The sequence below is a fragment of the Planctomycetaceae bacterium genome, assembly GCA_021371795.1.
Taxonomy (GTDB): domain Bacteria; phylum Planctomycetota; class Phycisphaerae; order Sedimentisphaerales; family UBA12454; genus UBA12454.
Genome location: JAJFVK010000017.1, coordinates 1 through 57,671, shown reverse-complemented (window position 1 = coordinate 57,671; position 57,671 = coordinate 1). Strand labels below are relative to the sequence as shown.

General features: G+C 43.9%; 53 protein-coding genes and 1 pseudogene (1 of these 54 running past the window's edge). 17 read left to right on the top strand and 37 right to left on the bottom strand.

The window, feature by feature from the left end; translation table 11 throughout:
* The 4 genes in view from waaF to plsY are tightly spaced (each overlapping or abutting the next) and all read left to right on the top strand, a layout consistent with a single transcriptional unit that may run on beyond the window.
* Positions 1-379 carry the final stretch of a lipopolysaccharide heptosyltransferase II gene (waaF, locus tag LLF92_08345; protein MCE5341121.1) on the top strand. It extends 659 nt beyond the left edge of the window, so 379 of the gene's 1,038 nt are visible here — the last part of the coding sequence; the start codon falls outside the window, past its left edge; its stop codon occupies positions 377-379.
* The gene (locus LLF92_08340; GenBank protein MCE5341120.1) at positions 372-1,184 is read left to right on the top strand and encodes a hypothetical protein; all 813 of its coding nucleotides are present in this window, start codon (positions 372-374) and stop codon (positions 1,182-1,184) included. The genes waaF and LLF92_08340 overlap by 8 nt, the downstream gene beginning before the upstream one ends.
* Complete coding sequence (locus LLF92_08335) at positions 1,181-2,359, top strand: glycosyltransferase family 4 protein (protein MCE5341119.1); 1,179 nt, start codon at positions 1,181-1,183, stop codon at positions 2,357-2,359. The genes LLF92_08340 and LLF92_08335 overlap by 4 nt, the downstream gene beginning before the upstream one ends.
* On the top strand, positions 2,356-3,003 hold the full coding sequence (gene plsY / locus LLF92_08330; GenBank protein MCE5341118.1) for a glycerol-3-phosphate 1-O-acyltransferase PlsY: 648 nt from the start codon (positions 2,356-2,358) through the stop codon (positions 3,001-3,003). Before LLF92_08335 ends, plsY begins: the two co-directional genes overlap by 4 nt.
* Positions 3,004-3,090: 87 nt before the next feature.
* Here plsY and gatB read toward each other — a convergent pair whose 3' ends face one another.
* The 25 genes and pseudogenes from gatB to LLF92_08205 form a co-directional block, all read right to left on the bottom strand.
* On the bottom strand, positions 3,091-4,551 hold the full coding sequence (gene gatB, locus LLF92_08325) for an Asp-tRNA(Asn)/Glu-tRNA(Gln) amidotransferase subunit GatB (GenBank protein MCE5341117.1): 1,461 nt from the start codon (positions 4,549-4,551) through the stop codon (positions 3,091-3,093).
* A gap of 54 nt (positions 4,552-4,605) precedes the next feature.
* Entirely contained in the window at positions 4,606-4,986 is a 381-nt protein-coding gene (locus tag LLF92_08320; GenBank protein MCE5341116.1) for a GxxExxY protein, read from the bottom strand.
* Between the two features lie 56 nt (positions 4,987-5,042).
* Complete coding sequence (gatA, locus tag LLF92_08315; protein MCE5341115.1) at positions 5,043-6,518, bottom strand: Asp-tRNA(Asn)/Glu-tRNA(Gln) amidotransferase subunit GatA; 1,476 nt, start codon at positions 6,516-6,518, stop codon at positions 5,043-5,045.
* A complete protein-coding gene (locus LLF92_08310; protein MCE5341114.1) occupies positions 6,515-7,171 on the bottom strand; it encodes a prolyl oligopeptidase family serine peptidase in 657 nt (218 codons plus the stop codon). Before LLF92_08310 ends, gatA begins: the two co-directional genes overlap by 4 nt.
* A gap of 77 nt (positions 7,172-7,248) precedes the next feature.
* Positions 7,249-7,560, bottom strand: coding sequence for an Asp-tRNA(Asn)/Glu-tRNA(Gln) amidotransferase subunit GatC (gene gatC / locus LLF92_08305; protein ID MCE5341113.1), 312 nt, complete (start codon positions 7,558-7,560; stop codon positions 7,249-7,251).
* Positions 7,560-9,191 carry an L-aspartate oxidase gene (gene nadB, locus LLF92_08300; GenBank protein ID MCE5341112.1) on the bottom strand — a complete coding sequence of 544 codons (1,632 nt, stop codon included), beginning with the start codon at positions 9,189-9,191 and terminating at the stop codon, positions 7,560-7,562. The genes gatC and nadB overlap by 1 nt, the downstream gene beginning before the upstream one ends.
* A complete protein-coding gene (gene bioD / locus LLF92_08295; protein ID MCE5341111.1) occupies positions 9,188-9,916 on the bottom strand; it encodes a dethiobiotin synthase in 729 nt (242 codons plus the stop codon). The genes nadB and bioD overlap by 4 nt, the downstream gene beginning before the upstream one ends.
* Positions 9,917-9,921: 5 nt before the next feature.
* A complete protein-coding gene (locus LLF92_08290) occupies positions 9,922-10,824 on the bottom strand; it encodes a homocysteine S-methyltransferase family protein (protein MCE5341110.1) in 903 nt (300 codons plus the stop codon).
* Positions 10,821-11,678: a hypothetical protein gene (locus tag LLF92_08285; protein ID MCE5341109.1), complete on the bottom strand. Its 858-nt coding sequence runs from the start codon at positions 11,676-11,678 to the stop codon at positions 10,821-10,823. The genes LLF92_08290 and LLF92_08285 overlap by 4 nt, the downstream gene beginning before the upstream one ends.
* Positions 11,671-12,165 (bottom strand): hypothetical protein, encoded by a 495-nt coding sequence (locus LLF92_08280; protein ID MCE5341108.1) that lies wholly within the window; start codon positions 12,163-12,165, stop codon positions 11,671-11,673. Before LLF92_08280 ends, LLF92_08285 begins: the two co-directional genes overlap by 8 nt.
* A 119-nt stretch (positions 12,166-12,284) precedes the next feature.
* The gene (locus LLF92_08275) at positions 12,285-12,620 is read right to left on the bottom strand and encodes a helix-hairpin-helix domain-containing protein (protein MCE5341107.1); all 336 of its coding nucleotides are present in this window, start codon (positions 12,618-12,620) and stop codon (positions 12,285-12,287) included.
* 34 nt (positions 12,621-12,654) lie between these two features.
* The gene (locus LLF92_08270; protein MCE5341106.1) at positions 12,655-14,133 is read right to left on the bottom strand and encodes an endo-1,4-beta-xylanase; all 1,479 of its coding nucleotides are present in this window, start codon (positions 14,131-14,133) and stop codon (positions 12,655-12,657) included.
* A gap of 184 nt (positions 14,134-14,317) precedes the next feature.
* Positions 14,318-14,728 (bottom strand): hypothetical protein, encoded by a 411-nt coding sequence (locus tag LLF92_08265; GenBank protein MCE5341105.1) that lies wholly within the window; start codon positions 14,726-14,728, stop codon positions 14,318-14,320.
* 172 nt (positions 14,729-14,900) lie between these two features.
* Positions 14,901-15,323 (bottom strand): bacteriohemerythrin, encoded by a 423-nt coding sequence (locus LLF92_08260; GenBank protein MCE5341104.1) that lies wholly within the window; start codon positions 15,321-15,323, stop codon positions 14,901-14,903.
* Between the two features lie 34 nt (positions 15,324-15,357).
* The gene (locus LLF92_08255) at positions 15,358-16,824 is read right to left on the bottom strand and encodes a hypothetical protein (protein MCE5341103.1); all 1,467 of its coding nucleotides are present in this window, start codon (positions 16,822-16,824) and stop codon (positions 15,358-15,360) included.
* 33 nt (positions 16,825-16,857) lie between these two features.
* Entirely contained in the window at positions 16,858-17,322 is a 465-nt protein-coding gene (locus LLF92_08250; GenBank protein ID MCE5341102.1) for a hypothetical protein, read from the bottom strand.
* 2 nt (positions 17,323-17,324) lie between these two features.
* Complete coding sequence (pilO, locus tag LLF92_08245; protein MCE5341101.1) at positions 17,325-17,891, bottom strand: type 4a pilus biogenesis protein PilO; 567 nt, start codon at positions 17,889-17,891, stop codon at positions 17,325-17,327.
* A gap of 6 nt (positions 17,892-17,897) precedes the next feature.
* Positions 17,898-18,551 carry a hypothetical protein gene (locus LLF92_08240; protein ID MCE5341100.1) on the bottom strand — a complete coding sequence of 218 codons (654 nt, stop codon included), beginning with the start codon at positions 18,549-18,551 and terminating at the stop codon, positions 17,898-17,900.
* Positions 18,548-19,639, bottom strand: a complete 1,092-nt coding sequence (locus tag LLF92_08235) for a pilus assembly protein PilM (protein ID MCE5341099.1) — start codon at positions 19,637-19,639, stop codon at positions 18,548-18,550. Before LLF92_08235 ends, LLF92_08240 begins: the two co-directional genes overlap by 4 nt.
* 352 nt (positions 19,640-19,991) lie before the next feature.
* Entirely contained in the window at positions 19,992-21,689 is a 1,698-nt protein-coding gene (locus LLF92_08230) for a hypothetical protein (protein ID MCE5341098.1), read from the bottom strand.
* 1 nt (position 21,690) lies between these two features.
* Positions 21,691-22,374, bottom strand: a complete 684-nt coding sequence (locus tag LLF92_08225) for a hypothetical protein (GenBank protein MCE5341097.1) — start codon at positions 22,372-22,374, stop codon at positions 21,691-21,693.
* Positions 22,375-22,383: 9 nt separating this feature from the next.
* Positions 22,384-22,893 carry a prepilin-type N-terminal cleavage/methylation domain-containing protein gene (locus LLF92_08220; protein MCE5341096.1) on the bottom strand — a complete coding sequence of 170 codons (510 nt, stop codon included), beginning with the start codon at positions 22,891-22,893 and terminating at the stop codon, positions 22,384-22,386.
* Between the two features lie 409 nt (positions 22,894-23,302).
* Positions 23,303-23,386, bottom strand: a pseudogene (locus tag LLF92_08215) (prepilin-type N-terminal cleavage/methylation domain-containing protein).
* A 121-nt stretch (positions 23,387-23,507) separates the two neighbouring features.
* Positions 23,508-24,719 carry a type II secretion system F family protein gene (locus tag LLF92_08210; GenBank protein ID MCE5341095.1) on the bottom strand — a complete coding sequence of 404 codons (1,212 nt, stop codon included), beginning with the start codon at positions 24,717-24,719 and terminating at the stop codon, positions 23,508-23,510.
* Positions 24,720-24,799: 80 nt separating this feature from the next.
* On the bottom strand, positions 24,800-26,563 hold the full coding sequence (locus LLF92_08205) for a GspE/PulE family protein (protein MCE5341094.1): 1,764 nt from the start codon (positions 26,561-26,563) through the stop codon (positions 24,800-24,802).
* Positions 26,564-26,819: 256 nt separating this feature from the next.
* Between LLF92_08205 and LLF92_08200 the strand changes: the two genes are divergently transcribed.
* Positions 26,820-31,814, top strand: a complete 4,995-nt coding sequence (locus tag LLF92_08200; protein ID MCE5341093.1) for a hypothetical protein — start codon at positions 26,820-26,822, stop codon at positions 31,812-31,814.
* Here LLF92_08200 and LLF92_08195 read toward each other — a convergent pair.
* A complete protein-coding gene (locus LLF92_08195) occupies positions 31,792-32,304 on the bottom strand; it encodes a hypothetical protein (protein ID MCE5341092.1) in 513 nt (170 codons plus the stop codon). The genes LLF92_08200 and LLF92_08195 overlap by 23 nt on opposite strands.
* Positions 32,305-32,584: 280 nt before the next feature.
* Here LLF92_08195 and LLF92_08190 point away from each other — a divergent pair, with 280 nt between their 5' ends.
* The 6 genes from LLF92_08190 (at position 32,585) to LLF92_08165 (ending at position 37,630) form a co-directional block, all read left to right on the top strand.
* Complete coding sequence (locus tag LLF92_08190) at positions 32,585-33,181, top strand: hypothetical protein (GenBank protein ID MCE5341091.1); 597 nt, start codon at positions 32,585-32,587, stop codon at positions 33,179-33,181.
* Between the two features lie 37 nt (positions 33,182-33,218).
* On the top strand, positions 33,219-34,490 hold the full coding sequence (locus tag LLF92_08185; GenBank protein ID MCE5341090.1) for a hypothetical protein: 1,272 nt from the start codon (positions 33,219-33,221) through the stop codon (positions 34,488-34,490).
* Positions 34,491-34,497: 7 nt separating this feature from the next.
* Entirely contained in the window at positions 34,498-36,060 is a 1,563-nt protein-coding gene (locus LLF92_08180) for a hypothetical protein (GenBank protein MCE5341089.1), read from the top strand.
* Positions 36,057-36,557 (top strand): hypothetical protein, encoded by a 501-nt coding sequence (locus LLF92_08175; protein ID MCE5341088.1) that lies wholly within the window; start codon positions 36,057-36,059, stop codon positions 36,555-36,557. Before LLF92_08180 ends, LLF92_08175 begins: the two co-directional genes overlap by 4 nt.
* Positions 36,554-37,108, top strand: coding sequence for a hypothetical protein (locus tag LLF92_08170; GenBank protein ID MCE5341087.1), 555 nt, complete (start codon positions 36,554-36,556; stop codon positions 37,106-37,108). The genes LLF92_08175 and LLF92_08170 overlap by 4 nt, the downstream gene beginning before the upstream one ends.
* Positions 37,109-37,246: 138 nt before the next feature.
* The gene (locus tag LLF92_08165) at positions 37,247-37,630 is read left to right on the top strand and encodes a hypothetical protein (GenBank protein MCE5341086.1); all 384 of its coding nucleotides are present in this window, start codon (positions 37,247-37,249) and stop codon (positions 37,628-37,630) included.
* 42 nt (positions 37,631-37,672) lie between these two features.
* Here LLF92_08165 and LLF92_08160 read toward each other — a convergent pair whose 3' ends face one another.
* The 3 genes from LLF92_08160 to LLF92_08150 are packed head-to-tail and all read right to left on the bottom strand — an operon-like array spanning position 37,673 to position 41,979.
* Positions 37,673-38,089: a response regulator gene (locus LLF92_08160; GenBank protein MCE5341085.1), complete on the bottom strand. Its 417-nt coding sequence runs from the start codon at positions 38,087-38,089 to the stop codon at positions 37,673-37,675.
* A gap of 2 nt (positions 38,090-38,091) precedes the next feature.
* A complete protein-coding gene (locus tag LLF92_08155; GenBank protein MCE5341084.1) occupies positions 38,092-41,556 on the bottom strand; it encodes a PAS domain S-box protein in 3,465 nt (1,154 codons plus the stop codon).
* Between the two features lie 24 nt (positions 41,557-41,580).
* On the bottom strand, positions 41,581-41,979 hold the full coding sequence (locus tag LLF92_08150) for a CBS domain-containing protein (protein ID MCE5341083.1): 399 nt from the start codon (positions 41,977-41,979) through the stop codon (positions 41,581-41,583).
* Positions 41,980-42,193: 214 nt separating this feature from the next.
* Between LLF92_08150 and LLF92_08145 the strand changes: the two genes are divergently transcribed.
* From LLF92_08145 to LLF92_08135, 3 genes are all read left to right on the top strand, one after another.
* Positions 42,194-42,493, top strand: coding sequence for a LuxR C-terminal-related transcriptional regulator (locus tag LLF92_08145; protein MCE5341082.1), 300 nt, complete (start codon positions 42,194-42,196; stop codon positions 42,491-42,493).
* A gap of 189 nt (positions 42,494-42,682) precedes the next feature.
* A complete protein-coding gene (locus LLF92_08140) occupies positions 42,683-43,738 on the top strand; it encodes a 2Fe-2S iron-sulfur cluster-binding protein (GenBank protein ID MCE5341081.1) in 1,056 nt (351 codons plus the stop codon).
* Positions 43,739-43,749: 11 nt separating this feature from the next.
* Positions 43,750-44,202: a hypothetical protein gene (locus LLF92_08135; GenBank protein ID MCE5341080.1), complete on the top strand. Its 453-nt coding sequence runs from the start codon at positions 43,750-43,752 to the stop codon at positions 44,200-44,202.
* 10 nt (positions 44,203-44,212) lie between these two features.
* Here the strand turns inward: LLF92_08135 and LLF92_08130 are convergent, their stop codons facing one another.
* The 5 genes from LLF92_08130 to ftsY all read right to left on the bottom strand — a co-directional run bounded on the left by LLF92_08130 (position 44,213) and on the right by ftsY (position 50,470).
* Positions 44,213-45,538, bottom strand: a complete 1,326-nt coding sequence (locus LLF92_08130) for a CNNM domain-containing protein (GenBank protein ID MCE5341079.1) — start codon at positions 45,536-45,538, stop codon at positions 44,213-44,215.
* A gap of 52 nt (positions 45,539-45,590) precedes the next feature.
* Positions 45,591-46,196, bottom strand: a complete 606-nt coding sequence (locus tag LLF92_08125; GenBank protein MCE5341078.1) for a DUF2238 domain-containing protein — start codon at positions 46,194-46,196, stop codon at positions 45,591-45,593.
* A 21-nt stretch (positions 46,197-46,217) separates the two neighbouring features.
* Complete coding sequence (locus LLF92_08120) at positions 46,218-48,002, bottom strand: YgiQ family radical SAM protein (protein MCE5341077.1); 1,785 nt, start codon at positions 48,000-48,002, stop codon at positions 46,218-46,220.
* 44 nt (positions 48,003-48,046) lie between these two features.
* The gene (gene rfaD / locus LLF92_08115) at positions 48,047-49,021 is read right to left on the bottom strand and encodes an ADP-glyceromanno-heptose 6-epimerase (protein ID MCE5341076.1); all 975 of its coding nucleotides are present in this window, start codon (positions 49,019-49,021) and stop codon (positions 48,047-48,049) included.
* A 525-nt stretch (positions 49,022-49,546) separates the two neighbouring features.
* Complete coding sequence (gene ftsY / locus LLF92_08110; GenBank protein MCE5341075.1) at positions 49,547-50,470, bottom strand: signal recognition particle-docking protein FtsY; 924 nt, start codon at positions 50,468-50,470, stop codon at positions 49,547-49,549.
* 431 nt (positions 50,471-50,901) lie between these two features.
* Here ftsY and dnaA point away from each other — a divergent pair, with 431 nt between their 5' ends.
* Positions 50,902-52,194, top strand: coding sequence for a chromosomal replication initiator protein DnaA (gene dnaA / locus LLF92_08105; protein MCE5341074.1), 1,293 nt, complete (start codon positions 50,902-50,904; stop codon positions 52,192-52,194).
* A gap of 50 nt (positions 52,195-52,244) precedes the next feature.
* Here dnaA and LLF92_08100 read toward each other — a convergent pair whose 3' ends face one another.
* Positions 52,245-53,852: a diguanylate cyclase gene (locus LLF92_08100; GenBank protein ID MCE5341073.1), complete on the bottom strand. Its 1,608-nt coding sequence runs from the start codon at positions 53,850-53,852 to the stop codon at positions 52,245-52,247.
* 355 nt (positions 53,853-54,207) lie between these two features.
* Here LLF92_08100 and LLF92_08095 point away from each other — a divergent pair, with 355 nt between their 5' ends.
* On the top strand, positions 54,208-55,266 hold the full coding sequence (locus LLF92_08095; GenBank protein ID MCE5341072.1) for a DUF3466 family protein: 1,059 nt from the start codon (positions 54,208-54,210) through the stop codon (positions 55,264-55,266).
* A gap of 75 nt (positions 55,267-55,341) precedes the next feature.
* On the opposite strand, the gene LLF92_08090 is transcribed toward LLF92_08095, so the two are convergent.
* Complete coding sequence (locus tag LLF92_08090; protein MCE5341071.1) at positions 55,342-55,833, bottom strand: hypothetical protein; 492 nt, start codon at positions 55,831-55,833, stop codon at positions 55,342-55,344.
* A gap of 93 nt (positions 55,834-55,926) precedes the next feature.
* Here LLF92_08090 and LLF92_08085 point away from each other — a divergent pair, with 93 nt between their 5' ends.
* Positions 55,927-56,499, top strand: a complete 573-nt coding sequence (locus tag LLF92_08085) for a TerB family tellurite resistance protein (protein MCE5341070.1) — start codon at positions 55,927-55,929, stop codon at positions 56,497-56,499.
* Between the two features lie 102 nt (positions 56,500-56,601).
* Here the strand turns inward: LLF92_08085 and LLF92_08080 are convergent, their stop codons facing one another.
* On the bottom strand, positions 56,602-57,372 hold the full coding sequence (locus LLF92_08080; protein MCE5341069.1) for a sel1 repeat family protein: 771 nt from the start codon (positions 57,370-57,372) through the stop codon (positions 56,602-56,604).
* Positions 57,373-57,671 lie beyond the last annotated feature (299 nt).

Sequence of the window (57,671 nt, the reverse complement as noted above, 5' to 3'; positions counted from 1 at the left end):
AAAAAAGGAAACAGACATTGCTGAAAAAATCTGCTCGCTTGCGAAATGCTCAATTACTAATCTCGGTAAAAATCCCGTTTCTCTGGGTCAGCTTAAAGCGTTGTTCTCTTTTGCCAGTCTTGTAATAACCAATGATACAGGCCCCCGCCATATCTCAATTGCGATGAACAGGAAACTTATCACGATGTTTGGGCCAAATAATCCGGCATGGACTTCCAACGATTACAAAGACGAAATTAAAATCGTCGGGCAGGCTCCATGCGTGCCGTGCGACAAGCCTGTATGCAAACAGGACAAGCATTATTGTATGGAATCCATTTCGGCCGAGATGATTTGCTCGGAGGCTGAAAAGATATTGGGAAAATTAAAGAATGAATAACTTCAAGGAATTAAATCCCGGTTTTTTTGTTCATGACAATTTTGCCCGCTGTTTTGGCAGGATTGACCTGGCAAGTATAGACAAAGTTTTCTCTTTTGATAAAGGTAAGAATCTCGCAAAAGAAAATCTCGCAAAATTTCGCGAGCGGATAATGTTCGAAACAGATAATCCAAAAAACACGCTATATTTAAAACGTTATCAGGATACTCCCAAACTCGTACAAATTAAAAACTGGCTGAATCACAAAAAGAGAATCTCCACAAGCGTCTGCGATATGGAACCTGCCGAAAAGCTGCGTGAATTCGGTATAAATGCGCCTCGAACAATCGCATTCGGTCAGGAGTGGGATGGTATTTTTGAAAAACGCAGTTTTATCATCACTGAACAAATCCCTGATTCGGTCAGCCTTGAGAAAAAACTGCCGGACGATAAAGACTTTATAAAAAAACTCGCGGCCTTTGTGCGAAAATTCCACGACACCGGTTTTCGTCATCGTGATTTGTATCTTTGCCATATTTTCTGCAATTCGCATTGTCTGTTTACGCTCATCGATTTGGCCAGAGTATTTAAACCTTTGTTTTTTTCACGAAAATACCTTATAAAAGACCTCGCACAGCTTTACTATTCTTCGCCGGGCAATACGATAAGCAAGGCAGACCGGTTAAGATTCTTTTTGTTATACATGCAAAAAGAAAAACTCGGTTATTCTGATAAAATAATGATAAAAAAAATAAAAGCCAAAGCCTTACAGATGGCTAAACACGATAAAAAACATAACAGACCTGTGCCTTACGAGACGAAATGAAAGTAGCGATAATAACAGAACGCGCAAATATATCCCTTGGCGGAGCTGAACGAAGCATCTTCGAACTTGCCGCCTCGTTGGCAATGAACGGCACGGATGTGAAAGTCCTCGCTGCTACGGGCACCGCTCATTCGCGACGTGTGCAGGTTTTGTTTCCGGAATCCGAAAAACGAATCAGCTTTGATGTTTTTCGCGACGCTCTTGTCGAACATTTCAAGGCAAACAAATACGATATAATCCACAGCACGCTTCCTCTGGATTTTGCCGACATATATCAGCCGCGAGGCGGAAGCTATGCGGAAGCTGCCATTCGCAACGCCGCCAGCTACAAAGGCAATGCCGTGAGGATATTCAAAATGCTGACGAGTTTCGCCAATTTCAAAAGGACGAAACTTGTTCGCGCGGAACGAAAATTGTGTGAAAAAGAAAACGGTCCAATCATCGCAGCCTTGAGCGAATACGTTAAAAAACAATTTCAAAAGCATTATAGTCTGCCTGATTCAAGAATCCGCATAATTCCCAACGGCGTAAAATTATTCAGGAACATTGATAAAAGTCGAATCGATAGAATACGCGCTTTGATACTTTCGCGATTCAATATAAAAGAAAGTGACGACCCTGTGTTTTTTCTTTTCGCTGCGAATAATTTCCGGCTTAAAGGCCTGTTGAGTCTTATCGATGCGATGGCGATGATAAAGGAAAGAACCACCAGGAGGCCGGCGTATTTAATCGTTGCGGGACGCGGACAAATCGAAAAATACAAAAGTATCGCGGCGAAGGCGGGCATAAAGGACAAAATAATTTATATGGGCCAGACCGGAAACATACAAAATCTGGTTATGATGTCAGATGTTGCGGTTCTGCCGACGTATTACGACCCTGCAAGCAGATTCATCCTCGAAGCACTCGGCGCAGGCAAACCTGTCATCACGACAAAATTCAACGGCGCAGCGGATTTGTTCGCCGCAGACAGGCACGGCAAAGTTTTCGATTCGCCGGACAATATCGGCGCTTTGGCCGAAGCTATAAAATATTACTGCATTACGGAAAATATCGCCGCGGCGAAAAAAGCAATTGAAGAAGACAACATAAAATCGAAAGTTTCCATCAAGGCTCACTGCGCAAAACTTCTCGAACTCTATGAAGAAATAATCCGCAACAGGACTGCAAAATGAAATCATTTATTCTGATTATTATATCATATCTTATCGGTTCGGTTTCATTCGCGATGCTCATCGCTAAAGCGCACGGCGTCGACCTTCGCAAAATCGGCTCCGGCAATCTCGGCGCAACGAACCTTTCTCGCGCGTGCGGACGAAAATGGGCTTATGTCTGCTTTGCAACCGATGTGCTCAAAGGGTTCATTCCTGTTCTTGCGGCGAAAATTTTGATTATTCCGGATTCGCCTACGCCTGCGGTTTTCTGCGTCTGGCTTGCGGTCGGAGTTGCGGCGATACTCGGACACGTATTTCCTGTGTATCACGGGTTCAAAGGCGGAAAAGGCGTCGCGACGAGTTTCGGCGTGGTTCTGGGAGTTTGGCCTTATCTGGCAATCCCCGGCATTATCGCGTTTGCACTGTGGGCGATTATCGTTTTAATCTGGAAATATATTTCGCTGGCGTCGGTTATTGCAGCGGCGGTGTTTCCTGTAATATTAATCGCCTTTACGGCGGCAATTAAAAGCTGGCATTTCAAAAATCTTATGCCGTTGATTCTGGTCGCGGTCGTTTTGTGTTCATTGGTGATATATCTTCACCGCAGCAATATCAAAAGAATCCTCGCAGGCACAGAACACAAAGTTCTGCAAAAGAAAACCTAATCTTTTCGCACGATTGAGATTGCTTCGTCGTCCCGATATTCGCTTACGCTCAATGGGACTCCTCGCAATGACATTTTAGAGGTTACTTTACGCTTTCAGCTTGGCATCAAGAATTTTTGCGACAACCTGCGGATTTGCAGTTCCTTTTGTCTCCTGCATAACCTGACCCATCAAAAAGCCGACAGATTTTTTGCTTTTCTTGCCGTCGCTTTTGGCATCCGCAACTGCCTGCGCATTGGCCGCTAAAACTTCATCGACGATTTTCTCAAGTTCGCCCGCGTCGCTTTTCTGAATCAGGTTTAACCTTGCGGCAATCTGCTCCGGCGATTCTTTACTGCCGGTCATTTCAACAAATATCGTTACCGCGGCCGTTGCGCTTATTTGCCCCGCTGCAATCATTTTCACAAGTTCGGCAAGTCTTTGCGGTTCAATGCCAATCTGTGCGACGCCGCAGCCTTTTTCGTTCGCGATTTTCAAACCTGTCTGCGTAACGAGATTGCAAATCCTCTTCGGCTCACCGCCTGCCTTTACGGCACTATCAAAAAATTCCGCGGTTTCTTTGTCGCCTGTCAGCACGGACGCGTCATACTCGCTCAAGCCATATTGACTGACGAATCTTGCCTGCATAGCCAAAGGCAGTTCGCAAAGCCTTGTCTTAATTTCGCCGAGCCATTTTTCATCAACAACAACCGGAACAAGGTCGGGGTCAGGGAAATATCTGTAATCGTGTGCTTCTTCTTTTTCACGCTGCAAAACTGTTACTTCACGTACATCATCCCAGCCGAAAGTTTTTTTATTGCCGCTCTTGAGGCACTGACCGGTTTCCATAAATTCGTCGAACTGCCTCTGCACTTCATAAGCAACGCTTTTTTCAAGGGCCTTGAAGCTGTTGAGATTCTTCACTTCGGTAATCGGCGTTTTATAAACCTGACCGTCTTTGGTAATGTGCAGATTTATATTCGGCTCGAACCGCATGTGCCCTTTTTGCATATCCGCTTCGGAAACGCCGAGGAACCGCACAATCCGCTGCAATTCAACCGCAAGCGCCTTTACTTCTTCAGGGCTGTTCATATCAGGCTCGGTTACAATCTCCAGCAAAGGAGTGCCCGCCCTGTTCAAATCGACCTGCGAACAATTGCCGGAATGGATATTTTTGCCGGCGTCCTCTTCAAGATGCGCACGGAGGATTCGAATTTTCTTGAAAGCATCGCCGACCGGAATTTCAATAAAGCCGTTCGAGCCAATCGGCAAATCATACTGGCTAATCTGATAATTTTTCGGCAAATCCGGATAATAATAACTCTTGCGATCCCATTTTGTAAATTCAGCAACCTTACAATTCAGTGCCGTCGCCGTCAACATGGAAAATTCGACCGCTTGTCTGTTCATCACCGGCAGTGCGCCGGGAAGCCCCAAACACACCGGGCAAACCCTGCTGTTCGGTTCGCCAGCAAAAACAAGCTCGCACCCGCAAAACATTTTCGTTTTCGTCGCAAGCTGAACGTGAATTTCCAAACCTACAATAATTTTTTTATCTATAGCCATCATTTTAACCACGAATTATTACTTTTTATTAACCACGAATATACACTAATTATTTTTTTATAATACTAATCGCTTGAAAGTAAACTTTGGGTTGCCGAAATTTAATATTATTCCCAATTTTATTCCTGTCGCCCGCAGATAATTCAACACTTGCGCGGCGTGAATATTCGTAATGGCATCCACCGCTTTCAATTCCAAAATTATTTTGTTATCAACCAGAATATCCGCGAAATACTCGCCTACCACTCTTTCCTGAAAATAAACATTAACCGGAGCCTGCTGTTTTGCGAGAATCTTCTCGCTTCCTAAAAGCATCATCATCGCATTCTCATATACCTTTTCCAAAAAACCGCAGCCCAACTCGTTATGTACCTCAAGAGCCAAGCCGGTAATCTTGTAAGATAAATCCTTATAAATTATTTCAGCTTCATCACACATTTATATCGTATCAGTTATATAGTGTTTATTCGTGTTCATTCGTGGTTAATTAAATTTTATAATATTTGCGGTTTCCTGTTATGATAATCCGTCTGCCCTTCAAACATTCTTGAGATTCTCAACAATTTTTCTTCTTCAAAAGTCGAGCCAATGATTTGCAGGCCTATCGGCAGATTTTTGCTGTCGAAGCCGCAGGGAATACTAATCGCCGGTACGCCGGCAAGGTTTACCGCTATTGTATAAACGTCCGAAAGGTACATTTGCAACGGGTCTGCTGTTTTTTCGCCAACCTTGAACGCTGTCGTCGGACTTGTCGGCATCATTATACAATCGGCCGTTTGGAACGCTGCCGTAAAATCGCTGCGAATAAGATTGCGAACCTTCAACGCCTTCAAATAATACGCATCGTAATATCCGCTCGACAACGCATAAGTGCCGAGCATTATACGTCTCTTCACTTCGCTGCCCAACGCCTCGGCGCGGGACTTCGAATAAACCTCAATATAATCTTTGGCGTTTTGCGAACGGTAGCCGTAATGTACGCCATCATATCGTGCTAAATTGCTCGACGCTTCCGCTGTCGCAATCAAATAATACGCCGCTATCGAATACTCAAAGTACGGCATTTTAATTTCGATGATTTGAGCACCAAGTTTTTTGTAAATTTCAATCGCGTCTTTGACAGACAAGACAACTTCACCTTCAGCGCCTTCAAACAACTCCGGCACAATCGCAATCTTCAAACCCTCAAGAGGTTTATCGATATTCGCAAGATAATTCGGCAACGCCGCTGTTTTTTCATCAACGCTGGTACTGTCTTTTTCATCGTGGCCTGCGATAACATTCAGCATCAGCGCACAATCAGAAGCGTTTCTTGCGAACGGACCAATCTGGTCAAGACTTGAACCGTAAGCTACAAGGCCGTAACGCGAGACTCTGCCATATGTCGGTTTAAGACCAACAAGGCCGCAGAAACTGGCCGGCTGTCTGATAGAGCCGCCTGTATCCGAGCCGAGCGAAGCAAAACTCATCTGCCCTGCTACTGCGGCAGCCGAACCGCCGCTGCTTCCGCCGGGAACACGCGATAAATCCCACGGATTGAAAGTCTTCTTCAATCCTGAATTTTCTGTACTCGAACCCATCGCGAATTCATCGAGATTTGTTTTGCCGATTATCACGGCATCAGCGGCCAGTAATTTTTCAATTACCGTCGCATTGTAAGGCGAATGGAAATTTTCAAGTATTTTCGAGCCGCACGTCGTTGCGCCAAACGCAGTGCACATATTATCTTTCACCGCTATCGGCAGGCCGGCAAGAGCACCGACTTTTTCGCCTTTGCTTATTTTGGCGTCAACTTCAGCGGCTTTTTTCATCGCCTGTTCTTTGAATGTGCTCAAGAACGCGCCGACTCTTGGTTCGCATTTTTCTATGCGTTCAAAAACAGTTTGCACAGCATCTGCGCTTTTGATTTCGCCTTTGGCGATTTTGTCGCGAAGCCGGACACCATCAAGTTTTAGTATTTCTTCGTTCATTTTTTACTGTTATCTCTTTTGTGCTTCAAAAACCATTTATACAATTGTTCGTTAGCGTACGCGGCATCCCAGCAATTATGCCCCAACTCGGGATAAATCGTAAATTCAACCTCGACGCCGTTGGTTTTCATTACATCAACCATTTCCTGCGACCGCACCATCGGTACAGTATCATCTTTTGCGCCGTGGAACGCCCAGACAGGCGTTTTGATATACTTGGCAAAGAATGCATCTCCGCCGCCGCAAACCGGAGCAGCCGCGGCAAAGAAATCAGGATAACGCGCTATCATATTCCATGTTCCGAATCCGCCCATACTCAAACCGGTCATATAAATTCTGGATTCGTCAACGTTGTACTCCTTCACAATACTGTCAATTAAAGACTTGAGAGTTTGTGTATAATCCGTCCACCAACCTTTTTCCGGACACTGCGGCGAAACCACAATAAAGGGAAAATCCTCCCCGTTTTCGATCATCTTCGGGATTCCGTGAACTTTCACTCTGTTCAAATCGTCTCCACGCTCTCCGGCACCGTGCAGGAATATAATCAAAGGCATCTTTTCGCTGTTCGCATCGTATGTCTTTGGCACATATAATAAATATTTCAAACTCGCTTTGTCTTTAAATTCTTTTTCCTGCTGCACTGACTGCATAGAAAACGCCTTCCCTGTAAAAAAACAAAAAATTAAAATAACACAAATAACGACTACCGCTTTTTTCAAAATTTCAATCATAACGTCAACTCTCCTTCCAGAATTTTCGGTACAATAAAAAAATGTTCGTCTTTGTCAGGTGCGACTGACAAAGTCTTTTCAGTTCCCAGCGACGGCTTAATTTCATCCGCACGCAAACAATTGCTTACCGGCAGGCAATGCGCCAAAGGCTGGACACTGCCTGTATCAAGCTGATTGATTTTTTCGACATATCCGAGGATTGCACTCAACTGACCTGAAAATTGCGAGATTTCTTCTTCGCTCAAATCAAGCCTGCTCAATTTCGCAACCTGCCGAACCTGCTCAATATCTATTTTTTTCTGTTCCATTATTCAAATTCCAGATGTGTTTTAAATTTCGTATCGTCTATTTGCGGATAATCACTTCTAAAATGCACGCCTCTGCTTTCGGTACGCACTTCAGCGGCTTTTGCCATCATCATACACACCGTCAACATATTCTGACACTCCCAGCCGACCGGTGAATCGAAAATTTTGTCCAAAACATACCGCTGCCAGAAAGTAATGATTTCCTGTGCTTCGGCCAACGGCTTTGCCAGACGTGTAATACCGACGTTTCGCCACATCAGCGAACGCAGCGAATTCAACACGTCTTCGGTATCAAGCCTGCTGCGGTCTGATTGGGGAATGTCATATCTGTATTTCGGCGGACCTGCCGTTTTGCTAATTTTTTTAGCCGCTGTCGCGGCATTTCGGCCTGCGATTTTGCCAAAGACAAGACCTTCAAGCAGCGAATTGCTGCCGAGTCTGTTTGCGCCATGCAAGCCGGTCGACGCAACTTCGCCGCACGCGAAAAGATTAGGAATATTTGTCTTCGCCTGACTGTCGGTCTTTACGCCGCCAACCATATAATGCGCGCTTGGCCGAACAGGAATCAGGTCTTTGCTTATATCGATATCGAAACTTACAAGCAGTTCATTTATAAATGGAAACCGTTTTGCAAAATAATCTTTCTTAAAATGCCTAACGTCAAGATAAACGTGTGTTGAACCTGTTTTAAGCATTCTGTCAAGAATGGCTCTGCTCACCACATCTCGCGGCGCAAGCTCGGCATTTTTGTGGTACTCACTCATAAACGCCTGATGATTTACATCGAGCAGAATCGCACCTTCGCCGCGAAGCGTTTCTGTAATCAACGCTCTTGAAGCACCGGCGATATAAAGCGTCGTCGGATGGAACTGCATAAATTCCATATCCCGCAGCACCGCGCCGACTCTTGCGGCCATCGCCAAACCGTCGCCTGTCGCGACATCGGGATTTGTCGTTTCACGATAAAGCCTTCCCGCTCCGCCGCTGGCCAGAATTATCGATTTCGCCCAGATGATTTCGCTCGTGCTTTTAGAATTTTTGCCGATTAGGCCGATGCAGACTCCATCGTCATTAGTAATAAAGTCAATCGCGAAAAAGTTTTCAATGACGGTGATATTCTCGAATTGTCTGACTTTATTTATCAGTGCCTCGGCCATTGCCCTGCCGGTGTTATCGCCATGTGCGTGGGCAACACGAGCATGACTGTGCCCGCCTTCCAATGAAACTGAAATCGAACCTGTTGAGTTTTTATCAAATTCCGCACCCCATTCGAGCATTTCTTTAACCAGCCCCGGCCCATCGGCGACAACCTGTTCAACAGTATCAGTAATGCAAATTCCGCAGCCGGTATTTAATGTATCTTTTACATGAGATACAATACTGTCGTCACTGGCGAGAACGGATGCAATTCCGCCCTGCGCTTTCCATGTATTGCTGTCCTGAAGATTTTTTTTGCAGACCAATATCACTTCGCAGCCGGCAGACGCGGCTTCAATCGCAGCCCGCAGCCCCGCAATGCCGGAACCTATCACCAGGCAATCGGTAAACATCTGCTGACTTGCGGCCGTGTTAATCGGAACAAGATAGCGTCTCAATTCAGGTCTTTTTATTTTTATCGATTCATTCATCATTTCACTTTTAACCAGTTTACTTTCCGCAGAGCATTCAACGCCTTTTGTCCGAGCAATTTTTTCTCAACGCTCGACTTTTTGTCATACGGCACAACGGCCAGAATCTTTACCCTGCCAAGCTTTTTTATAATCTCTGCATTGCTCTTTTGGGCATAATCATTAGTCTTTTCATCATAACCATTAATGATTATTCCTGCAAGCAAAAGTCCCTTTCGCCGAACCGCTTCAATCGTCAAAAGCGTATGATTAATAGTGCCCAATTGTGCCCTTGCGACAATCACTACCGGAAGCTTCAAAGCCTTTGCCAAATCCAGCACGTCAAAGTTATCTGTAATGGGCACTTTTACGCCGCCAATGCCTTCAACTACTACAAAATCGGAATTTCTACAAATTTGTTCGTAAGCATTGAAAATCTTTTTCAGCGATACTTTCTTCTTTTCCGCTTTCTCGCACGCAAAAGGCGCCGCAGGGATTTTGAATTTTATCGGCGTGATTATATCATGTGCAAGATTTGTGTTTGCGCAATGACTTAGAAACTCCGCATCTTCGCTGACGAATTTCTGCTTAACTTTTCTGCATCCGGTCGCGATTGGTTTAAAGACGCCGACGGTTTTGTCTGGCTGCGAAATTATTTTCGCAATAGCTCCACTAATCAGAGTTTTTCCTGCACCAGTATCCGTAGCAGTAATGAAAAGCCCCCTGTGTTTGCCAATTCTGTTTTTCATTGAGCCTAACTTTTGAGCTTTTTTGTCATCGCTTTTATATGCGCAGGCGAAGTGCCGCAGCATCCGCCGACGATTACAGCCCCTGCCTTGTGAATCTTCTCAATCCAGTCGCCGAATTCTTTATCCTGAAGTTTATAAACCGCATTGCCGTCAACAAGCTCCGGCTTTCCGCCGTTTGGTTTGGCCAACAACACGATGTTCTTTACTTTGAGCAGCTTGGCGAACTTTTCAGTCAGTTGCAGATATTGTTCCATCTTCAGTGTTCCGCAATTAAATCCAATCGCATCAACGCCCAAGTCTTTGAAAATAGTAATCTCCATTTCGACGCTTGCGCCCATCATCGTTCTAAAATCGCTGCCGGTAGAATCAAACGCAAATGATACGAACACCGGCAAATCGCAAACAGATTTTATGCCTTTAACAGCTTCTGCCGCTTCATCGGCAGCCATAAATGTTTCGACGACAAACCCGTCAACGCCTGCGTTATAAAGGGCTTTCGCCTGTCTTGCGTAAGCATCACGGAGCGTTTGCGGCTCAAGCGATCCGAGCGGCTGGAGAAAATCTCCGCACGGGCCGATGTCGCCGATAACGTATCTGTCGCCGCCCGCTGCCTGCGCAGCCAGTTTAGCGTTCTTTACCGCCGCGGCGTTTATTTCCTCAACCTTGTCGGCAAGGTTATGTCTGGCAAGCGTAATTTCATTTGCTCCGAACGTATTGGTATAAACCGCGTCGCTGCCGGCGTCATAATAACTGCGGTGAATGTCGGTAATAATTTTCGGCGATTCGATATTCAGATAATCGTTGCATTTTCCAGCTTCGACTCCTTTTGCCATTAACTGCGTGCCCATCGCGCCATCAACAAACAAAAGGCCGGCCGACAATTTTTCTTTTAATGTTTTTTTGCTCATTTCTTTGACTCCTTAAATTCATTTTCAACAGGTGGTGTAAACAATGCTTTGGTTTGCTGTTCTTCAGGGTGCCATAACTTTACAGAATCAAGTTTGATTTCCATTCGGTTTTTACCGTTTTTTTTGTCATAGTATTCATAGCCCAAACTGCACGGGAACAAAAAATCGCTGTCGCTAACTTTTTCATATTTTTCCGCATCGATAACGAGCAGAGGTTTTGAATTTTGTCCGACGTATATGATTTTATTCACCGTCCCGGTGCATGTATCAATAAATATTTGCTTCTGTCCTGCCTGACAGACAATCCCATTCTTCGTAAAGGCTATTTTCTCACATTCTGAATCTTCCGCACGTAAAAAATCAACTAAAAGCGCCGGATTTGAAAAATAATCGTCGCCGGCACTGTTGACCGCTCCTTTTACAGAAATCCCCATCGGTTTTGCGTAAACCCAGTATTTTTCATCGCTTACGGCAAAGCAAACGCCTCTGGGATTAAAGAAAACGTCTCCATATATACAGAATTTTCCGCTGTCGATGTACCAGATTCGGATTGGAAACGATTGTGTAAATTTTTCGCCTTTTTCGTTTATATAGTTTAATGTGCAACTGCCGGTCGCACGGAGAGGCTTAACTTTTGCGGCATAATCAGCTAAAAATTTTTGCCCCTCAACCGCATCCGCAAGTGCCGGACAAGACCGCTTGGGCGGGCCACAACCGGTAACAAATAGAACATAGAATATAGAACATAGAACATAGAAAGAGGTCGTCCCGCAAAGCGGGATTCCAAATTTTTGATATTTGATCCCCACTTTCGTGAGGACAAGCTTTGATTTTTGATTTTGTTTTTTAGCCATTCAATTCCACTTGTAAAATCTGACCGAGCTGTTCTGATAACTGTTCAATTTTATCTTCCGCCAACTGCGGATTGAGAACCTGTTCGATTTGATCTTTGCCGGTTACTTTTAAAAACCAGATTTCTTTGCCGTCCTCATTTTTCGTAGAATCGTATTTAAGCAGACGTTTGCGCATCAGTATCAGCGTAAGCACAAATCTGAAGTTTAATTTCTCGATATCTGTTTCAGTCGCCATCCGTTCAAAGAACGCCATCAGCATATTATCGTCAATAAACAGTTTCTTCTTCTGGTCGGGCTTTGGCATTACGCTTTTCCAATAGCAGTAAACCTGGGGCTTGTTCGCGTTCCAGTACTCGATGCAGTAATCTTTTCGCTGCATACCTTCGGGCGTTTCGAAAAGCGTTGCGATATATTCTTCATCCGGCTCAATCACTTTGCCGGTTCCGGTACAAGTTCCAAGCGGCTTATGTATTTCCCAGTCTGCCATTTATTCATCCTGAAAATAATTAATGTTGTTTCTAAAAATTGACAATCAAAAACAATAACACCGTTTTTGACCGGTCGCTGACGCTCGCGGCTCTGATTTTTACATTTTTAGAGGTTACCTTAATCGTTAAATTTCAATAATGGTTCGAGTTTGTTCACGGTTTTTTCGCCAATGCCTTTTATCTTTTCAAGGTCCTCGGCGTTTTCAAAAACGCTTTTCTTTCTGTATTCTGTTATCGCTTCGGCTTTTGCCTTCCCGATTGCGGGCAGTTCGGCAAGTTCATAAATGCTCGCGGTGTTCGGATTTATTTTATTATCGACAGGTTCAAAGACAGTTTTTTTAAGATTCGGAAGGCTCGACAATGCAAAATAAACACATAAAATCACGCCGATAAAAAACGCCGTCTTTATCGGCTCTTTTTGCTGCTGCCGGTTGTTATTGTTTTGTTCATCCATAACACTTCATATAACACAAGACAAGGTTTTACAATCAGCTTTTTTGCAGAATTTGCTTTTGCAGTTTTGCCAGCGACATAAACGCTTTTTTCGGTTTGAGTTCATCGCTCAAAAGTCCCGCTCCGCTGACATTACTTGTATCGCTGTCGGCCAGCGTCGAGTATGTAATCGTGCTGACAAAGGGCTTGCTGAACGCGATTTTGCAAAATTCCTCAATCCATTTTGCCTGCACATCTTCATCCCACGGCTTTCGCCATACGCCGGCGTTTTTCCCGCTCTGCTGTTTGGCGGTGTTGTTGTCCGGCACAGAAAACGCCGTGATATGTATCGGCTTTGGCAGAGGCGTAAACTTGTCGAGCATCGCGGAAATCTGCATCATGTCGCGGATGTGCATTCCCGGCTGGTCTTTGCCGAAAAGCATCTGTATGCCAAGCGCATCGTAATTGATTCCCGCCTGCGTTACCATATCAATGTAAACCAATGGCGGAATCGTATCCGAATCGTGCGCGTAATATTCGCCCCACGGATAAATAATATCAATCATCTTCACGCTGCGGTTGTCCGCTTCCCTTGCGGCAAGGCACGCGGTTCTGGTAATTTCAAGAATCCGCTCGAAACTGAACTTGAAAATATTTTCAGCATTCAGTCCGCTGATAACTTTCCACATGTGAACGTATTTTGCGTATCTTGTTACAACTTTCGACACAAACTCATAGCCAGCTTCGCGAATCGTATCGAACTCGTGTTTGCCCTTCATCCAGGCAGGCAGACTATCCGGCGAGAAATTCAGCAGCGGCCCTGCGCAAAGCAAAAGCCTGCGCCGGCCAAGAGTATTCATACACTCATCAAGTTCTGAAAAATCGTACTGGCCTCTTTCCTTTTCGATTTTCGCCCAGCTTATCGGCAGCGAAACGTGCGCAAACAATTCGAACGCGCCCTTGAGATAATTTTTATCATTCAATTTATCAGGATCAAGTTGACAGCCAAGGCTCGACCTTGCGAAGCCACGATTGCGAAGTCTGACCTCGAAAAGCACACTTGAATATTTGCCCGCAAGCTGCTCGGCATACATCATAGCTTTTGCCAGACATTTATCCGCCAAAACGGAAGCCTCCGCCGGGGCGCTCATACTCGCAAGCATCTCAATGAAACAGTTCTGGAGTTCATCGCCTTTGGCTTTCAACTCCGGAGTCTGGTCGAAAATCGCCCAATCTTCACGCTTTGTGGCGATTTCCATCAGCTTGCCGCGAACGATTTCGACGTTGAGATTGTACGGCTGCTCTCTTTCGGGCAGTCGGGTCGTATAGAGCATTACGTTTCCGAAGCCCTCCACCGGCCAAAGCAGACTCAAACCGGCAGGTTCAGAGCCGCGAGCCTTGCAGTCAATGATTCCATCCTGCCAAGTGATATATTTGGTGCTGCGAAATGGTATCCGGTCGGCTCCGAACAGTGTTACGCCGACAGGTACAAAATCATTCGCTATTTTTCCGTCTCTAAATACCTGAAATTTCACAGTTTAACCTTAAAAATGACAATAATTCCGAGATTTTAGCAAAAAAGACCAAAATTGCAATTATTCTTTAGAAAAACAGGAAAGCATAAAAATTAGACTTGCGGGGTATAGAATTGCTAATTTATAGAACCGTGTGGGCTGTCCCCAAGGAATGGCTTGGCCAAAGCACCTGCAATTTATCAATTTAGTTTGATGATACTGCCAGTAATTCTGAACTGTGTGTGAATATTGATGCTTGTGCTTCAGTGATCGCATTTTCAGCCAACATCGCGACCTGTTTGAGTACGATTTCAGCCAAATCGTGATACGCCGCGGCTTTTTCTGATGTGTAATTTGGAACCAGAAGAATCGCATAACCATTACTATTAATAGAATAGCCCGCAACGAAATATCCGCCAATAACAGAAGTTGCCGGTTCACAGCCATCGTCAATTTGACTGCAAATACCATCTAAAATCTGCGGGTCGGCAAATACACCCTCGAACTCATCGGTTTTGCTTGAAACATAACAGCCATCGCGGTCGGCGATTGCAATTATAGCTTCACTCTCCTCGAAGTTTTCCATCACTGTGCGTGCTATTCTATCAATAATCATTTTTAACATTCCCTGTTAGTTATCAATTTGCTTCCACTGTTATTTCGACAGATAAACCGACCCCTATTAGCAAAATGAGTTAAACTGGTGAAAAATAGGATTATAGGACGTGCTTCGTTCCAAACAACGCCGGACCTAAAAAATGTGCCGGGTTGGTTATCTCTCCTTACTCTTACTTCTTAATTACTTCTATATTTTTTTGTTCAGCGATGTAAAGACCGTAGTTTTTATCTGTTTCGCCAATATGATTTTCCAGCCAGCCTTTGAGGAAAAAAGCCATCTCAATGCCCATAATTTTCTGGCCGGCTTGTAATTTTTCCGCATATTCATTGACATCCCGAGCAAGGTGTTCATGCATTCGCCTGTGAATATCTAACTGCGGGAAATTGTATTCCTGCATCAGCGCCTCTTCATCAATAAAATGCACTTTCACATAATCAACAAGACCATCAATAGCCTTTTGTACGGCAGATTTGTCTTCGCCCATGTCAATGGCTTTATGAAAATTATTGATAAGAGTGATAAGTTTTTTGTGTTGAATGTCCATCTGTTCAACACCAACTGAAAGTTCGTCAGTCCATTCAAAAAAAACCATTGTCTTTCTCCGTAAATAAATATATCACCGAAAACTATTTTTTGCTTTTAGCGGTCTTTACCTTTTTAACCTTCTCTTTTTTCTGCTTTTCCTGTTTCGGCTTTTCCGCTCTTGTTTCGAAAGGTACCGGGCCATTGAATTCTGTAACCTGATACTGCTGCTTTGCCAGTGCTGAAAGAACCGGCTTTTCAATAAGCGTAGGCGTAATAAAAACAACCAGTTCGCTTGTTGTAGTACTTTCGCCTTCATATCTAAACGCGGCGCCAGCCAATGGCAAATCGCCAAGCAAAGGTATTTTGTTTACCTGTTTGCTGACATCTTTCTTGCGTAAGCCGCCAAGCACTACTGTCTGCTTATCTTCAATCAGCAGCGTCGTATGCGCTTCTCTTCTATCAATAACCGGCTGCGGAAAAGACTGCGTTTCTGTACCAACATCGACAGTACCAGTTTGCACACTAAATTTTGGAACCAACAGTAAACGAATCATTTTTTCACGCGTCAGATGCGGAGTAACTTCAAGTTCAACACCGACTTCCCTGAACGCGATAGTACCTATGCTGCCGCCGCCGGAAGTTTCGGTAAGCTCCTGATATGGAATTTCCTGGATAATTTTAATGTTCGCTTTTTCATTATCCAAAACCAATATTCTCGGATTGGCCAGCAGTTTGGCTTCGAGGTTTTCCTGCTGCGCTCTTAATATAACATCCAAATCAATGCCTGCGTTGAGCCAGCCAAATCTAAGAGAGCCGGTTGTACTTTCAGTTTTACCTGTTGCTGCTGAAAATGTACCGGTCGTAAACGGCCATTGCCTTCCTGCAGTAACATTAGACCCAACAGTGCCGTTAGTATAAGTTGAATTGCGTCCCATCTGCCATTCAACGCCGAGATCCATTCTGTCTTTGCTGGTAATATCGTAAATTCGAGCCTCTACTTCAATCTGCGGCGTTATACGGTCAACTTCATCAACGAACGTATCAATCGCCTTTATCTTGCTTTCGCTGTCGGTAACGATAATGTTGCTCGTGCCGACGTTGCAGGAAAGTGAGCCGCGAGGCGAAATAAATTTCTTCAGTGAATCCTCAACGTCTTTTACGCCTGCGTAATTAATGCGGTAAATTCTGCTGACGAGTCTTTCAGAAATCTCGCTCATCTCTTCCAGCGGAACAATACGAATCATACTATTGCTGGCGATATAGCCGAAGCCGTGCGCAGCAAGAATATTATTGAGTGCTTCATCGAGCGGAATTTCGGTAAGCGTGGCTGTTACATTACCTGTAACCTTCGGGCTTTTGACAATGTCAACTTCAGACTGGTCAGCCAGACTTCTGATAACATCCTCAATCGGCGTGTTTCTGAAATCAACACTGATCGGTTTCTGCATTCGCTGCGCAAGCGACGAAAGCACTTCATTGCCAGTACCATTACTGTCAGCGGCTAAAGCATATCCGGCGGAGAAAACCACGGTCAGCAGTGTTACACATCCTAATTCACGGAACTTCATATAAGTACCCTTCCTATTCAACTATTCAAATCCTCAATGCTGGACTTCCTGCGTCCAGGTTTTGTCATTCTTTTCAAATTCCACATTCTTTGAATTAATTTTAACAATCGTCGCACCGGCGACTTTGTCGCCTTCGTGCATAATTTTATCATCAATAAGAACAGCAGGCTTGTCCTTGCTGTAAATAATACCTTTTATGACAACGCTTCCGGATTTATCTTCGCCTGCTGTCGCAGAACCTTCCTGCATAGGGTCGCGCAGATTTGTCGGATAAACTTCCGGTATTTTCCAGTTGATTTTAACCGAATTCGATTCGGTCGCGGTTTTAGCAGAAGTGTCGACCGCAGCGGAACTTGCCGCCGGCTGCTTTAGCGCACGAGTTACCACAAAAATCATAATGATGAACAGCACCGGCATCAGCATCAGCATTTTTTTGTTTTTGCCTGCGTCGGGCGATTCCATTTTAAATAAATTATCTTTAATTTCCGCAAAACCCATAATTAACTGCCCTGCTTTTTACTAACGAAAACAGAAAGAATCATATTAACCTGACTGGCGGAAGCATCGTGCTCCGCGTTGCCGATTGTAAACTCGTTAATAACAACGGCCGGCCGATGCCTTTCAACCGCGTTCAGAAAAGCGGCAAATTTATTGAAGTCTGTCTTAAACTCCACTTTCAACTGCTTTTCCGTAATGTATTTAGTAGTTGTTTTCTGCTTTAAATACGCATCGTTCAACGTAATACTGAACGAATCAATTTTGGTATCTTTTGCAATCTGGCCTATATCGAACGTCAAGCCTGCAAGCTCATTTTCAGCTATTACATATTGTTTGATGTCGTCCTTCCACTGCTTCATCTTGTTATTCAAATCTTCCTGCGCCTGTTTGTTGTTGATTTTTGAAATAGTAGCATACGCCATTTCCCTGTCGGCCAATTGCGCAGTTACCTGCTGCTTAACCTTGCTCTGCGGCGCAATCGCGACAAAATAAGTAAACACCGACAGCGCGACACTGCTGATCCACACAAGGTTTATAAATTTAACATGTTTTTTTAGTTTCTTTTTCATAGCTGATTATTTTTCGGCCTTAAAAGAACATTCTATCTGATATGAAACCATACTCTGCTCTCTGTATGAATCCACCCCCTGCGAAACAGTAACGTAATCCAAAATATGTCCGAAAACCTCGGAAGAACGCAAATTGTTCTGGAATTCTCTAATATGCGGGCCGCTGCCCGGCAATCTTTCAGTTACACTGATTTTCATCTTCGTAACCGGAAGGGTAATTTCAATCATCTGGCCGACTTCTGTTTTCGACGGAACATTTTTTTTGATATTGCTCTGCTTGATTTCAATCTCCTTGAGCAACACGCTGTCCGGCATCAACTTCACTATTTCAACAATGCCCGGCGTCCACTGATAACGGCTGTTAATAATTTTTGCAACTTCGCCCAGGCAATCATTTTTAAACTTTTTTTCCTTCTGGCTTTTGTCCAGCAGAGCCTGCGCTTTTGCCATACTTTGAATGCCTTTCTCGCAATTGGCGATTTTCTGCCTTTCAATCGAGATAAGCACATTGTACTTCCAAAAATAACCGAACATCCCAATCGACATAATGGTCGGCACTAAAATCGTAATCGCCATCAGGGCGATTTTTTCAGGATTGCTCCTTGTGGGAATCCCCTGACCTTTCAGCAAATCAATTTTAAGCAATTTTGTGTTACTCATATTTGCCTCATAGCCAGACCTGCGGCGACGGCAAAAGCCGGGCCATTCTTGCTTAATAAATCACAGCACTCCAAAGACTGGTCACAGGATATTTTGTCAAAAGGATTCCATAATACGGTTTCAGTCGGCAACTTTGTTTTCAGCAAATCTAAAAAACCATCGACAAGCGAAAAACCGCCGCACAAATATATTTTGTTCACAATTTCCGATTTTCTGCGAACCGCATCGTAATACAGCGTTTCTGTTACGTTGGAAATTAATTTATGGCAGGCAGATTCGAGATTCAGCAGAATCTTGTCCTGGATGTCCTGCTGTTTTTCTTCGCCTCTCAATACTCTTTCCACTACATCACGCGGGAACTGATTTTCAACAGTAAGCTGCTCAATAACTTCTTTTCCGCCGAAATTAATATCACGAACAAAAGGCAAATCATCGTCGCCGATAATCGCCAGTGTGGTGTATTCATTCCCGATATTCAAAATTGCCGATGTGCCGGTTTCGTCTCCACGACAATACTTCATACAATTTATTAAAGCCAGGCCGTCAATGTCCATCAGCACATTCGACAGAGAAGAATCAGAAACAACTCTGGTCTTGTCGCGAAGAATTTTATTCGCTGCGACAACCAGAAAGCCCTGTATCTCCTTTTCAGTTCCCGCAATCACCTGATAATCAATTACGCCTTCATCGGTGTTGAACGGACAGAACTGCTTTGCTTCAAGCTCAACAGCGCCTTCGACTTCTTCCGGCAGCAGAGCGGGAAAACTGAAATGGCGCACGGCAGTTTCCTGACCGCGGACGCCGCAAACGGCAAGTTTGTTTTTGATGTTCGCCGACTGCCAGCACTGACGTATCGCCTTTGATAAATTAGCGTCTCTATGACTCTCGTCATTAGGCTCATTTACAAAAGCGATTCCAGCGCCAGCTACAGAATAACCGTCTTCAGTTTTCTGAAGCTGAACAAGCTTGATTGCTGATGTGCCGACATCAAGACCAAATACCTGCTGCTTCTGCCAGGATTTATAAAATTCCCGCCAGCGTGCAAGTCCGTCGTTAATCTTAGAATGATATTGTTTAATAGAAATCATACTGTTTTATCGACCGCAAAAAGACGTGAATTAACCAACAGATTGAAATATTTGGCGGAAAGGTCCTAAAATAACGTATTATTTAATGTTACAGCGCGAATAAGTTAGTTTGGGATATCAGAAAATCAAACATCAAAAATCAAAATGCAAAATGACAATGTAAAATTTAAAATGGCCAATTCTCTGAATTTGTCTGTTTTTTGGGGCAGATTATGAATTAATCACAAAAGAACAAGCATCCTAAAAAGTGCAGGCGAAATCATTTTTCAATTTTGATTTGTCATTTTAATTTTTCCATTTTGATTTTTTATTTACAAACTATCCTATTCGCGATGTGGTATTATGAATTGTGTTAGTTCCTATAATCATGCCAGCCTGCCGGTGCGGGAATGTATTTGCCCTGAAGTCCGATATCACCTGGTAAAATACCTTCGAGCAATCTTTTGTCGAGGTAATATTTTTTGATGTAACCTTCACTACTTCCTGAACCAACAACACCTCTGCACGACTCTGTGATAGCACCACGAACAATGATATTGTCCATGACATTAGCAGTGTATTCCCTTCTTCCGTCACTTGTGGAACCAACATACTCGGCACCCCATCCGCCGCCGCCGACAATCAGAGCCGCTTCAACAACCATATCGTGCGGCAAATAACGTTCATTGGGGTCAATAGTCCCCTTTGTTATACCAATAGGCTGATAAGTAAGCCCGCTAATGGGTGAAGTCGGGCCTCTGCGAGGATTGACGACTTTGACAATACCCTGTGCAATAAGACCAAGCACATTTGGATTATTTTCCTCAGGCAAACCATCCGCATCGTGATCGCCATCGACGGTAATCGCATCGGCAATCCAAATATTACCACCAGTACCATCTGCGCATCTGGCGGCAACAACAGTTATCTTGCCCTTGACTACCATATTTACATAATCACTGCTGCCGATAATAACATTACCTTTAACGTAAATCTGACCTCCCGGCTCTGAATCTATACCGTTAAACGACTGCGAAACATACGTGTCGGTAATCGGTACAGTTATCACCGGACTGGATGCTGTAGAAGTATTTTTATAATGATAACCATAAACCTTATATGTTTTATAAGTTGAAGTACTGCCCGGAACTATCTGGTAGTCATAAGTTTTCCCTGTAATAGCGTAAACAGTACATTTGTCTGTGATACGCACTTTTCCAACACCGCCGTCAACGAAAAACTCAAGCTGAACTGCCGGATATCTCGTTGTAGATGTACCTACTTTATTGGAAGCATCAGAAGCAGTCAGTGTATATTTATATGCAGCGGCAGTACTATTCTCAAAGCGGTCAATTTTTGCCTGGACAGTTGCTTCATCGGATACTCTCGAATCCGGCTGATTAAAATAAATGCCGCCCTCAAATAACGAAAGCACACTGCTATATTTATCCGTGCCGTTTGCCCTATATCTTGATTCGCCCATCGCAACGGACTGCAGGAATCGCGGAGTGCCACTAATAGCGATATCCCTTTCATCAGACCAACCATCATCATATTTATTAATGTGAATCGGCATATCAATAATTTCGCCGGTTGCAAAATTAACGGCGACAGTAGAAGTCGTGCCTGACGGCACCCTGCACATGCCCATAGCCCATCCGCTGATGGCCTGCACTACAAGAGTATCAACAGTTCTGTTGAACTGACCGCTATGTCCGTTTGAAACGATTCTGAAAACTGGTCTGGAATTAACGAAAGTGTGGAAATTTATGCTGTAATCGCATTTGGCACCAGTAAAAGCAATTGTGCCGGATGTGTCCGACGAACCAGTGTAAAGCGTAGTGAGCATATCCCGCTGCTGGCTCATCCAGAAAACCGCCCTTTCATAACCGGCTTCAGCAGCGAGCATTGCCGCCGCTTCGTTTTTCTGCTGTATCGCCTGCTGCCTTGTTCCATACGCAATCGCAAGCATACCGATTCCAAAAGCAGTCATAATCATCATCGCAACAACTGCCATTACGAGCACTGAACCTTTTCGGTTCTCAACATTTTGTCTTAATATTCGTTTCATATTATCGCGGCCATTTATTTCTCAACAGAACAGAATTGGAAATTCTAACTTGCTCACCGTCATTCGGGTCAGTCAAAATAACATTAATCCTAACACAGCCCTTTCCTGCGCCGCTAAGTTTTGTATGACTGAAAGCGCCACAGCCCGGACCGGCAGAAGCATTTTCGGCAAGCGTAACTGTTTTTATGTCCGTAGTGTTTCTCGTGCCGCCGCCTGCAGGAATACCACCGGGCGGATACTGACCATAATCAACTTTTAATTTTCCGTTCTGAAGATAAAAAAGTGCGTAAACAGTGGCTGTCTTGGAAAAATCCATCAAATCGTGCGAATCACCGGAATCCAGCTCAACATCCCAATAGCGAAACTCCACAGCATCTCCTGAAACAACGGTTTCCTCGGCGGGCGTGGGCGATGTTGCCGGTACAAATGTCGAGCCGGTAGATTTGACATATACCTCATAATTATTAAAATTCGAGCGTCTGCCTATGTTGGCGAACGCCAGCGTAACCGCGGTGGCCTGTTCATTTATCTCTTTGTGCGCAATATCATAATTCTGCTGCCAGCCCTTTGCAGAGCCGACAATAAGCACACCGACAACGAGCATAAGAATCGACGCTACCAGCATCGATGTACACAACTCGATAAGCGTAACGCCTGAACGAAATTTTTTATTGCGATAACTCATTGATAATTTCTAACCGTCAAGCCTTACATAGGTCGTTAAAATTACCGGCGACGTACATAAAGTAGTACCGCCGCTGCCGGTAGCCTTTCCCATACGCCACCGAACCATCGCAGTAATCTGCCGCAGAGTAGTATCGGCAACTTCATCGTGGTCGACATCGCTGTACGCCAGAACAACCAGCATAGGTACATTATTTATGGTTATAGAATAGATTGCGTTGTTTAAAATTCCGCCGATTGAGTATCCTGTTGTGAAATCAGAACCGGCCGCTGAAGATGAAAATCCCAAATTTAAATCTGAAGGATTATACGCAGTTGAACCGCCGGTGCTTTTCCAGTCTTCCAAAAGGAGCTGCGCCGTTCTTGCGGCGGTGATTTGAACCTTAGCGATTCTGCTCTGTTTGAGTGAATGATGCTGATAATCAAGAACGCCGACAGAGACTATTCCAATAACAGCCGCAGTCAGCATTACCTCCGTAAGCGAGAATGCTTTCGATTTTTTATACCTTACTAACCGCATTCAAATCTCCATACATCCCCGAAAAAAATCAGAGGGGCCTGGAAGCCCCTCTGAACTTAGTACTTAGGTTTATACTACCGGATTATTGAGGTCCCCCGGCAAAGACACCCGCTTCGGTCAACGTCAGGTCAGTACCTGAAGCAATCGCAGTCGGTTTTGTTACCGTCACTGTAAACTGGAGCGGCGGGTTTGCTGTTTCATCATAAGTAGTTGTCCAGCTGTAGTTGGTCGATGCAAAATATGTGCCGAGCATATCGCCTGTTGTAAATCCAAGTTCTGCGAGAGTTGGATTTGCCCATGCGCCCTGGCCGCCTTTTTCAGCAGCATACGCACGAAGCGCTGTAGCGATAGTACCTGCAACTGCTTTGCCTTCTGACCATTTTGCTGAATCTACTCTGCCCCGCATCAACGGGATAGCCACCGCAGCCAAAATGCCGACGATCATAATAACGACCATCAACTCAATCAGAGTGAAACCTTTTTTTGCTTTCATTTTTTGTCTCCTAATTCTTAAAAAACAGTTAATAAGTTTAACAAAAACTTTCTCTACTTCACTAATCTAAACCATAATAAATATTTTCTTAAATACCAAATTATGGCCATTAAAATCTTTTTTATCCCTTACCCCCCATCGTGAAAATGGGCAAATACAGCGCTAATACAACCGTAAGCACGACTCCGCCGACAGTTACAATCATTATCGGCTCAAGCAAACTTAATAGAGCCGTCAATATCGAGTCAACCTTGCGTTCGTAAAAATCAGCCGTTCTTTCGAGCATCGAGGGCAGCGAACCGCTCTCTTCGCCAATCTGCACCATTTTATTGACCATATTGGGAAAGAAACCGACCGATATCATACTTGCCGAAATACTCGTACCTTCAACAATACGTTCCTTTGTCTTCATAACCGCGGCTTTTATGACATCGTTATTGCTCATCGATGAAAGAATATTAAAAACTTCGAGCACCGAAACGCCCGCGTTCAGCAATGCCGCCATAGTTTTGCAGAACATCGCGACAAATGCGTATTTTATTAACCTTCCAAATAACGGAATCGCAAGAAATCTCTTACTGAAAAACAGATGCCCCTTTTGTGTTTTTTTGTAAATCCAACCCAACGAACTCACAATTCCAAAAATCGCAGGAACCATAAAAACAATATAATGACGAAGCATATCATACACTGCCATAAACCCGCGTGTAAAAGCGGGCAGTTCCCCGCCTAACTGGTCAAAAATCATTTTGAATCGCGGTACGATAAAACTCATCATAAACACAACGAGCAAAACGATAAAAATCAGTACGAAAATCGGATACGCAAGCGCAACCTTGACTTTTTTGCTGAACTTGTCCCTGCCGTCAAAATACTCGGCAAGCCTTTTCAGCGAATCCGGCAAATTACCACTCGTTTCACCTGCCAAAATCATCGCGCATGTTATTTTGTTAAATACTTTGGGATAGTCGGCAATACCAACTGAAAAGGGTTCGCCTTTATTAACTTTCGCCAAAATATCCTTAACTATTGTTTGCAGATACGCATTCTCAATATCTTCGGCAATAGTCCCCAAAGCCGTCGCTACCGGAACACCACTTTCAAGCATCGTGGTCAACTGCCAATAAACCGCAGACAATTCGGCGGCCTTGACTTTCTTACGCGAAGAACTACTCGATTTCTTTTTTCTTTCCGAAGATATCTCATGCACTTTTATAGGTATAAAGCCCTGCTCTCGCAGCCAGCCCGAAAGCTCATTGACTGAAGCAGCCTGCTTGACGCCTTCCTTACGCTCGCCGGCAAAAGTTTTAACTGTATAACTATAAACCTGCATACTAATACCTGATTTCTACAACCCATTTAACGCTATCGGCATTATTAAACACTCGGTTAATTAATAATTATGCTTCGATATTACCCCGATATGTTTTCAGTAAAAGCAACACTAAGCACTTCTTCGGCTGTCGTCATGCCCAGCAAAATTTTGCCGGCACCGCACTCAAGCAGCCCGTCATAGCCCTTTTTACGGGACATTGCCCTGATATCCATCTCATTGCCGCCTTTAATGATTAATTCACGAATATCATTATCAATAACAAGAAATTCAAAAATCGGCATTCTGCCTTTATATCCGGACCATCCACAGGCAGAGCAGCCTTTGCCTTTGCATATATTGCCATTTTTGACCTGCTCCGGAGTAAATTTCAAACGCCTAAGCAATTCTTCGCTCAACTCGACAGGCTCTTTGCAATGTTCGCAAATCCTCCTTACAAGTCTTTGCGCAATAATCAGATTAAGCGAAGATACAAGCAAATACGGCTCAATACCCATATATATCAATCTGCTGATCGCGCTTGGCGCATCGTTTGTGTGGAATGTGCTCAACACAAGGTGGCCTGTAAGCGAAGCCTTAATCGCTATTTCAACAGTTTCCTTATCACGTATTTCGCCAACCAAAATCACATCAGGGTCCTGTCTTAAAATCGCTCTCAAACAGGACGCGAAATCAAGCCCTATTTCTGATTTTACCTGAATTTGATTTATGCCCTTCAATCTATATTCAACCGGGTCTTCAACCGTTGTGATGTTTTCAGTCGGACTCTTCAAATAATTCAACGCCGAGTACAATGTCGTACTTTTACCGCTTCCTGTAGGGCCTGTAATGACAATAATTCCATGCGGCTGACTAAGTATCGTCTTAAACTCCTCCATCCGCTTCGGTTCAAAACCAAGCTGCGTAATGTCGTGATTCAAGGCGCCTGCGTCGAGAATACGCATAACGATTTTTTCGCCGTAGATAACCGGAATGAGCGAAACACGAACATCAATGTCTCTGCCTGCGGTTTTAATTTTGAAACGACCGTCCTGCGGCAAACGATGCTCGGCAATGTCCATATCCGAAAGAATTTTAATTCTTGTAACAACAGCGGCCTGCATCTTTCTGGCAGGCGGAACCATATCCCGCAGCACACCATCTATACGCATACGTATATCCATAGTGTTTTCCTGCGGCTCAACGTGAATATCGCTTGCCCTGCTCTTCACGGCCTGGCTCAAAAGCAAATCCACGAAACGTATAACAGGAGCCTGCGTAGCAGCTTCAGGAGTTGTATTTTCAATCTCGTCCTGGCTGTCTTTTAGAGATTGAATTTCATGCTGCTCTTCAACAATCTCAGTTTCAACAAGGTCTCGAAGGCTCTGCTCTTCCACATCTGAACCATGATAAATCAATTCTATCGCATGGTTGATTTCTTCCTGCGAGCTTACAACTAATTTCAGTTCTTTCTTTAACCTTTGTTTAATCGTATCGACCGCGACAACATCCAGCGGGTCGGCCATTGCGACGACAATCTTTTCATCATCTGTTCCAACCGCTACAAGACAAAAACGCCTGGCAATTGCCTCTGGCAGCAGTCTTGCAACCGTCATATCCATCTTGCTGACTTCCTCAAGTGATCTGTACTCCATTGAAAGATAGTCTGCAAGAAAACGTGTGATAGAGGTTGATTCCTGCTTTTTGAGCCTCAAAAGCACTTCGCCCAGCTTGCCGCCAGCCTTTTTCTGCTCCTTGAGCGCATCGCTCAACTCGTCCTGACTGATTATCCCTTTTGATACCAGCCATTGGCCGAATGGAACTTCGTTTTTCACTTCAATATTTTTAGGTGCTAATGTTGCCATTTTATTTAGTCTATCCTTGGTGTTATCGTTGTTTTACAGGCGTCGCTTGACGTGTTTTCTGCTGCCTAATACTTAAAACATAAGATATAAATGACTTATGAGCTAAAAAACTATTTTTTATATTAGTTTAGGACCAATAACTTTACAGTTTATTCCGATAAAATGCCGAAAATTACATTATGTAGCTGTTCTAACCTTTTATAAATACAAATGGTTATGAATACGTTTTGTCTTTAATGAATAGTGAAAGATTAGTATGTCTCTGTTAAGATTCAAACCTAAAATTGGGAAATTGATTGCCAAAGCAATGCTCAAGGCTGAATCGACACCTCAATCTGACGGACAGGCTCTGTCCCAGGAAACAGACAACCATCTAAATCAAATCGTTGCCACTGCGGACAGAAAAAGCAAAGCCTACAACGAGGTTATCACCAAACTAATAGCTGAAAACCAAAATAACACTGCGAAACTCAAGGCTGAATCATCCGCTGAAATACTTCGACTGAAATCAGAGTTCGAAGGAAAACTGAAAAAAGAAAAAGAAACCGCCCTGTCGCAAAATCAGAAGGACAGTGCGAAACTTAAAGCTGAATACGAGGAAAAAGAGAAAAATCTAAAACTCCGCATAACTGAAGCCGAAGCTAAAGCGGAAAAATCACTTTCGGAAGACAAGGCAAAACATCAGGAAATAATATCTTCGCTCAAACAGGAACTGAAAGAAAAATCACAAATACACGCCGAAGAACTGTCCAGAGCCAAATCAGAATTTAACGAAATAATTTTACATATTAAAAAAGACGCAGAAGTAAAATCCGCTTCTCAATTACAGCAGATTCTGAAAAATGAAGCTGTCGCAAACTCTGAAAACGAGGCAAAGTTTCAGGCGATAGAACAACTGAAAAAAGAAAAAGTAAAAATCGAGGAACTAACAGCCAGACTGGTACAGGCGGACGAAAATATAATAAAACTCAAAGCAGAACATTCCGCCGAGATATCAGGCCTTAAATTAGACTCGAACAAAATATTAAGCGAAACAAAAGAACAGGCATACAGAGAAGCCAAAGAGACAGTAAATACAGTAAAAGCTGAAAGCAGGGAAAAAGAAAAAGAGTACGAACAGCGTATTCGTCAAATAGAGGCGTCAACCGAAGATGTCATAGACGCTATCAAAATCGAGAACGATTCCAAATGCCGACGGTATGAGGAAGAAATCGCGAAAATAAAATCTGATTCACATCAGGCGATTTTTCAGCTTAAAGCCGATTATGAGGAAAGACTTGCCGGCCAAATAGAGCAAACCGTAAAATCGCAAACAGCGGCGGCACTGGAAGCGAAAAACAAAATACGCCTTCAGGAACAATTAAACAGCCAGACGCTTAAAATCAGCGAACGGGACAAAGAAATAATTCAGCTCAAATCGGAACACTCAAGCGAACTGGCACGTGTGAAATCAGAACTATCAGCAGCGATGGACAAGGCTAAAACGGCTGCGAAGACAGAGATTCATCAGGCAATAACAACCATCAAAGACGAATACGCCGAGAAAGAAGCAAACTACATCCGGCAGATCGCACAGATAGAAAAATCAGCGGCTGAAGAAAACGCAAAGGCGAAGGATATTATCTCGACGCTGAAAAATGAGATTGACACAAAGACACGACATTACGAAGAAGAATTTGAAAAAATCAAAACAGAATCGCAGCAGAGTATCGCGACAATCAGGAGCGATGCAAAAAAATCGGCCACCCTGCTGACAACGGACACTGAAAAAATAGTCGCGCAACTCAAAGCGGAAAATTCAGCGGAAATTCAACGCATAAAAGCCGATACACAGGAAACGATAAACAGAGAGAAAACAACTGCCGCGGCCAAACTGGCACAAACAACAGAAAAATTTAAAGCTGAATACTCCGAGAAAGAGAAAAGTCTCGAGAAAAAGATTTGTGAAGTCGAAACAAAAGCGGCAGATGCCATCGCACAAGAACAGGCAACCTCACAATCGCTTATCAAAAATATAAACGCGGAATATTGTGAAAAGATACTAAATCTTGAACAGCAGATTCAGGAAATCACAACAGAGTTCCAAAAAACATTATCTGAAGAACAGGCAAAATCACAGCAACTCATAACAGGCCAGCGGACGGAAATTCATACCGTCTCCAAGTATTATGAAAATGAGATTGCCAATCTCAAGGCGGAAAACGAAAAAATCGTTGACCTGCTCAAAACAGAATCTAAAGACGCCCTGGCCAAAATCAGAGTCGAGGCCTACGAAGAAATAGAAAATCTGCGGAAACGTGCGGAAAACGCCGAAGCGGCGATAGAAACAATATCAAAAGCGAAAACACATACCGAAGAACTGTTTAATAAAGAAAAAGCAAAAGCAGAAGAACTCACTAAAAAGACCGCGGAACTTAATTTATTCTATCAGGAAAAAACCGCTCAACTGAACTCCGAACGGACAGAAGAGATTGACAGAACAAAAGCAGATGCTTGTGCGGCGATAAACAGAGAACGAGCCGAGGCGCAGGCCGAAAAACATCAGGCGATTGAAACGCTTAAAAACGAATGGACGCAAACCGAAGCGAAATATTTGCAGCAAATAACGGAAATCAAAGAGGAAACGAGAAAAGCACTCGCGTTCGAGAAGACAAACGCACAGCAGACAATTTCTACGCTCAAATCCGAACTCGAAACAAATTCAAAAACTCACAAAGAAGAAATCTCCAAACTAAAACAGGAATACGAAACCGCGTTGACAAAAACCATCGCCGATGCAAAACATTCGCTGGCGAAAGCAATGTACGAAGCCGATGAGAAACTGGCCGACCAGGCGGAACTAACGGCCAAAGCAGAAGCACTGGCGGCATCGGAGGCACAGGCAAAAGCCAAGGCTGAAGAGAATCTGCGAATCGCCCTGCTTAATAACAACACGCTGACAAAAAAGACTGATGAACAAAAATCACAATACGAACAAAAACTTGCGGAACAAAAAAACGAATTTGAAAAAACCGTAAAATATCATAAAGAACAAATTGGAAGCATAAAAGCCGAATCACAGAAAAAGCTCACCGAGGCAAGACTGCAGGATGATGTAAAATTAGCGACTCAAAAACTGGAATTTGAACAAACGATAAAACGCTATCAGGAACAACTTGAAGCCACAAAAGCCGAGTCACAAAAGAATGCCCTTGAAATAAAACTACAGGCGGAAGAAAAACTTACAACGCAAAAAATAGAATCTGAAAAGATTATTAAAGGTCTGCAGAAACAACTCGAAATCGTTAAAGCTGATGCGCAAAGGGATGTCGCCCAGACACAGCAGAATGCGGATGAAAAATTAACCCTGCAAAGAAACGAATTTGAAAAGACCGCCGATTCCTACCGAGAACAGCTCGTAACCGCGATGGCCGAGGCGCAGAAGGATATCGAGGATATTCAACTGCAGATGGAAGAGAAACTGGCGGCTCAAATTCAGCTTACAGGTAAAGCAGAGGCAACGGCTAAACTCGAAGCCAACACGAAAGCGAAAATCGAGGAAAATCTCCAGCTTGCGTTACACAACAATGATGATTTAACAGATAAACTCGAAGAACTCAAATCACAATCGGAACAGAAATTCGCCGAGCAGAGAAGCGAATTTGAAAAAATTGTAAAATACTATAAAGAACAAATTGAAAATGTAAAAGCTGAATCACAAAACACTATTAATGATATAAATCGTCAAAATGCGGAAAAACTCGCCGAGCAAATTCAGGTCACCGGCAAAGCTGAAGCACAGGTCGCACTTGAAGCTAAAGCGAAAGCTAAAATTGAAGAAAATCTGTATCTGGCGTTACGCAATAATGACGATTTAACAAACAAACTCGAAGAGCTAAAGACGCAATCAGAACAAAATTTCGCAGAACAGAGAAGCGAATTCGAAAAAATAGTAAAATACTACAAAGAGCAGATTGAAAACGTAAAAGCCGAATCGCAAAAAGCTATCGCGGAAATCAAACAGCAGTCCGAAGAGAAACTCGCGGCTCAAATTCAGCTTACAGTCAAGGCCGAGGTTGTGGCGACTTCTGAAATCAAGCTCAAAGCTGAATTACAGGACAAGTTGCACAACGAACAGTCAAAATTTGATGAATTAATAAGAAAGACCGCTGAAATCGAGGCCGAGTCTATACGGTCAATCGTTCAGGAACAGGCGAAAACTCAAGAGGCAATCGCAAGGCTGCAAACTGAAAACGAAATTAAATACAGGTCTTATCAAAAGGAAATCAGCGAACTGAAAGCACAGCATCAGGACGCTATTGCTCAAGTTAAAGCTGAAATGGATAAAAAACTCGTCGAGCAGGTTCAGCAGGCAGAAAAAGCTGATGCTCTGGCAACGCTGGAATCAAAAACGCGAATACGCACACAAGAGCAATTAAATATCGAAAAGGCAAAGGTCGAGGAATTAACCAGAAAAATCGCCGAAGTTGAACTGCGTGCGGAAGAAAAACTCACAACGCAAAAGATTGAATTCGACACAATCATTGCGAATCTCAAAACCGAAATCTCGGAAAAGGAAAAGAACTTACAGGGGACACTGGCCAGTGTTCAGCAGGATGCTCAAAATACAATCGCAAACGAACAGCGAAAATTACAGGCCGCTGAAACAGCTCTTAAAGTAGAGATGGAAGCCAAGTCGCAGACTTACGAACAGATGTTCACAAAGATAAAGGCCGAAGCGGAACAGTCCGTCCATCAAATCAGAACCGAAGCGCAGCAGACTATCGCCAATGTCAAATCGGAATTCGGTGAAAAATTGGCCAAAATGCTGGCCGAAACACAGGATGCAATCTACACCGAAAAGGCACGCAGTCAGGGCAAAGAAAACGCCTATATCAGCGCAATTGAAACGATTCAGACCGAAACTGCCAAAAAATCCGCTATGTACGAGGCAGATATCGCCAAACTCAAAGCTGAACTTGGAATGCGAATGGTTCGGATGAAAATAGAATCGGACGGTGCACTGGCGCAAGAGAAAATGAAAACTAAACAGCAGGAAAAACAAATAGATAACCTGCGAACCATCCTTGCCGATTCTGCGATGGCAGATTTGGAATTAAAACTTCACAAAACAGCCCCTTCGCAGACTTCCGACGCGGAACCGGAAGAAGATTTCTACAATATCAAAAAATTTACAGAGAAACTGCGAGGATATACAAAACAGGAACAAATGGAAGAACCAAAAGATTCTACGACTTCCAACAAGCCGTGAGAGTCTGCACTGCGGCGTATTCACCACCGCTGCCGGGCCGAAAATCATTTGTTTGCGCCTTCACTGACAAAATCACCACTACCGCCCCATCGGTCTGCCGGTGTATTATTTCCACCGCCTCTTTTAGAAACGTATCATAAGCACACCACTGTGTAGATACAGTACCGCTACCACACTGCAACTGGTATTGCGTTCTAATCTGATATCGGCCATTGGACAACTTCGCAGTTTCAGAATTATCAGCAGTGATAATCACATCGCCATTGGTGTAAAGAGTAAGAACAGATTGGCCGGCGGCCTCGGTTCGTTTTGGTGAAAGCTCACCTAAATCAATGTCCTGGAATGAAGCTTCCGACCATTCGATAACTTCCGCAACTCGGCACGTAATCCTGCACGTCGCAGAGGCCGGCGGAGGCGGCTGGAAAGCCCCTGCCAACGGCGAGAAACTGCTTAAAACCAAAAATAAAATAAAAAATTTAACGCAATTCATAATTTGTTATTGTACCAAATTAACGTCCTATAATCAAGAAAATTACCTTACAACGGATATATTTGAAAGTTTCTCTGTTTAGTGTCCCATAAGAAATGCCTTATTTTTGTGAATAAACTTAAACCTTGCGAACAGATGAAAATTGCTAAAATCAGGTATTTTCCGAAATAACAACCTTCTAAATTAATGACGAATAGGTCTACAAAGCATTTTTTGCGCTTTAACTATAAATATTTTGTAAGCTTTACATAAGTATAAAATCTTAATGAAGGATAAAACAATGGAAACGAATAGGATTTTGTTAGTACTGGCTGTTTGTGTTATGGTGATAAGCTGTAACTCCAAACTCTATGGTGCCGACCCAGGTGATGATTCAGCGACGTGCGATATATCAGTAACCGTCGATACAATTATCGAGTGGGAAGGAGCGAATTTTGCGGCTATCGACCTCGATGCGCAGGAAGGCCACCTTACCGCACAGAACAGCAGTCCTGAAGGCAGTGCAGCCTATACTTTATGGACGAACTGTAATGTCGAACTTAGCGCAGACAACACGGCCACTTCACAACTGACACATCAAAGAGGCGGTGGAGCCAATGAAGACGCGTTAGTAACAAAATACAAAATCTCAACTGACGGCGATGGCGATCCTGCCACCGGCGCTTCGGCTGTTGCCATACTTGCCAGCGGTTCCGATGCATACGTGGTACACAACCTTTTTCTTGCCGAGCCGCTTGATATAACCCATTTCAATACTGACGGTGCCGTTGAAGTTACGCTGGAAGTTGAAGCAACTTTCGACACAGACAATGTCGCAGACTCCGGTCTTTATCAGGCCGTTCAGACTATTACAGCTTCATGGGTCAGCGATAACTAACAGAAACAGGAATTGTATTATTTAAGGGATTAAAGCTATGGAAAGAAAAGCACAAGTAAGGAAGGCAACGGGAGTTGGCTTAGTAACTCTGCTCATTTTTGTATTACAGCACACTGTTCTGGCAGGACTGGCTGTAAGTCCTGTAACACAGCATATTGAGGTCAAGCCGGGTAAAAAGGCAAGTTTCACTATCAGTCTGGAAAATAATCAACGAGACCAAAAAACAAGTCCGTGTCCTGTCAAAATTAAGATTCTCGATTTTAAGGTTTCCGATGAGGGAGTTCTTTCATTCGGACCTGAAAATAAACATGAGAGGTCCGCGGCCGACTGGATAAGTCTCGATACCAATGAAATCACACTCAAACCCGGCGAATCAAAAACAATAAAAGGCACAGTTACCGCACCATTGGACGCAGACGGCGATTACTGGGCTTCTGCAATGGTCTCAATGGGTGAAACAAAAGAAGGTGAAAAAGGCGTACAAGTCAAATTGCGTACAGCAACTGGTTTGTTTATTCGCGTCGTTCGCCGAACCCACGTTGAACGCGGCACTATTACGGATGTAAATGTCATAATACCTGCTTTTGAGACGGGTCCACTTAAAAAAGAGCTTTCAGAAATCGACCAATATAAAATAAATGAAAAACAATCTTTAAAAATCAAAGCAAAGATAAAAAATGAAGGTTTAATCTCTATTAAGTCAAAAGCAAAGGCATACATATATAATGAAAATATGAAAAAAATAGCGACTGTTCCGCTATATGTCAGCAGAAATAATGTTCTGCCGGGCGATACCAGATGGTTTACAGGTATAATGTCGCAGCCCCTGCCGGCAGGCGAATACAGACTTCGCGTAATATTCTCATCAGAAGACAGCAAACGCCAACTGATGAAAGACACGGAATTAGTCATAAGTCAGGATTTGGCGGACGTATGGGCGAAAAATGTTGGAAATGAAAATAACATAACAAAGCTCGAGTTCGCACCGGAAAAGATTGATTTAAAATTGAATCCCGGCCGCAACACAAGCATAAGTTTCCAGATTAAAAATCAGGGTTTGAATACTATCGCAGCTAATTGCCGTATTGAAAAATCCGAACACGACTGGCTCGAACTCAAAACATCCGACTTTACACTGGCTCCAAACAGCTCAACATCAATGCCCTGCTCAATCAAAGTGCCTGCGGATGCAAAAGCCGGAGTTTATAAATGGTCAGTAATAATTGAAATGGAAGAGTCCGGTTTGGAAAGCACAACAAAAAAACAAACCGTCCAGTACAGTGTTCCTATAACTATAACGATAGATTAAGGTTTTAATGATAAATAACATCAGACATTTTAATAAGACAGCTATAATAGTTATGATACTATTATCAGGGATTCTCTGCGGAGCTGCTGAAAAAGCGTCCAAAGATGAAGTCATTGTCAAAAATGTCTGGGTAGATGTACCATTAAGCCAAATTTTCCGCGATATATCAGTTGAGAACGGCGTTATTCTGGCGACCTGTCCTCACGTACCAGACCTAATGGTCTCACTGGACGCAGCAAAAGGCAAACCGCTGGAAGAATGTATCAATGAACTCATCGTCGGTCAGGGACTTTTTGTAAAGAAGAAAAGTGACAGGTTTTACCTGATTTCCTGCGGCGACCCGATGTGTCCAAGCACAGTGGAGACTGTAAACTCAATGCCGGTGTATCTCAATTATATATCAGCAAAACATCTTCACGATTCACTGCCGAAGTCTTTGCAGGAATACGTAACCAGCGGACAAAGAGATAACGAAGCTCTGATTTACGCAGTTCCTGAAATATCTGAACATATATTGGATATCATAAAGAAACTCGACGTCCCACAGGAACAGGTTATGCTCGAAGTGCTTGTCGTTGACCTTTGGGAAGGCACAAGCGACGAGTTCGGACTTGACTGGGATATTTTAGGGGCACATACATCGTTTAGTATGGCAAAAGGCGTTGCCGGCTTCGCAGGACTTGCAGGTTATACAAGCGTAGCGGCAAGCAATTTACTGCAACTGAATTTGACTCTTCGCGCATTGATTGAAGAGAAAAAAGCAAGCATAAGGTCAAGGCCAAGAGTAGCGACACTCAACGGCCAAAAAGCAAAAATAGATATTTCATTGGATGAATATTACACCATTATCACCGACCTTTACGGCACATCTCTGCGAACAGAGCTTGAAGTTATTAAGTCAGGCGTTTCGCTTGAAATGACGCCGCACATCGGCGAAGATGGATACATTACCATTGACGTACAAACTGAAGTCAGCGATGTCGCGTCCAGACGCAATTCGCAAAGCACAGGCAGTGCAAGCGCAACATCAAGCAGCGATTTGCCTGTAATTCGCAGACGTAAAGCCGATACACACGTCCGCGTAAGAGAAGGCGACGCCATCGTAATCGGCGGACTTATCGAAACACAGGAATCGACAAATCACGGGAAATTCCCGCTTTTGGGCGATATGCCGGTAGTGGGCGGTCTTTTCAAGAGCAAAGAAGACACCACAACGAAAAAAGAAGTTATGATTTTCATTACCCCGCAGTTAATGAGGGATAATGAGATAGCATTCGCAGACCGTAATCAACTGATTGACGCCGCCAAAGAAACAGAAAAGCTGCGTTCGCCGGAAGTGTTTGCAAGAAACGAAAAGAATAAAATAAAGAAACAAACAGACGAAGAAATTAAGTCTCTAAACAATGCAGTAACCCTTCTCGACGACCAGATGGACAGCGGAAACAATATCTCTAAGGTATCGTCATCGAATAATGAAATGACGCCTGAACAGGAAAGACAAATGTTGCAGGAAGCAATTTCGCTGTTGGCAGTCGATTCCGAAGCGACTAACGAAAATAAAAAGAAATGATGTTTTCAAACAAACATTTTGTTGTAATGGTACTGGCAATAATCACATTGCCGCAAATTATATGCGCTGTCAATGAATATGTATGGGGCACTTTCAATCCTGCGACAATTTCACTGACAAACATTTCCAAACAGTCTGATGTCCGCGAAGGCTCTTCTACCATAACTCTTACTATTAGCGGAGCTGACCCTGAAGCTGTTATAACAGCTGACAATACCACTGCGGCACAATTAAGTAACGGAACAGACACCCTTGTAACAGAATACAAGCTAACCTTTGACGGCGACGGGACAAGCGGTTCAGGCGGAACCAGCATGACAGAATATGTAGCTTATGACACTTTTCTCTCCGACGGTTTGCATATTCAGCAAGCAGGAGGCGACACTAATGTGCAGGTAACGCTGCATGTTCAGGCAAGCAACAGGCCTAATGAAGTCTCCGATGCGGGCGATTATACAGCCACACAAACTATTACCGTTACTTGGGACGGATTATGAAAAATAAAACGAACAGTGCTGTTATGGATGAATTGAACGAGGTATTAGCCTCGGAAGATTCTATTCTCGACTCATTAGAGACGCAAGGCAACGCATCCAAAAAAGTCGAAAAGAAGCTGCATATAAACAACAGCATTCTCCTTGACATCATAACAGACCAGACAAAAGCCAAATTTATATGGAAATGCACTGCTATCGCTCTGGGAGTCTGCCTTGTCGGTTCGGCTTTTATGTATTTGGATTTGTACAAAAATAATAAACTCCTGAACGACAAAGCGGTAAACACCGCGAAACTCGAAACAAAACTGTCGGATTCCAAAGCTGAAGCCGAAAAACTAAACGCCGAAGTTCTGAAAGCCTATTCCGAACTCACAGGCGCCCGCAGCCAACTGGATACTTCGAAAACTGAAACGACAGCTATGAAAGAGAAATTAGATGAAGTAACCGACGAGCTTAACAGCCTTCAGCGCCGCAATGCCGAGGTCGTAAAAATCCTCAACGGCAGACTTCAAAAACTTTCAAACCAGCCGGGCAGTACGCCAAAAAGATAAAAATTATTACATCTCTTACACATCTTTAGTGCATTCTGCAATTTGACAAATACACCTCCAATTATTATGTTTTAAATATAAGTCAGAAATAGACAATTGTCTATTTTCGGCTTTTATTTGCGTATAGGAGTCTCATAAATGAATAAACAACTGTTGATACCGGCGTTGTTGCTGATGATGTTTATGTCAGCCGGGTGTACAGAACGACTTCGTAATCCTGCCGCCAACGCCCCCGCTCCAATGTTCAAAAACGGCGATGTTGTTATCTGCGAAACTTTAAAAAACAATATGGTTGGAATCGTAACGCAGTGCGATTATAAATACATTCCCGACTTAAAGACATATTACTGCGCTGTGGATTTCTATCCGTCATCAGCCATGCAAAAGAATTTTTCAAGATATAACAATTGCGAACGAAGATATATTTATGAGCATGAGCTGAAAAAAGAAAATAAAGAAATGGCACAAAAAATCCGGCAAAAACAAATTCCAACAAGATGGGACTGGATGTATAGGGACTAATACCACAGGTATTTTTTAATGCCCCTTGGTATAACTCATAAATCACGTAGTCTGCTGCTTTTGCTTTGCGTATGCCGATGTGGCATTATAAAAATCGATAGCCTGCCGCATAGTAGGTTTAAATTCCTCTTCCAGCTTCCACGGTTTGGTAATATATCTGAAAATCTCTCCCTGATTAATCGCAGTCAGCAGCGTACTTACGTGCGTATATCCGGAAAGAACGAGCCGAATAATGTGCGGATACCTCTCCTTGACGATTTTCAAAAGCTCCAGACCGAGCATCTCCGGCATTCTCATATCAGTCACAATAACGTGAACTTCATTCTGCTCGAGCAGTACCAGCGCTTCTTTGCCGCTTTCAGCAAATAATTTGTTATATGGTTCGTCAATCAGCCCACGTCTTAAAGAGCTAAGTACAAACTTGTCATCATCAACAAAAAGAATAGTTCTTGACTCCATAATTATACCCTTTCTCCTATATTTTCTTGATTCGCCGCGTCAACAGAAATTTGATTTTCAAGATGTTGTGTATCTATCGTCGTTTTCAACGGCAGCTTTATGGTGAATTTAGTTCCCTTACCCAACGTACTATCTACCTGTAGTTCGCCTTTATGCTTATTAACGATAATATCATACGAAACCGAAAGTCCAAGCCCTGTGCCTTTGCCGGCCGGCTTGGTAGTGAAAAACGGCTCATAAATCTTCTTCAGATATTCCGGAGGAATTCCAGGGCCGTTGTCTTCGATTTCACAGCTTACGTAATCCTCATCCGCATAAGTTCGTATTTTAACAGTGCCCATTTCATCCATTTGCTGCGATTCTATGGCGTGAGCAGCATTGACAAGAATGTTCAGCAGCACCTGATTAATCTGGCTTCCAGTGCACATCACTTTTGGAATATCAGCAAATTCCGTTATCACATTAGCCTGATACTTTATCGTATTCCTCGCTACCGCCAGGGTAGATTCTATGCCGTGATTCAAATCGAACTGGTCGAACGATTCAATCTGGTCTATTCTCGAAAAATCTCTAAGGTTTTGTATAATTGTCGTAACTCTGGTTAGCCCCTCTTTCGATTCGCTAAACAGCGATTCGATATCCTCGATTATGAAATCGATCTTCATATCCTGCGCCATCTTTTTAATCGTCTCATAATGGTCAAGTATCTTGTTCTTCTCCAAATTCGGAGCTTCAAGAGAAAGATGGTTGTACATTTCAAGCAGCTTCTTGAACTTTTCGAGATATTTTTCCAGCGTTTCAAAATTGCAGGCGACAAATCCGACCGGCGTGTTCATTTCGTGCGCAACGCCTGCGGCAAGCTGACCAATCGATGCGAGTTTTTCACTCTGAATAATCTGCATCTGCATATTTTTCAAATCACTGTTGGCTTTTTCAAGTTCCTTATAAGCCTTTTTAATCGCCTCTTCAGCTTCCTTGCGCTCGGTTATGTCCTCACCTGAACTTAATATGGATTTTATATTGCCCTTTTTATCTTTCAATACGGAATTGTGCCACGCAACCAAACGCCTTTTTCCGTCTTTGGCCAGCACAGTACCCTCATGATATTCGAAATCTTCTACCTTGCCTTTGAAAATCAAATTGTAAATGTCTCGTGTATCGTTCCTGAATTCTTCAGGAATACATTTATCACACCAGTTGCGATCAATGATATCATGTTCCTCATATCCCAGAATCTCACAGCCTTTATTATTGATTCGATGCACTGTCAAATCTTCATTAAGAACAAGCATAATCACGCCGGCGACATCGAGATAGCTCTGTGCTTTATTACGCTCACGCAGAATAGCCTCCTGCGAACGTTTAAGGTCGCTTATATCCAGCACAGTAACCACTTCACCCATCATCGGGTCATTAACGTCAAGCGGCGAAGAATTCAATAATATATCTACCAAAGTGCCGTCTTTTCGCCGCCATTTGGACTCCACACTGTTGCGTCCATTTTTGAAAAGATTTGTATAAAGTCCCATACCAACCTTTTCATATTCGTTTCTGTCCGGATACAACATAAGCGAAGATTGGCCGATAAGTTCTTCACGACTATAGCCGGGTATTTCAGCAAACAAGTCGTTCATTTTGCTAAAGATTCGTTTTTTCATAAGCGTTATGCCGACCGGCGCAGCAAGGAAAATACTGTTGATAACGGTAGCATTTTGCTTTATGGCGATTTCCGCTTTCTTGCGGTCTGTAATATCCCGGAAAGTCCAGATTCTGCCCAGATGTTTGCCGACTTTATCAGTAATGGGCGATGAATACATATCAAGCACTGTACCATCTTTATACTCTATTTCATCTCTGCTTGTTTCGTGGGGATGCTCACCAAGATATTTTATTTTCTCAAGAACCTGTGTCGGATTTTCCGCTATATCCGCAGAATATTTCAGAAATAAACCGGTATCCTGATTTTCAATCAGCTCATACGGAATATTCCACATATGAATCAGACGTTTGTTTATCAGAACCTTTTGTCCGAGTTTATCCGCGACAAACACACCATCAAGACTCGCTTCCACCTGCGACTCGAGTAGAGCACTTTTCCATCGCAATTCTTCTTCCGCTATTTTGGATTCAGTGATATCGCGAACTGTCGCATGGATAAAGTGTACGCCGGCCTTTTCGATTCTGGTGAGTAAAATTGTAGTATACAATTCCTCGCCGTCTAATCTCTTGTGCAGCCATTCAAAATATGCGGAACCTTCCTTTAATGCTCTTTCGACCATCTCCCTGCCCCTGACAGATGAAAGATTCCCATCCGGCTGATATTCCGGCGATAACTCCCACAGCGTAAGCTTTTTAAACTGTTCCGCGTCTGAAACTCTGAATAATTTTAAAGTCGCCCTGTTACACGATGTAAAATTCCACGAGAGCGGCTCCATTGTCATTAACGCGTCATTGGAGCCGTCAAAAAGCTCACGATATCTCTCTTCGCTCTCCCGAATTTGTTCTGACATTATAGACTGATGAACAGTCATAGCGACATTACTGCTGATAACATCCAGCATCGCTTCTTCACAAGGCTCAATAATCTTCTGTGAGAATAGTCCTAAAACCCCCAAAACATCGCCGCCTTCAAGACAGAGCTGGTATCCCGCGAAGGACTTTAAGCCAAGTTCTTTGGCCCACTGATTGTCCAGAACATTAACATCAGTTTGAGCGTCTTTAATGTGGAATTTATGCTCTTCACGACTGGCAATTTTCCCAATTTTATAACAACCGATTGGAACACGTCCGTGAACCGGACCGTCTATATTTGTATATCTTCCCGAACTGGAAACCATGTGCAAACATTTTTCTCTGTTCTGACAGACGTGTATCGGGTCATTCGTCTGCGCGTGCATACAGGTTTCACATTTATCGCCATTCCGAACCAGCCACAGACGGCAAAAATCCACGTCGAAATATTGTATAATATCGTCTGTTACCCTTTTGAGCCGTTCTTCAAGTGGACTATTTTTAAGAAGAGACTGCTGGAGTGAATTTAAACCTAACTGAAAGAAAAGCATTTTTTCGCGTTCTTCTTCCGATTGCTTGCGTTCGATTGAAAAAAGAACCGTTCGAACCAGTATATCCGGCGACAACTTATCTTTGACAAGATAATCCGATGCGCCATTTTGTATCGTTGCCAGGCCGGTTTCCTCATCGGACAAGCCTGTTAAAACAACGATAGGCACATATGGATTGGCCTGACTAACCCTTTGAATGGTTTCTAATCCGTTGCTGTCCGGCAGCCCCATATCGAGCAGCACCACGTCATACCTTTTCTCGTCCCCGGAAAGGCACTCAACCGCCTGCTTCAATGTCGTTGCTGAATCGACAGAAAACCTGACTCTGCGGCTGTATCCAGACAGCATTTTCCGTGTCAGAATAATGTCCGACTCATTATCTTCCACTAACAGGATTTTTATCACATTCTGCTGCAAAGTTTCAACTTTCTACGAATGACTTTTATCCTGATGTCTCAATTTCAAAATGTAACTGATAATGTCTTTGCGGCTGATAATTCCAACAAGCTTTCCGCCGGATGTGATAGGCACTCTTCGGAAACTGTTTTCTATCAAACACTCCGTGATGTCTATGAGACTGTCGTCCTCGTTGAAACTGACAATGCCCTTTGTCATAAAATCCTCTACTTTGCTGGATTTGTTGTCTGTATCATACAGCAAACTTAGAACGTCTTTCTCGGTAATAATGCCGGCAATGGTCATATCATCGTTGACGACCGGCAAGCCTGTAATATCATTCGCATCTAAAGTTCTAATCGCATCGTAAACCTCTGTGTCCCTTTTCACACTTATCACGTTCCTGGACATTATTGTTTTTGCTTTGAACATTTTATGATCCTTCCGCTTAATTTCCCCGCAAGTTGCGGTTTTAACTCTATTTATATTTCTCTCTTATAGTATTTTCGGCATTTTATAGGATGTATTAACTTCGGAAAATACCAGAAATAAGGAAATTTCCCACTTAAGTTACGCCGGCTTCTTGCGAGAATCAAATTGGTAAGGACTGTAAACTGGAACAAAAATAAATACAGAGGGCTGTCTCATGGCCGATGCTCAAGAATTATTGTTGGAAAAAAGTATCTCTCCGGAATATTCACGTTTCCAAAACGATGAGCTTCTTGAGACAACACTATGTAAACCCTTTGAAGACAACAACTTAACAAAAAGAGAAACAGAGATATTAGACCTCATAGTAGCAGGACATACAAACAAGGAAATATCACAACAAATCAACCGAACCGAACGAACAATAGAATATCATCGAAATAGAGTAATGCATAAATTAGGTGCAAAAACAGCCGCAGACCTTGTAAAACGCGCAATTACTCTTGGAATAGCTTAATACATCCCTGCTGTCTAAATGTAAATTTCATAAAATTTTTCACAAAATAGCATACACTCTTCCGGGGAACGTCCGAAAAAAAATATTGATTCCCCGCAAACAATCGCCCCATCAATTAAACTCTTAATTTGATTTATTAAAAGAAATATGATAAAAAGCAGAAAAGCCGTAAAAAAAAGGATTGGATAGATGGCAGATTCCCAAAAAGCAGACAGCATCGACAATACATCTCCACGGCAAAAAATGTATAAAATAAAGATTAACGAAGAAAAGGAAATCGAAGTTGAGGGCGGCAAGAGTCTGCTTTCAACGCTTCGCCGACAAAAAATATTTATCCCCACCGCTTGCGGAGGCAAAGCTAAATGCGGGCTGTGCAAGCTAAAGGTTCTCGAAGGCGCAGGCCCTGTGCTTGCGAGCGAAGAGCCGCTGCTTAACGATAAGGAAAAACAATCGAATGTCCGACTGTCCTGTCAGGTCAAAGTCGAAAAAGATTTAAAAATTATTATCCCGCCTGAACTTTTTGCCGTCAAAGAATATAGCTGCAAATGCGTTGAAATAACCGACCTTAACTACGACATAAAACAATTAAGATTTGAACTGCCGGCCGGCGGGCAATTAGATTACACGCCGGGACAATATATGCATCTGTTTGTTCCGGTTTATGAAAAATCCAGTCAGCCAACTGTCCGAGCATACTCTATCTCGTCGGACCCTTCCGATAAAAACCATATTGAATTTATTATGCGTCTTGCGCCGGACGGCATATCCACAACATATTGCTTCAAATATCTGAAAGTCGGTGATAACATACGGCTCGGCGGCCCCTACGGTCAATTCAAACTGTCTGATACAAACACGCCAATAGTCTTTATCGCAGGCGGCTCGGGCATATCAGCAATTAAATGTATGCTGCATAATCTGAAAAATACCGGCAGCAAACGCAAGGCTGTGCTTTACCTCGGTGCAAATAAAGTAAAAGATTTATGCGGCCTTAAGCTGATGAGTCAATTTGAAAAAGAACTGGCAGACTTCAAATTCATACCTGCCGTCGCATCGCCTGATGAGGGTGAAAATTGGAACGGAAAAACCGGGCTCATAACACAGGTCGTTCGTGAAGATTTAAAAAACGCAGCCGAGAGCGAAGCATATCTTTGCGGAAGTCCGGGTATGATTGACGCATCTGTAAAAGTTCTGAAAGAAATGGGAACAAAAGAAGAAAATATTTTCTATGACAAGTTCGAATAAAGAGATGGAATATGAAAAAGCTTTCTGATTTGGAAAATTTGGACAATATATTACGTTCGTCAGTTGTTGTGGCAGGCGGTTTTTTGGGAACAGATTCCCGGAACCTGGATGAAATAATCAGCAATGATTTAGCCGAACTCGCCAAGGCGGAAAAAACTATCTCGACATTAGTCGAACGAATGAAAGAAATTACAAAAAAGGCAATACCCGCTATGGGCAACTGGACAAATATTGACAAAACACACGAGACGAGAGTTGAGGAAGCCAAGGGCATTATAACGTGTCCGTGGCCTGATTCGTGCAGATATGCCAAAAGAATCACTTTCGTAAAAAACACCCAAACTGGAATAATCGTCAAATGGACGGATTTGAATATTCATCTCATCGAACAACACAATTTCTTCGAGGGAAAAGGCTCTGTGTATAGAGTCGAACCGATAGAAGTGGTAAAAGCGATTTTCTGATTTCTCTGCGTTACGGCTGGGGCTGTGGTTTTAGGCCGACGAGGGCTTCGGATATTTTTTTGCGTCTGAATTTTCGCACAACAACTCTAACGTTATCAGCTTCGATAACTTCGCCGCCCTCAAGTTCACGATTGGCCCGCTGCATAATCCATTCGTTAAGCGTGGGCATTTTTTCGCCCTCCTGAACCGCAAAATTTCTGCCCAGTGTCGAATAGACCTTGCTCATCGGCAGCCCGCCGCCCATAATCCAGCAGTCCGAACCGCACGAACTTATGTGCGTCGGCAGATAGTCGAACTCGTCTTCAATCTCACCGACCAGCTCTTCGAGAATGTCCTCAAGCGTTACCATACCCATAATTTTGCCATCTTTGCCGGTAACAACAGCGATGTGCAGTTTTTCCTGAATCATTTTTTCCATCGCCTGCGAAATAGTATGCTCGCCGTCGATTTTTTTTATCGTTCGCACAATGCCTTTAAGCGATGGATCGGCAGGCACTGTTTTAAGGGCATATACGATATCCTTGAAATTTATGTATCCCTCGATTGTCTGCGGGTCGTTCTTAACCCGGCAGGTGGGAAATCTCGTGTGCATATCCAAATGCGCCCTGACGAGCGCTTCCATCAGACTGTCTTCAGACCAAACCATCGCAATGTCCTGCGCGGGAATGATAATCTCCTTCACCGGCCGAATAGACAGCAGCGCGCTTGACAGTACGATTTTTTCCTGATGAGCGTTAAGCAGTTTCGACGCCCTTGCGAGTGAAACCGCTGCGCGAAAATCGTAAAAGCCGTGCGTGCGTTCGATACCTTTCAGCGGGCTAAAACTCGTTACAAGACTTACAAGGCGTTTCACTATCACTTCAATTATCGAAATAATCGGATTAACGACGGTTGCCAGACGCTTCATATGCGGAGACAGCAGCAAAATAATTCTCTCTTTGTTTTTAAGAGCCAGCATCTTCGGCACAAGTTCGCCAAAAACCATAACGATGAATGTATATGGAATGATTAGAAAAATAATCGAAATTGTGCGTGCGAGAATCAGATGAAGCCCGAACGTTTTGACAAGATACGGCGTTAGACTTTCGCCGATGCCTGCGCCGCCGGTGGCCGCTGCGAATGCGCCCGCCAGTGTGATACCAAGCTGAATAACCGCAAGACTGGCCTCCATATTGTTTTTCATGAAGACCGCTTCGTTTGCGCCCTTTTTGTTTTCGCCGCGAAGAACCTCCAGCCGAGCCGAAGTTACAGACGCAATCGCCATTTCATACGCCGCAAAAATGGCGTTAAAAACCAACATCACAACGATTATTATTATTTCATATATGTATATCATAAGCTATTCAATATTATATGCCAAAAACACTATAAGTGCAACGCAGAATCGGCTAATTGATTTCGTTAAGTTTTTTGCGGTTTGTCAGCCAGAAAACCACCATCGTAAAACAAGCTCCCAGAGTATCCGCAAGCATATCTTTTTGCGCATCCCAGATATCGCCCTGCGAACCAAGCACAGCTATACCCGCTTCTTTATCCGCGTTGACAGCGTACAGCCATTCAAAAATTTCATAACCCGCCGCGACTGTTACGATTGCGAAAACAGGAAACAAAATCAAAACCAATTTTGAATTGAGTGATTTTTTCGCAAGCAAAAGTTCAGCTATCGGACATGCGTAGAAACCAACCGAAAAATGAGCAACCCTGTCGTAATGATTGCGTTCAAAGCCGAAAAGATTCGTTATAAAATCGAACGGCACCCTCTCGAAAGTATAATGTCCGCCGATAGTATGCAGAATCACAAGCACAGACATCATAATATAACTTAAAGGACTGAAAAGATGGAAATGCGAAACAATAATAATAACAATGACAATCAAAACAATCGGGGCGTTTTCCGCAAACCATACATTCCTGTCATAAGGCGAAATCGCACAAACAATGAATACAACGACGTATAAAGCCAGTAACGCTAAAGGTACAATTTTCTTGTTCAAGGTTCCTTCCTTACAAAAAAATTAACGATAATGTTTATTCTTCCCTAATTTCGCAATCAAATCTTTTCGGCCTTTGGACGACAGGAAGTTTTTCAACATTTGCTGATACTCCGGTCGGCTGTACTGCAAAAGCGCTAACTGCAATTTTTTGTCGCTGTGGCCTTTGGGTACGAAAATCTTTTTGCCCTTGGTGTCCTTTTCCGAAACGTACATCGCAGTCGAAAGCGTCAGCGGCACAGGTGTGAAATCCTGAACCTGCTCCAAACGCCAATTCTTATCCAACAGATACTCCGTCAGTTGCAGCGCGTCATCGGCTGTGCAGCCGGGGTGCGAACTAATGAAATACGGAACAAGATACTGCTGCTTGCCCGCTTTTCTCGACGCTTCGGCGAATTTGTCCGCAAACTGCTCGAAAAGCTCAAACGGCGGTTTGCCCATCAACTGCAACACTCTCGGACAAGAATGCTCCGGCGCAACTTTCAAATGCCCGCCGACAAAATGCTGCGTCAGCAGATTTATATAATCATCATTCATCAGCGCAAGGTCGTGCCGAACGCCTGAAGCGATGTAAACATTTATTTTGCGTTTGTCCGCCCTGCTGAATTTCAAAATCTCGTCCATCAGCTTGAGCATCCGTGAATAATCCGCTTTCAAAAATTTGCACGGCGTCGGGAACAAACAGCTATTCCGCAAGCACGGTTTATCATTCCCGCATTTCATACCGTACATATTCGCCGTCGGGCCGCCAATATCGGAAATCGTGCCGCGGAAGAATTTTTCAGTTGTGAGTTTCTTTGCTTCTTCAAGTATCGAACCAACTGACCGGCTGGAAATCTGTTTGCCCTGATGGAAATAAAGCGAACAGAACGAACAGCCGCCGAAACAGCCGCGATGCGTGATTATCGAAGTCTGCACCGGCTCAAGCGCGGGCACGCCGCCTCGTTTGTCGTACATCGGATGCCAGCATTTTGTGAACGGCATAGCGTAAATTTCGTCCATCGTTTTTTCGTCGAGCGGTTCGGCAGGCGGCATCACGATAATTTTCGCTGCGCCATGGTCTTGCAGCACAGGTTTACCGTCAGAAGCGATTTGATTTTGATACAGCAACTGCGATTCCATTGCCATTTCAGGCTTGCTAATCTGCTGTTCAAGTGACGGAAGCTCAATCGCGTCTTCAGGCGGTATAACGCCTTTATAGACAGGATAAGCAGTACCGGCGATATTTGTAATTTCACGAATCGACTGCCCTGCCGCAAGTCTTCTGGCGATTTCAAGCGTCGCAAGTTCGCCCATACCGTGAACGAGCATGTCAGCTTTGGCGTCAACAAGAACGCTGCGTTTGAGCTGGTTTTCAATGTAATCAAAATGCACAAGCCGCTTGAGACTCGCCTCAAGGCCGCCGATGATAATTGGAATATTTTTGAACGCTTCTCTTGCTCTTGCCGCGTAAGCAAGCAAAGGTTTGTCAGGGCGTTTGCCAAGTGCGCCGCCGGGCGAATAAACATCTTCTCTGCGTTTGTGGCCGAGCGAAGTATAATTATTAAAGCGTGAATCGATTGAGCCGGAAGTTATGCCCCAGAACAATCGAGGCGGACCAAAAATCCGAAACGCATCTGCGCTCTTCCAGTCGGGCTGCGCGAGTATCGCGACTTTGAAGCCGTGCTTTTCGAGCCATCGGCCAATCAGCGCAACGCCAAACGACGGATGGTCAACATACGCATCACCGGTAACGAGAATGACATCCGGCTGATTCCAGCCACGCGAGGCCATTTCTTGTGCTGTTGCGGGTAAAAAATTTGAAACCACGAATGAACACGAATTAACACTAATTTTTATTTAACTACAATTTTTTAAGCAGACAGATACTTTTCACCAGCTAAATAATTCTGCACATAATCTCTGACAGCATCTTCGAGCGAAGTGATTTCCTTTTTATAGCCTGCTCCGCGAATCTTGCCGATTTCCGCCTGTGTGAAATACTGGTACTTATCCCGCAACATACTCGGCATATCAATAAAATCAATGCTCGGCTGCATATCCAACGCGGCAAACATCGCATTAGCCACATCGAGCCATGTGCGTGCGCGGCCGGTGCCGACATTGAAAACGCCATTGGCCTTTTTGTTCTCAAGGAAAAACAGCGTCATATCGACCGCATCCTTGACATACAGGAAATCTCGCATCTGACAGCCGTCCTTGTACTGCGGATTATACGATTTGAACAGTTTTACGCGACCGGTTTGCTTAATCTGCTGGAAACCTTTCAGCACAAAACTTCGCATATCGGCTTTGTGATATTCGTTCGGGCCGAAAACATTGAAATATTTCAGGCCGACAATTTTTTTCGCCATTCCATTGTTCTGTGACCAAAGGTCGAACATCTGCTTTGAAAAGCCATACATATTCAAAGGCTGCAACTGCGAAAGCATCGCTTCGTCATCGCAGAAACCTTTTTCGCCGTCGCCGTAAGTTGCTGCGCTCGATGCGTAAATGAATCTCGCCTTTTTGTCCATCGCGAATTGCGCAACAGTTTTGGAATACTCAAAATTAACCTTTGTTAAATACGATGCGTCCGTTTCAGTCGTCGATGAACAAGCGCCGAGATGAAAAACCGCTTCGACCGGCAAAAAGAATTTGCCCGCGGTGATAATATCATGAAAATTGTCCGCTTCGAGATAATCCGTGTACGCTAAATTACGAAGATTCTTCCACTTCTCATCACCGCCGAGAATATCGACGACAAGAATGTCTTTAATTCCTTTAGCGTTAAGAGCGGCAACTATTGCCGAGCCGATAAAACCTGCACCACCTGTTACTATTATCATATCAAATTTCAAAAATTAAATATCAAAAATTGGATTCCCCCTACAGGGGTTTTCAACCACCTGCGCGGGAATGACACGGTCTTGAATCCCTTACGGGAACGGATTTAAAGAGTAAGGAAAATCCGATTGGTTGTCAAATGCAAAAAATAGCGCACAAAAAAGGCCGACTTTTTAGGTCGGCCGAGTACGAACTCTATTTTTAAGAAGTTAAATCACGTAACTTAACACAAGGCGATGTAACTCAAAATGGCAAGCAACAATATCCGTTTCTTATTCGATGTAAACGGTAGCCATTGCGTATAATAAAAACTTCTAATTCTTGCCAATCTTCGTTCCTTTCCTGAAAGCAGCGAACGCATTATAACAAATAAAATGGCAAAAAGCAAAAAATAAGCAGAAAATTATTATTAACCGCTTACAGACAAACAAGTTACATCAAAAATTACATTATTTCAAAACGCCATTTTTAATACTGATAACCTGTTATTTCCAAAAAGACCTTGTTTAATTGTTTATTTGAAATCATCAATTAAATAATGCCTCAACGAAAGTCGCAGGGTCAAACTCGGCAATATCATCCGGCTTTTCGCCAAGTCCGATAAACTTTACCGGAATATTAAGCTGGTCTTTAATCGCGATAACGATACCGCCGCGAGCAGTGCCGTCGAGTTTGGCAAGGAAGATGCCGCTGACATTCACCGACTGCGTGAACATCTTGGCCTGCGTAATCGCGTTTTGGCCGGTGGTCGCATCGAGAACAAGTAAAACTTCGTGCGGCGCGGTTGGGATTTGCTTTGTTACTACATCGCGAATCTTTTCAAGTTCCTTCATCAGGTTTTTCTGCGTGTGCAGTCTGCCTGCGGTGTCGAGAATCAGATAATCAGCTTTTCTGGCAAGAGCCGCTGCACAGGCATCATACGCAACAGCCGCGGGGTCGGAATTTTGTTCATGCTTGACGATTTCAACGCCGATGCGCTGCGACCAGATTGTGAGTTGTTCTACCGCTGCTGCGCGGAACGTATCGCAGGCGGCAACGATTACCTTTTCCTTATTCCGGCTCAACATATACGCCAGTTTGGCAATGCTGGTCGTTTTGCCGCTGCCGTTGACACCGGCGATAAGAATGACCGTCGGCTTAGTCGGCGACAATTTCAATTTCCTGTCCTGTTCCGGCCAGTAACCTTTCATATGTTCTTTTAAGAAAGGGATGATGTCGTCTGTCTTGAGAATTTTTTTCTCTTTGTACGCCTTGCGTAAATCCCCGATGAGTTTTTCTGTCGTCTCAATGCCGATGTCGTCGCCGACAAGCGTTTCCTCAAGCTGTTCGAGAAGCGCATCGTCGATGTCCCGGCCGAGCGTCAAGATACTTTGCAGCGAAGATTTAATCTTGTCTCGCGTCTTGCCGAGCTGACCTTTGAGATAATCAAGTGTCTTTGTAAAAATTCCCATATCATTTCCTTAAAATTGCTTAATACCGGTGGTAATAAAAAACTGCGACTGTACATCGCAACTTAGCGAAGCTGGTGTTATGATTTACTAACATTTCAACGCGATATTAATATACCTGTGGTATAAACAGGATAGAATATTAAGATATGAGTTTTAAGTTGACAACTAAAAACTTACAATTTACTATTATATGTTCGCTAAAGGCTGCCTCTAAAAATTGCTTTTAAAGCGAGACCAAGCGAAATTTTCGCAGGCGAGGCAGCAGAGTCAAAATCGCCGCAAGTGTAGTTGCAACCCTACATTGAGGACGATTTTGGCTCGATAACGATGACGGCGGGAATTGCAGCCGGTCGAAGCCAAAATGAATTTTTAGAGGTTGCCTTAAGTTATATTCTATACTTTAAATCCTGTAATACGAAGTGAGGAAGTCTTTGGCTCAAAACTCAACAGAAATATTTGATGCAATAATAGACCGGGTTAAGGTTCTCGACCCGGTGAACAGCAGAAGCTGGTTTGACACGTTAAAATATAAAAATTTCAGCGGCGGACAACTCGAAATCGAATGCCCGGACGCTCAAAGTGCAGGCTTCCTGCAGGACGTCTGCACAAGCAGTTTCACGCTCGCTGCGCAGCAAATCACCGGCCATCTTGTAACCGTCAAATTCTCCGGCCAGAATCACACAGGCGAAGTCAGCAGACCAATCGTTCCGCTCAAACTTCATCCCGACTACACGTTCGACAATTTCGTTGTCGGGCCGTGCAATCGTCTGGCGCACGCAAGCTGCGTAGCTGTCAGCAAATCGCCGGGGCAAACATATAATCCGCTGTTCATTTACGGAACGGTAGGACTCGGCAAGACGCACCTGCTGCACGCAATCTGCCGTGAGACGGTAAATTCGCTGCCGAACGCAAAGATTCAGTTTATAAGCTGTGAGGAATTTGTAAACCGATTCATCAACGCGATTGAGGCCGGCACACTTGCGCAGTTCAAGAACCAGTTCAGAACGGTTGACCTTTTGGTAATCGACGATGTACAGTTCCTGCGAGAACGCGACCAGAGTCAGGAAGAATTTTTCCATACGTTCAACGCGCTGTACGACAATCGCAGTCAAATCGTCTTGAGCGCAGACGCCCCGCCTGGCGAGATACCGACACTTCCGGAAAGACTTACAAGCAGATTCAAATGCGGACTGGTGGCAAGAATCGACCCGCCGACTCATGAAACAAGAATCGCGATTGTGCAGAAAAAAGCCAAACTTCGCGGAATGAAAATTACGGATGATGCCGCCGAGTATATCGCGTCAAAAGTAAAAGCCAACATCCGCGAGATTGAAGGCGCATTAACGATGATCTACGCGCTGGTCGGCAGCAGCGGACAGGAAATCACAAAAGACTTCGCAAAGGCAACTCTCGGCGATGCCGACAGCGGCGACAGAAGCATAACAATAACGGACATTATAAAAGCCGTTACGACGTATTACGACGTCCGCCCCGCTGACTTGCAGAGCAAAAAGCGAAGTCAGAGCATTACAATGCCGCGGCAGATATGTATGTACCTTGCGAGGAATTTAACGAGCCACAGTCTTGAGGAAATCGGCGGCCACCTCGGCGGAAGAGACCACACTACCGTTATGCACGCCTGCGGAAAAATTATGAAACTGGAAAAGTCTGATGAAAAAATTCAGGCACAAATCACCGAGCTTACAAAACGAATTAAGAAATAATTTTTAATTTTTAATATTTAATATTTAATTAAAAATTTCATTCTTCAATCTTAAACACTCAACGCCATTGAATCTATTGGCTGTTTCTGTGTAAGCGGCCAGGCGGTTTTGTTTTCTTCGTACACCTTTTTGAACGCATCCACAACTTCAGGGTCGAACTGTGAACCGCTCAAACTTACTATCTCTTTCAGCGATTCATCGCCTGATTTCGGATTTGGATTCCACGGCTTGGCCGATGTCATCGCGTCAAACACATTTGCTACCGCCAGTATTCTGGCGCCTATCGGAATATTTTTCCCGACAAGACCGTTTGGATATCCTGTGCCGTCGAAATTTTCGTGATGATGACGGATAATCACAATCTCCTGATTGAACACACCTATCGGCGAAAGTATTTCAGCGCTGACAATCGGATGCCGCTGCATAATCCTCATTTCTTCTTCGCTAAGCTGCTGGAGTTTGTGCAGAATTTCATTTGGAATTACGATTTTGCCCAGGTCGTGCAGCGTTGCACAAACGCCGAGCTGCTCAATCAATATTTGCGAAACTTCCATCTTGCGGGCAATCGCCTGAACATAAATCTTTACATTGTCCATATGAATTGCGTGATACGGGTCTTTGCCGACAATCGCTTTTGTGAACGATTGAACGATCCCAAGCGTCTGCTGTTTAACCTGCATCGCAAGCGTGGATATTTTGCTCTGCAGTTCCTGAAAATCGCTGCTTTCGTGCGTTGTAACAACTTCCTGCTTATCTATCGCCGAATACGGCACAACGCAATTTCTGCCGCGATTCTTCGCGGTGTAAAGTGCATTGTCAGCTCTGCGAATCAATTCGTACGGGTCAGCCTTGTCGCCGCCGTCAAAAACGGCAACGCCTGCACTGCACGTAACGGAAATTTCTTTGCCATCGACTTCCCAATGACTTTCGTCGATTATTTTGATGAGCTTGTTGGCTCTTTGCGTGGCAATCTCGACCGGCATTCCAGGCATCATTATAACAAATTCTTCGCCGCCGTAACGGGCAGCCATATCCATCGGATAAATGCTTTCTTTGAGAATCTTGCCGACCTGCTGCAAAATTTTATCGCCTGAAAGATGGCCGTAAGTGTCGTTGAATTTCTTGAAATGATCAACGTCAAACATCATCACAGCGATAGAACCGCCGCGGATTTTCGCCTGTCGAAGTTCATAGTCGAGCATCTGGAAGAAGTGCCGACGGTTGGCAAGTTGCGTAAGCTCGTCAGTATTCGCCTGCAAAAAAAGTTTTTCCTGCAGGTCTATCATCTTCAGAACAATACCGATGCGTGCCTGCAGTTCGCCTTTGTTGAATGGTTTGGTTACATAATCAATCGCGCCGAGTTTCAGGCCGCTGATTTTATCTTCGCTCTGGTCTTTTGCAGAAACGAAAATTATCGGAATCGAAGATGTACGTGTATCCGCTTTCAAACGTCTGCACGTCTCGAAGCCGTCAATATCCGGCATCATCACGTCGAGCAGAATAACATCCGGCTTTTGCTCTATCGCAATGTTGATACCTTCAATCGCGTTGCTTGCCAAAAGCGGAACAAGCCCCATATTGCCAAGGTGCGCCTTGAGCAGCGTCAGGTTTGTCATACTATCATCAATAACAAGAATTTTGCGTTGTTTATCTGACATATATAGAAAGTTCCTGCATAAAACACATTTTATACTCGGTTTATATCGTCATTTTATGCCGGTAAAATAACAAACAAAATGCTATTCAAAAATCCGCGTTTTGGGCCTGAAAGTCCGGAAAAATGGGGACTGGCTCAAGCTAAGCCGCGGTTTTTAGCGGCGTGCTGTGCCTGTCCCCATTTTTCCTCAATTAAAAACATATGGCTAAAGTGTTACAATTTTCTTGACAAATTAAAGCGATTATGGTAGAATACCGCACAATTGGGAGTTAGTTGGTTTCATCACAAAGCCAAATCGGAGAAAAGCTCATTATGTCAGTTTAATGTAATGTAGTTTTTCTGGAAGAGACGAAGTTATGAAGATTTTCCGATTTGTAGTTGCGCGTTCGCGCACAAAGTCCGCATTTCAATTTTTTATCCTGCTCGCAATTTTCGCACTCTGCAACTCTGCGCTGGCAGTTGATTATGAAATTGTAAACCTCGGTTCTCTCACTACCGGCGGAGCAAGCTATGCGTATAGTATTAACAATGATGGTGTAATTGTCGGCAGAGCGCAAACCGCAAGCGGCACAACCATCGCATGCCTTTTTGACAACACAGGCAGCGGAAGCAATACAAACCTCGGCGCACTTGCCGGCTATTCCGACAGCTACGCATACTCAATCAATGACAGCGGTCAAATCGTCGGCTGGTCGCAGAACAGCAGCACAGACACATCGGCTTGTTCTTTCACTACCAGTGCAGGCTCGGTCGCATCAATAAAATCCGGAAACGGCATGGCAATCGCAATTAACAACGCGGGCATAACCGTCGGCAGATATGACAACAAGGCATACAACTTCACTACCGATGCGCAATTAAGTACAAAAGACAGCTACGCGCTTTCCATTAACAATACCGGAACAGTCGTTGGAATCGAAGCCGACACCGGCGGAAATTACTTCGCCTGCATCTTCAATAGTGGTGGAAACATCACGCTTAGCGATTTAGAAAGCTTTGCATATTCAATAAACGACGCAGGAAAAATCGTTGGAAGCAATGAGGGCGTCGCGTGCCTCTTCGACGAAACGGGCGGCAAAGCAAACACATTACTCGACGGCCTCGGCAGTTTGGCCATCGCGAACAACATATCAAACGAAATCATCGGCTACGCAATGGACAGCGAAAACAACGCCATAGCGTGCATGTTCGACCCAACCGACAGCGGACACAATATAAACCTCAATGACTTAATAGACCCATCACTCGGCTGGAACTTGCGATACGCTTATGACATTAACGATGACGGCTGGATTGTCGGCGTCGGAATACTCAACGGCACTGAAACCGCGTACCTGCTTAAAGCCATTCCAGAACCGGCAACAATCGCCATTCTCGGAATCGGCGGTCTGCTGTTCATACGAAAAAAACTTTAGTGAATAACTAATAGTGAAGAGTGAAGAATTTAATTTGAAATTCAAAATTAAGCATTCTTCAACTCTTCACTCATTTTACGCCGTTGTTGTAGTGGTTGTCGCAGTTGCTTTCGCTACTTCAGCTTTGACTTCTTCCTCTGTGTAGTGGCTCGGCCAAAGTGTCCGCCAACCCGCGACATACGAACCTACCGGCAGAAGCGTCAGCAAACCAGTCAGCAGCCAGCCCGGCTGGTCAATCGTGCCAATCATCGATTGCCTGTCTGCCTGTGCCTGTTTGATTGACACATCCAAAACGCCGAGAACCTGCTGATATTTTTCCTTATTGAGATTCGCAAGATAGTCCAGCCGAAGCTGTTCACCGGTATAAACATCAATCACCTCGTTTCTGACTTCTTGCGCGGTGTGCAGATTCTTTTCGTACCACGCGATGCTGTTAGCGTCCCTGCCCGCGTATTTGACGGCCAAAGGGCTAATCTGTGCGGGATAAAAATCGTACAGAAAATGACAGCCCGCCGCGAACATAATTGAACTTACCAAAATTAATGACAAAATTACTTTCATAGACATAGCGTCCTCCTTATAAAAAAATTGATTTTTGTTGATTTGATGATATGCTGTTGACTAAACGTTAAACGAATTTGAATTGATTCAAGGTGCCTTATGATAGAATCGGATTTTTTCCAGAAAGAACAAACACAAACTTTAGAAGACCTCTTTTTCATCAAGAAGGACAGGGAACTCATCGCCCAGCTTCACAAAATGGAGCGAATGAAAGAGTCGAAAAAGTCGCTGGCCACAGTGTCCGGCATTACGAATGACAAGGTTCTGGAAAAACTCGTCGAGCTTGAGATTCGGCCGGAAGTTATCGCGTCTCTTGCGATGATTCCGTTGATTGAAGTCGCATGGGCGGACGGCGAAATCGACAAAAATGAACGACGGGTCATACTCGACGCCGCATGTGAAATATTCATCACAAAAGAAAGCCCCGATTACGCACTGCTCAAAAGCTGGCTAAAATACAAACCGAACGTAAAGCTGTTCAATGCGTGGAAGCATTACATACAGGGCTTGTGCGAACAGTTGACCAAACAACAGAAGAATGCACTTAAAAAAGATCTAATCGGCCACGCGAAAGATGTCGCGCAGGCTGCCGGCGGGTTTCTTGGCTTCGGCGATAAAATTTCCAAAGCCGAACAAAAAATGCTCGACAAACTGACACAAGCATTTGAATAACCTATTTAGCCACTAAGGCACCAAGGCACAAAGCAATGTCATTCCCGCGAAAGCAGGAATCCAGTCTAATAATTTTTTCTTAGTGTCTTTGTGTCTTCGTGGCTACCGTCCAAACGCATTCGCTTTCGTTTTCGCATCTGCGGTTTGAGCAGCGTTGAGTTTTTTGCCGACCAGATATTTATCTTCGAAAACATCACCGCCATTTTTCTCGGCCAGCAGCAGCCACTTATACGCCTCGACGTAATCCTGCTTGACGGCCGGACTTTCCATATAAAGGTTCGCCAGTGCGTGCTGCGCATCGGCATAATTTACCAGAGCGGCCTTGCTGTACCAGTTCATCGCCTCGGCATAATTCTGCGTAGTGCCGAATCCGTTGTAGGTCATCCAGCCCATATAGAACATTCCGCTGCCCTGCCCTGCGTTGGCTGATTTGCCGAACCATTTCACCGCTTCGTTGTAATCGCTTCGCTTGACGCCGAATCCGCCGCGCCAGCAGTAACCGACGTTGGTATAAACTTTCGCGTCGCCCTTTTGCGCAGAGGCGTTCAGCGTTTTGAATAATTTTTTATAGTTCCATCCGCCGTTGCCGTTTTTGTAAATTTCGCCGAGACTTTCCAGAGCGACAAGATTGCCCGCCATTGCGGCATTGAAGAACCATTTCTTCGCCTTACCGTAACTCTGCTTTACCTGTTCGCCCTTGAGATACATCGTCGCGAGTTTGATTTGCGATTCAGGCGTAACCGGATTGACGCTTGCGATGACCGCTTTTTCTTTAATCTTTTTGGGTTTTGGCTCTTTGGTTTTTTTAGCTGAATATGCGTTGCCTGCCAGCAAAGTCAGACAAAGGATGGATATAACAAAAATCCGTTTCATTTTAAAGCTCCTTAAAATTGAAATTTACAACCAGAGTATCATACCCGTTCTATCCTGAAACGCAAGCCCAAAAAATGACTGCCAATGCTATTGAAAATAGAGGAATTTCTCTCTTAATAGATTCCTCATAATGTTTAATTGCAAATTTAAAATTAAAACTTAAGGCCACCTCTAAAAATCGCATTTTAGAGGCATAATTTTCAGTTAAACTTTTTTAGGTATTTTTTTGAAACTTTTATCACAAAATTACGGTTTTTTCTGTCAAAATAATGGCACTTTACTTCTGCACCGCTCGGCAA

What these genes read in the sequence shown, in the direction of transcription:
- LLF92_08340 (MCE5341120.1), top strand. Translation starts at nt 372, where the DNA reads ATGAATAACTTCAAGGAATTAAATCCCGGTTTTTTTGTTCATGACAAT.
- LLF92_08335 (MCE5341119.1), top strand. Translation starts at nt 1,181, where the DNA reads ATGAAAGTAGCGATAATAACAGAACGCGCAAATATATCCCTTGGCGGA.
- plsY (MCE5341118.1), top strand. Translation starts at nt 2,356, where the DNA reads ATGAAATCATTTATTCTGATTATTATATCATATCTTATCGGTTCGGTT.
- gatB (MCE5341117.1), bottom strand. Translation starts at nt 4,551, where the DNA reads ATGATGGCTATAGATAAAAAAATTATTGTAGGTTTGGAAATTCACGTT.
- LLF92_08320 (MCE5341116.1), bottom strand. Translation starts at nt 4,986, where the DNA reads ATGTGTGATGAAGCTGAAATAATTTATAAGGATTTATCTTACAAGATT.
- gatA (MCE5341115.1), bottom strand. Translation starts at nt 6,518, where the DNA reads ATGAACGAAGAAATACTAAAACTTGATGGTGTCCGGCTTCGCGACAAA.
- LLF92_08310 (MCE5341114.1), bottom strand. Translation starts at nt 7,171, where the DNA reads ATGCAGTCAGTGCAGCAGGAAAAAGAATTTAAAGACAAAGCGAGTTTG.
- gatC (MCE5341113.1), bottom strand. Translation starts at nt 7,560, where the DNA reads ATGGAACAGAAAAAAATAGATATTGAGCAGGTTCGGCAGGTTGCGAAA.
- nadB (MCE5341112.1), bottom strand. Translation starts at nt 9,191, where the DNA reads ATGATGAATGAATCGATAAAAATAAAAAGACCTGAATTGAGACGCTAT.
- bioD (MCE5341111.1), bottom strand. Translation starts at nt 9,916, where the DNA reads ATGAAAAACAGAATTGGCAAACACAGGGGGCTTTTCATTACTGCTACG.
- LLF92_08290 (MCE5341110.1), bottom strand. Translation starts at nt 10,824, where the DNA reads ATGAGCAAAAAAACATTAAAAGAAAAATTGTCGGCCGGCCTTTTGTTT.
- LLF92_08285 (MCE5341109.1), bottom strand. Translation starts at nt 11,678, where the DNA reads ATGGCTAAAAAACAAAATCAAAAATCAAAGCTTGTCCTCACGAAAGTG.
- LLF92_08280 (MCE5341108.1), bottom strand. Translation starts at nt 12,165, where the DNA reads ATGGCAGACTGGGAAATACATAAGCCGCTTGGAACTTGTACCGGAACC.
- LLF92_08275 (MCE5341107.1), bottom strand. Translation starts at nt 12,620, where the DNA reads ATGGATGAACAAAACAATAACAACCGGCAGCAGCAAAAAGAGCCGATA.
- LLF92_08265 (MCE5341105.1), bottom strand. Translation starts at nt 14,728, where the DNA reads ATGATTATTGATAGAATAGCACGCACAGTGATGGAAAACTTCGAGGAG.
- LLF92_08260 (MCE5341104.1), bottom strand. Translation starts at nt 15,323, where the DNA reads ATGGTTTTTTTTGAATGGACTGACGAACTTTCAGTTGGTGTTGAACAG.
- LLF92_08255 (MCE5341103.1), bottom strand. Translation starts at nt 16,824, where the DNA reads ATGAAGTTCCGTGAATTAGGATGTGTAACACTGCTGACCGTGGTTTTC.
- LLF92_08250 (MCE5341102.1), bottom strand. Translation starts at nt 17,322, where the DNA reads ATGGGTTTTGCGGAAATTAAAGATAATTTATTTAAAATGGAATCGCCC.
- pilO (MCE5341101.1), bottom strand. Translation starts at nt 17,891, where the DNA reads ATGAAAAAGAAACTAAAAAAACATGTTAAATTTATAAACCTTGTGTGG.
- LLF92_08240 (MCE5341100.1), bottom strand. Translation starts at nt 18,551, where the DNA reads ATGAGTAACACAAAATTGCTTAAAATTGATTTGCTGAAAGGTCAGGGG.
- LLF92_08235 (MCE5341099.1), bottom strand. Translation starts at nt 19,639, where the DNA reads ATGATTTCTATTAAACAATATCATTCTAAGATTAACGACGGACTTGCA.
- LLF92_08230 (MCE5341098.1), bottom strand. Translation starts at nt 21,689, where the DNA reads ATGAAACGAATATTAAGACAAAATGTTGAGAACCGAAAAGGTTCAGTG.
- LLF92_08225 (MCE5341097.1), bottom strand. Translation starts at nt 22,374, where the DNA reads ATGAGTTATCGCAATAAAAAATTTCGTTCAGGCGTTACGCTTATCGAG.
- LLF92_08220 (MCE5341096.1), bottom strand. Translation starts at nt 22,893, where the DNA reads ATGCGGTTAGTAAGGTATAAAAAATCGAAAGCATTCTCGCTTACGGAG.
- LLF92_08210 (MCE5341095.1), bottom strand. Translation starts at nt 24,719, where the DNA reads ATGCAGGTTTATAGTTATACAGTTAAAACTTTTGCCGGCGAGCGTAAG.
- LLF92_08205 (MCE5341094.1), bottom strand. Translation starts at nt 26,563, where the DNA reads ATGGCAACATTAGCACCTAAAAATATTGAAGTGAAAAACGAAGTTCCA.
- LLF92_08200 (MCE5341093.1), top strand. Translation starts at nt 26,820, where the DNA reads ATGTCTCTGTTAAGATTCAAACCTAAAATTGGGAAATTGATTGCCAAA.
- LLF92_08195 (MCE5341092.1), bottom strand. Translation starts at nt 32,304, where the DNA reads ATGAATTGCGTTAAATTTTTTATTTTATTTTTGGTTTTAAGCAGTTTC.
- LLF92_08190 (MCE5341091.1), top strand. Translation starts at nt 32,585, where the DNA reads ATGGAAACGAATAGGATTTTGTTAGTACTGGCTGTTTGTGTTATGGTG.
- LLF92_08185 (MCE5341090.1), top strand. Translation starts at nt 33,219, where the DNA reads ATGGAAAGAAAAGCACAAGTAAGGAAGGCAACGGGAGTTGGCTTAGTA.
- LLF92_08180 (MCE5341089.1), top strand. Translation starts at nt 34,498, where the DNA reads ATGATAAATAACATCAGACATTTTAATAAGACAGCTATAATAGTTATG.
- LLF92_08175 (MCE5341088.1), top strand. Translation starts at nt 36,057, where the DNA reads ATGATGTTTTCAAACAAACATTTTGTTGTAATGGTACTGGCAATAATC.
- LLF92_08170 (MCE5341087.1), top strand. Translation starts at nt 36,554, where the DNA reads ATGAAAAATAAAACGAACAGTGCTGTTATGGATGAATTGAACGAGGTA.
- LLF92_08165 (MCE5341086.1), top strand. Translation starts at nt 37,247, where the DNA reads ATGAATAAACAACTGTTGATACCGGCGTTGTTGCTGATGATGTTTATG.
- LLF92_08160 (MCE5341085.1), bottom strand. Translation starts at nt 38,089, where the DNA reads ATGGAGTCAAGAACTATTCTTTTTGTTGATGATGACAAGTTTGTACTT.
- LLF92_08150 (MCE5341083.1), bottom strand. Translation starts at nt 41,979, where the DNA reads ATGTTCAAAGCAAAAACAATAATGTCCAGGAACGTGATAAGTGTGAAA.
- LLF92_08145 (MCE5341082.1), top strand. Translation starts at nt 42,194, where the DNA reads ATGGCCGATGCTCAAGAATTATTGTTGGAAAAAAGTATCTCTCCGGAA.
- LLF92_08140 (MCE5341081.1), top strand. Translation starts at nt 42,683, where the DNA reads ATGGCAGATTCCCAAAAAGCAGACAGCATCGACAATACATCTCCACGG.
- LLF92_08135 (MCE5341080.1), top strand. Translation starts at nt 43,750, where the DNA reads ATGAAAAAGCTTTCTGATTTGGAAAATTTGGACAATATATTACGTTCG.
- LLF92_08130 (MCE5341079.1), bottom strand. Translation starts at nt 45,538, where the DNA reads ATGATATACATATATGAAATAATAATAATCGTTGTGATGTTGGTTTTT.
- rfaD (MCE5341076.1), bottom strand. Translation starts at nt 49,021, where the DNA reads ATGATAATAGTAACAGGTGGTGCAGGTTTTATCGGCTCGGCAATAGTT.
- ftsY (MCE5341075.1), bottom strand. Translation starts at nt 50,470, where the DNA reads ATGGGAATTTTTACAAAGACACTTGATTATCTCAAAGGTCAGCTCGGC.
- LLF92_08100 (MCE5341073.1), bottom strand. Translation starts at nt 53,852, where the DNA reads ATGTCAGATAAACAACGCAAAATTCTTGTTATTGATGATAGTATGACA.
- LLF92_08095 (MCE5341072.1), top strand. Translation starts at nt 54,208, where the DNA reads ATGAAGATTTTCCGATTTGTAGTTGCGCGTTCGCGCACAAAGTCCGCA.
- LLF92_08090 (MCE5341071.1), bottom strand. Translation starts at nt 55,833, where the DNA reads ATGTCTATGAAAGTAATTTTGTCATTAATTTTGGTAAGTTCAATTATG.
- LLF92_08085 (MCE5341070.1), top strand. Translation starts at nt 55,927, where the DNA reads ATGATAGAATCGGATTTTTTCCAGAAAGAACAAACACAAACTTTAGAA.
- LLF92_08080 (MCE5341069.1), bottom strand. Translation starts at nt 57,372, where the DNA reads ATGAAACGGATTTTTGTTATATCCATCCTTTGTCTGACTTTGCTGGCA.